Origin of the sequence: Flavihumibacter rivuli (assembly GCF_018595685.2) — a bacterium.
Taxonomy (GTDB): Bacteria; Bacteroidota; Bacteroidia; order Chitinophagales; family Chitinophagaceae; genus Flavihumibacter; species Flavihumibacter rivuli.
This window is the reverse complement of the sequence record NZ_CP092334.1, coordinates 3,838,647-3,896,317: the sequence shown is the minus strand read 5'-3', so window position 1 is coordinate 3,896,317 and position 57,671 is coordinate 3,838,647. Positions and strand designations below refer to the sequence as shown.

Here is a 57,671-nt window from a genome sequence, read left to right as displayed (position 1 = left end):
GAGCTAAATATGCCGCTAACTGAAGCGGATTCAACCATCAAGGCCAACTCCTTATAAACAGAAGATTTTGAACGAGATTCTTTTGCTGTAACTTGTTCCTGATGGGTCCTCCACGTAGCTAAATACTCAGGCACATGTAATACGTCCACAATTAAACTTGCACGCATTCCCCATTCGAAATCCGCTTTTGCCCCAAACTGCAGGGAAAAGAGGCCCACCTCATCAAAGACAGACCGCCTGAAAAACAATTGGGTAACGGAAGTATAGATGGTGAACAATACTGAATGCAACAGGCCATCTACAGGAGCCTTCCGGATATGCAATTCCTTCATCTTGCTTCCGTAGAATTGCTGGGGAAGGTATTTGTCCCAGGGATTGGGTTCTACATTCTGTCCATGCTCATCAATGATCCGGAGATTGCAATGCGCCATTCCGCATGCCGGGTATTGCTCCAGGTGCGCTACAAAGCTGCTGATGCCATTCGGCTCCATGGTATCATCACTGGTGGCGATGTAGAGGTATTGGCCTTTAGCACTACGGATGCCATAGTTCCAGGCATCATAGATCCCGCGGGGTTCCCGCTGTTCCAATTGGAACCGGGGATCCTTTCCTACCCGCTCCACGATACGCTGCCAGGTACCATCGGTTGAACAACCGTCTATCACATGACAGGTCCAATTTGCATAATCCTGGTACAGGATGGAATCCAGCCGGGCATCAATGAAGCGCAGGTGATCCTTTACTGGTAATACAATAGAAACCAGCGGCTGCTCAAGCGAATTACTCATAGTTCTTCTTCCTTCTTCTATACCCTGCCAAACAACACATTCCCCATATCCTCATAAGGCAGGTCTTCCCGGATCACTTTGAATCCCTGCATCGCCAGCCAGTCCCTGTATTGGGGATACAAGACCACCCCTTCATAGGTTTCGATCAAACTCACTTCTGAATAGATCAACTTAACGGTCTGCAGGATCCTTGGTGCGGCTTTCAATACTTTGTATTCAGCGCCCTGCATATCCAGCCACATGAGGTCGATATGGGTAACGCCTTCATTGCAGGCCCAATCGTCAATGGTAAAGGAAGGCACATCGATCGATTCGGAGAACAAGACATCAGGATGCACGTCCAGGTGGCCTTTTGGCTTCAGGATCGAGCTGGACGCATTGGACCTTCCCGAACTGATATTGATGGTCACCTTGCCTGTTGAATCATTCAGGGCAAAGGGATAGAGCTTTACATTCTTCTCCTGCCTATTCCTTTCTGCGGCCTTTTTGTACATTTCCGGTACCGGCTCAAAGGAATATACTTTGCCCTTGGGCCATAAGCGCGCCAATTCCTGGGTGTCATTACCGTCGCAGGCACCCGCTTCCAGGATACTGGGATTAGCAGGCAAGTAAGGGACAAAACTTTTCTTCAGTTCTTCAATCTGAATAGTGTCCTTTGTCAAAAGGTTTTTTAACCTTGAAATGATTGACATATGCGATAGGATGGGTTGATGGATGACTAGTGAACCGGTCCGCTCAGGCCGATCTCTGGTATCTTAGTAATTGTACCTGGCTATTGTATTTGTACCAGGCCCAGAAACAGGAAAGCCAGAGGCCTTGAAAGGAATCCTTATAACCTTTATGCTTAATGAAGCACTCATAAAATGCAAAAAAAGGCGTTTGGATTACTTTAACTAAATTGGTTCTTAAGCCCTTATTATATTGGGATTCTCCTTCCTTAGGAATATATCTCCTATGCTTTTCAATTAGCTGCTTTCTTGATCTAGCCCAAAAGTGATGAACAACATTATTTCCTTGAAACTGTATATTCAATACATTAAATCCATCTTTGGGTAACCGTCCATTGTGTACATAAGGGGCAAAAACAAACCTATCCCTGTTAACCAGAATAATCCTACCCAAATAATCACCTCCCCAAATTGTCCCTCTTAGCCTATATCCTTGAAAATAGTTTACCATTGGCGCATAGATTGCCGCATAATTATCCTTTTCGTTTGTAATTTTTTCAAGGAACCTTGGCATCTGAGCTACCAGATTTTCATCCAATACTTCATCCGGATCGGTCACCAGGATTGCAGGATGCCTGGTCTGTTGGTATAACCCGGCATGCACGATCTCTACGATCGGAACCGGTTCGTGATGGATAACGGTAGCTCCCAAACCGGCGGCAAGTGCAACAGATCCGTCAGTGGATCCCAGGTCCACATAGATCAATTCATCACAAAACCCCAGGCGGGATAAACAGTTCGGCAACAGGTCACCATCATTCTTCCCGACCACAATGGCTGAGATAGGTAATTTCCCGGGATTCATCAGCTGGCCTCCCAAATTGACTTGGTAAATACTTTTACATGGGAAGGGAAGATCCCCGGCCGGTGGATGTCCTTGCTTTGGATCATCTGGAAGTCGGCAACATTCTCAATGATATCGAATTCCTTATCCTGGCCAACGATCCCAATATCAATATTGTATTGCCCCGGTGTAAACCAGATATTGGTAGCCTTGACCAGGATATCCTTCACTTCCCCTTCCCTACCCGACAATTCATAACCGGAATCCAGGTTGGTAATATGGGTAATGGTCTCATCCATAAGGTTCTTGAAGTTCATGCCAATATCGAGGTGTTGCACATCCCGCTCGAACTGGATGCGCAAGCGGAAATACACATCTTCACCCATGATGAACTCATTCCGTGCACGGCCTTCATTGGACTCAAGGCCAATGGCCAGGAGTTTCACATGGCCGTTGCCATGCCTGTGCCCCCAATTGCCTTCGCCCTGCCTGTTCTTGTTCAGGTACATGGTTACGGCCTCCTGGGTACCTCCATGAAAGAGCACCTGTCCCTTTTCCATCAACACGGCATCGTTACAGAGTTTCTGGATACTGGCCATATTATGGCTCACGAACAATAAGGTCCTGCCCTCTCCCTTGCTCACATCTTCCATCTTACCCAGGCATTTCCGCTGGAACTGTGCATCCCCAACTGCCAACACCTCATCCACGATCAGTATCTCCGGCTCCAGGTGGGCAGCCACCGCAAAGGCCAGGCGAACATACATTCCGCTACTGTAGCGCTTTACAGGGGTATCCAGGAACTTCTCCACTTCTGAAAACTCTACAATCTCGTCAAACTTCTTCCGCACATCGTTCCTGCTCATGCCGAGAATGGCACCATTCAGGAAGATGTTTTCCCTTCCGGTCAATTCAGGATGGAAACCCGTTCCTACTTCCAGTAAGCTAGCCACGCGGCCCCTGATCCTGATGGTTCCCCTGGTGGGCTCGGTGATCCTGCTCAACACTTTCAGCAAGGTACTCTTACCCGCGCCATTCCTGCCCAGGATCCCCACCCTATCCCCCTGTTTCAAATTGAAGGAAACATCATTCAATGCCCAGAATTCTTCTGTTGAAGAAAGTTCAGGATTGGCCTTTGGCTTACGGAAGGCACCAAAGGACTTCGCCTTCCTGGTGATCTCCTCCCTCAGGGTCGTATACTTCTCCTTCCCCTCATGTGCAAGGGTATAGCTCTTGGAAACATTGGAGATCTCTATGATATAATCACCCATGAAATGCTTATTCAAAATTTACAACTACACTTAATTAAACCGTATCTGCAAAGGTCTTTTCCACCTTCCTGAAATAGCCTATCCCGACCGCCATCATCACTACCATGAGCACGATACTGGCAAGGAAGGAATCCATCCGGAAGGGATCATCCAGCAGGCACCAGCGGAACCCGTCGATCACCCCAACCATGGGGTTAAGGATATAGATCATTCGCCATTTATCGGGGATCACGCTACTATTAAATCCAACAGGAGTGATATACAAACCAAACTGAACGATAAAGGGAACGATATACCGGAAATCGCGATACTTCACATTCAAAGCCGTGAGGAACAATCCAATGCCCAATGCGCAAAGGAAGGTAATTAGGATAAATACTGGCAATAGCAACACTTGGATGGGTGGCAGGAATTGGTACCACGCCATGATCAATACCAGCAAGCCAAAAGAGATGGCAAAATCAACGAAACTGGTAATGATGGAACTGGCCGGTACGATCATCCTCGGGAAATAAACCTTGGTGATCAGGTTGGCATTGCCCACCAAACTATTGCTGGCATCCGACATGGCATTGGCAAAGAATTGCCAGGGCAGCATCCCCGCGAACACCATCAGCAGGTAAGGCGCGGATCCAGGGTTTTCCAGCTTGGCCACACGGCCAAAAATGAACGCAAAGATCAGGGTGGTCAGCAGGGGACGGAGGATACTCCATGCCGCACCAATTACAGTTTGTTTATACCTGACCTTGATATCCCTCCAGCTGAGGATATAGAACAATTCCCTGAACCTCCACAAGTCGCGCCAATAATTTCTTTCCGACTGGCCCGCTTCTATAACTAATTCTTCTTCGAATGGCATTGCATAATTTAATTAATGGAATAGGATCAACATTTCTAATTATCCCAACAATCAGGATCACATCATTTGTCTTTAGAGAACAGGCTTTTCAGGAAAGAGGTTTTGGATTTACCTGTACTATCAAAATAATCCCCCATATAGCCTTTCTTGCCATAACCATAACCATAGCCGTAACCATAGCCATAGCCATAGCCGGGCTGCGCTTTCACGTCATTGATCACCAGGGACAATCCGGGCAACCTGTTCTGCTGGTAGATCTTCTCCACCATCTCGATCATCTTCTTATGGGTATAGCCCTGCCTTACAATGAAAAGTGTGGCATCGGCATATTTGCCCAGGGTCAGGGCATCGCTCACGACACCTACCGGGGCCGAGTCAATGATCACCACATCAAAATTGCGCTTGGCCCAGGCGAACAATTCATCCATCTTGGGGAAGAGCAGCATTTCTGCCGGGTTGGGCGGTATCACGCCGCAAGGGAAGATATACAGCCCATCCACATTAGGTACCTTGGTGATCAGGTCTTCGGGATCGTCATTGGTCACCAGGTAGCTCGACAACCCTTTTCGGGTACTCACACCCAGATTGGAAGCCACCTTGGGTTTGCGGATATCAAATTCCAGGATCAGGGTCTTCTTACCAGCCAACGCATAGGCTGCACCTACATTGGTACTGATAAAGGATTTTCCTTCCCCACTCATCGAGGAGGTCACCAGGATGGTGGGCTTCTTCGCGTTGCTGGCCAGGTAGGCCATATTGCTGCGGATGGCCCGGAATTGTTCGGTGATGAAACTCCTGTTCTGCTGGGTCACCAGCAGGGGACTGGGATCCTCGGAACGGCCGATCTCACCGGCAATAGGCGCCCCTGTTTGTTTTTCAATATCACTCCGGATGGTCACCTTATCGTTGAGGAATTCGATCAGCGCGATGATCAATACCGGCAGGGCAAGCCCCATTAGCAGGAATTTCATGAACACTGATTTCCGGATCGGCGCTACCAGGCTGCCGCGGTTGGTAGCCTTCTCCAGTACCGAAGAATTGGGCAATACCGAAGCGGCTCCGATGGCCACTTCTTCTTTCTTGGAAAGCAGCAACAAATAGAGTTCTTCCTTGATCTTTTGCTGGCGCTCCACATTCAGCAATTGGCGGGCTTTACCCGGGATGCTTACGGCTTTTTGCTGGATCAGATTATAGCGTTGCTGCAATTGCCCCAATTCAATATCATAGGCCCGCTCCACACTGTTCAGGGCCTCTACCAGGTCCTGGCGGAGTTTATCCAGGCTGGTACTCATCTCCACTACCTTTGGGTTTTGGGCAGTGGTGGATTTCAACAAGGCAGATTTCTTGACCTGTAAATCATTGTAAGCACCGATCAGAGGGATAATAGAAGTCTCTTCCACCCCAAGGTTAACGGGAACCGTATTGTTGTCATTCTCCTTGCTGGCCAGGTAGGATCGCAGCCATTCCAATACCTTCTTCCTTACCAATACCTCATTTGTCTTCTTGTCCATCTCACTCATACTGCTCACATAAAGTTCCGACTGCGACTCCAGCGCAATGCCCTGGTTGGTCTCCTGGAAACGCTGGATGGTATTTTCCACCCCGGACAATTCTGACTTGAGTGAGTCAAGACGGTCGTCAATAAAGCGGATGGTATTTTGGGCAATGGTATTCTTGTCCTCGATGGTCAGCTGGGCATACTCCTCCATCAGGGAATTCACAAAATCAGCGGCCAGCTGCATATCGGTGCTTTGGAAGGAGATGTCCAGGATATTGGCCTGTTCATTCACCTGCTTAACATTTATGGCCGGGATCATGCGCTCCGCCGCAATATCAACGGGGTAATAAGCAACTTCAAACTCCTTTGTATCGAATTCGATAAAAGGCATATCCTGGATGGTGATCCGAAACAGGCCCTGGGGGGTCTCAAAGGGCTGGCCGGAAAGTTTTTCCTGCTCTTCCCCTTCCAGTTTATAACGTTTGTTATCGATGAGGATCACCTTGAAATAGACGGCGGAAGAGTCCTTCTTCTTCAGGATCTCCAGTTTGATGGGGCTGGTCTTGTACAATAGGGTCGACCTCACTTTTCCTACACCGGTATATTCGGTCTGGAGGCCGAGGTCCCTCACTACCCGCTGCACCAGGTTGGTGGAGCGAAGGATCACCATCTCATTGTTCAGGTTGGGACCCTGATCCATCAGGAAGAGGCTATTGAATTTTTCGTCCCCGGTAGAATAGGGAGATTCGCTTTTGATGATCATCTGCCCCCTCGCGCTATACACATTGGGGGTATAGCGCAGGTTGATATAGGCCAGGATAAAAAAGACCACCAGGCTCAGCACCACCCAGGGCAGGTACTTGATGTAACGGAACACCAGTTCCATGGGGGTGAAATCCGGTTTCTTTATTGCAAAGCTTTCACTGGATTGATCCATAGTAGATTGAATGGGATGTTATCGGGCGATCAGGGAGGCTATGATAGCGATCACTGACAATACACTGGTACCAATGGCAATATTGCGGGTCAACACCTGCTCGTTCCCTGTCGGCTTGCGACGGTTGGGTTCAATATAGACCATGTCGTTCTGCTGCAGGTAGAAGAAAGGCGATCCATAAATATCCGAACTGCGGATATCCAGCCTGCCGGTGACCCGCTGGCCATCTATTTCCCTTACCACTAAAATATTATCCCGCCGGCCAAAGGGAGTAAGGTCACCCGACCAACCGAGCACATCCAAAATGGATACTTTCTGGTCAGGCAATTCGATCACCCCGGGCTTGGCCACTTCCCCCAATACGGTTACCCTGGCATTGGTATACCGGACCGTGACATAGGGGTTCTGTAAATACACTTTGAGCTTATCCCGCAGCAATACAGCCAGTTCAGATTTGGTCATACCTTCTACCTTGAGCAGGCCAAGGGAATGAAAATAGATCTGGCCATTCTCATCCACCTGGTAGCCACGGCCGGTGGAAGAAAGGTTACTGGAGTTTCCACCCATTGCGCCACCGGTACTTCCGCCTTGCGGCTGGTTGAAGAGTTCGGTGGCATCCTTGCTGTCACTATACACCAGTATGGTCAGCAGGTCACCTTTTTTGATCACCGGTACCGGTACGGCCAGTTCCTTATACTTGAGGGAATCGATTCCCTGCAGGTAGAGGCGCTGTTCATGGTTCTTCTTACTGGCCATACAGCCAACCAATAAAAAAAGTGCAGACAAGAGCACTGCACCAGGCATCAGCTTATTCAGCATACAGTAGTTGTGGGGTAACAATAATTAGTTGAAACCATTAATAATATATCCGGGTCAAGATTGAATGCTCACTTTGTCCTTGCCGATCCTGGCGACCAGTTTCAGGCCCAGGCTTTCGATCAGGAGCTCTACATCCTTTTTCCCCTCCGTGATCACCCTTGCTTCATGGTCCATGAAAACACCGGCATTGATCACCACTTTCACGCCGGGTTCCAATGCCGGCAGTTGCTCTACTTCAACATGGGAATGTTCGCCAAGGAAACGCTTGATCTTCTCGATCTCCTCCTGCTTTACCCTGGCAGGCTTGCCCAGCCAATACACAAAGTTCACCACCCCATCCAGCATGCGGACATCGGTCTTCTCCTTGTCAGAGAGGCAAACGAATACATAACTTTTGAACAGCGGTTCCTCGATCACTTTATACCGGTCACTCCATTTCCGCCGTACTTTATTTAAGGGACAATAGCTTTCAAACCCTTTTTTATGCAAGAGTTCATTCACCTTTTTTTCCCACCTTGGCTTGGTATACAGGGCATACCAGGATCTTTTTTCCATAAGCGCAATTTCCTGAACTCACTGTTTAAAGGCCTTAAGTTAACCAAATTCACCGTACAACCATGCGCCCGGGCAGGGCTTCGCCACCTCAGTCACAGTCGACGACTCTGACCAAGCATTTTCAGGCAAAAGGATCACCCGGGCCTTTGGAACGGGCCACTCTCAACTACAATCATGCCAAACAATTCGCATAAATTGATTTTCAACCATTTAAATCAAATATTGAACGAATTGCCAAGCAAGCAATGTTACTATTTTTTTTACTGCTTAAACTAATCTGCCTCCCGGAAGATTGCCGGTTAACCTGGTTAAAAAACAAAGCCGGACCCCTGTTATATGCGACAAAGGCATAGACGGGACAGCTCCCCCCTTATGCCTTTGTTGAAGATCAAATAACCTTATGTAGCGATCGGATCATATTCTTAAGCCAACCAATTCAGGGTCCAGTTGGTTCCGGAAAGGATACCCCTTTCCAATATTGCGCAAATATAAGGGATTGACAATTGAATAGTTAGCAAAAGGCAGGAGGAACATAAATCCATGACAATGACCCTCTTGGGGCAGTAAGTGCACGGGCTTACAGACAAGCGGGAAAAATCTTGCCGGTAATTTTTATAAGGACCCCACCAGGGAATACCCATCAAATGATCTCTGCATAGTTGATGACCGGCGGAGTAGCTTTTTGCGGGGTGGGCCGGGCACCATTCCATTGGGCTTCCAGCACTTTCCGCCGCAGGGCAATGTATTTCCCTTTCAATTGCAAGAGCCTGAGGATCCTGCCCTTCTCCACTTCCAGCATGAAGTCCTTGGAATATCCAACCCTGTTCTGCACCCTTTCCCCTGAACTGAGGAGGGTGATGACTAACCTGGCCATCGATTTGGTCAAGGCCTTGACCCAGCTTCCTTTGTAACTGCCTTCCTTAAAATCACCGGTCTCCCGCAGGTAAACCGCAATGGAAGGGGAGGCATAGCCAATATAGAAAAATAAACGACGGGCATACCGATGCTGTAAACGGACCCGGGGAATATAATGCCTCAATACCAGGCCTGGATGGTACCAGACCAGGTAACCCATCCGGGCGATGGCATAACAGATCTCGGTATCCCCGCCGCAGAACAACTTATCCTTGTAGCGGTCAGAGTTCAGGTGGGTGAATCCCATGGCAAAGAGCTGCTGGTAAACCTGCTTGCGCACGGTCATGCCAGCACCCCAAACCGCTTCCATCGCCCCTTCCTTTTGCGCCTGTTCCCCGATAGCATAGGATACCTTGACCTTCTCGAACCATTCAGGGGGATCGGATTCATAGACCCCTATAGACCTGCCGCCCAGTATAGCCACATCCAGCCGGGATTCCATGAAATCAAAGGACCTTTGTACATAGTTTTCCTCCAGCCAGTTATCATCATCGCAGAACAGCACATAGTCATAGGCAGCGGCATCGATGCCTTTCTTACGGGCAAAGCTCAGGCCCGGAGTTGGCTCTTCCACAACTTTACAATTACCGGAAGGGAAATAGATGGCGAGTAATTCCTTGGCAAGGGAGAAAGTGGTATCCTCTGAAGCGTTGTTCACGACAATGACCTCCATGGGAAAGCCAGGGCGCAGTTTTTGCTCCGCCAGATGTTCAATGGTCCTGCCCAAGCGGGCAGCACTATTGAAGCAGCAAATCACGACTGTGACACCTTTTCCTGCTTCGGCCATCTGCAACTTTTCGTTTACGAAGTAAAACGGTTAAGACAGGATATGGATTCAGGGAGGTCCTTGGGATTGATTGCAATAAGGATAGGCGTAATCTACCCGCTGGACTTAAAAATATCTGGAAAAATCATAATTCAAAAGCTTTCAGCTGAATATCTTCAATTTTATCAGTTAATTAGGGGTTGAATTATCACCTATTGGTTCAAGGCCCCTACCTTCCACCGGGTGATCTCCCATAAAATCAAAATCCAAGCCGATAAAATGAAAAAACTCCTGCTTTTGCTTTCCCTGGCCCCGTTTGGACTGGCGGCCCAGAACAAGGACTGGAAAGAACTGCAATCCAAACTGGATTCCGCAGCCAAGGTCAATGGCACTGTGTATATCGAAAGGAATTATACCATCGACAAACCCCTGATCGTCCATAACTGGAATGGCAGTGAATACAAACAGGTCTCGATCAAGATCATCGGCAATGCAACTTATTCAGACAATGAAAGGGTGAGCCAGATCCGTGCCACCTTCAAGGATGCGCCCATCTTGTCGATCCAGAAAGGGGTGGGCTGTATCATCAGGGGGATCAATTTCAGAGGTGCCTATACGCCCCCCGCACTCTCCACGGCCGATTTCTACAAATCCGACTTCGACAAATACGGCGACCCCAGTTGCCGAGACAGTTGGTTTTCCCCCTATGCGGCCCTTTGCCTGGACCCTTTTACGAGTGCCCCTCCGGCAGATGGGGGCTACCCCGGGTTGAAGGAATGGTACCGGGGACCGAAGACCAGGGGTGGCTGCACCGGCATCAGGGTGGAAGACTGCACCTTTGGGAATGTTACCATTGGGGTAATTGTTTCACCCAATGGCTATACCCAGAACGGGGAAATGCTGGAGTTCAGGAATATCCGTTTCAAGAATTGTAAGGCAGGCTTCGTTGGCTGCCAGGGACAGGAAAGACTGAACCAGATCTCCAATGTGATGGCCTGGGAGAATATCCATACTGTTTTCGTGTTCAATAAGTACGGTGCCAGCCAACCTGGCCACTATATCATCAATGGGGTGAATATTGCCGGGTCAGTGGTGAATATCATCCACCGCTACAGCGGAGGTTTTGCCCCATTATATATGTCCAATGTGTATGCGGAGTCCATACTTTCAATTGGTCTATGGGACGGCAATAGCGGAGACGTCCTCAGCAATTCCCTGATCCATTTCAGGTATCCGGAGGAACTGGGCTTCCTGCCCGATTTCCAGTTGAAGTCCTTCGGCCTGAAGATCAACAATTGCACCATCCGGTACCTGGGCAGGTTGTCCATGCCCTTATTGATGTATTTCACGGAAACTAACCAAGGCAGTTTCTATGTTCCCAACATTAATAACCGTTATGGATGGGACACCACGAACATGAAGGGATTCAGGATTCATACCCCCTTCCCCCAAGACACCAGGAAGGTGGAAAACCATAAAATCCAACTCAAGATCAATCATAAGCCATTTATCGGCACTGTAGAAAAGGGAGACTTTATCGTTTTCATGGCTGTGGATGACTGGGATTACAGGGGCCAGGGCATGGTAACGGAAGTGAATGGTCCGAATGTCACTGTGGATTATATCAGTCCCTCCATCAAAGACCTGTCCAAGTACCGGATAGGGGTGTACAAAATGAATAAAAAGGAAAAGAAATAACTGCACTACTCGTGAGGGGGTATTACTCCCTCACAGTATTCCCCTCCCTGTCCACCTTCCCCACCACCCTAGCGGGGTTACCCATTACCAGCGCGTAGGGCGGAACATCCCTGGTCACCACAGCGCCAGCGCCCACCATGGCGTATTCCCCAATACTTACCCCGCAGATGATAGTGGCATTGGCCCCAATGGAAGCGCCCCTGCCTACCAGGGTAGGACGGAACTCCTGCTTGCGTTCAATAAAAGCCCTGGGATTGATCACATTGGTGAAGACCACCGACGGGCCAATAAACACTTCATCGGCCAGGCTCACGCTATTATAAAGGGAGACATTGTTCTGGACCTTTACCCCATTGCCAATTATTACATTGTTGTCGATGTAAACATTCTGGCCAATGGTGCAATTGGATCCCACCACAGCCCCGGGCATCAGGTGGCAGTAATGCCAGATCCTGGTTCCCTCACCCACCACGGCACCGGTGTCTACTATACTGCTGGGATGGATAAAGGCTGTAGGTGATAGCATGGGAGGGGTGTTTGGAATACAAAGGTACGGAGTTGTTTTGGGTAACGCAAAGTGCGCATCGCCGGCCTTAGCTTTCGCATCGGCAGGCTAAGAACGCAAAGCCTTGCTGCGCCAAATCAGCAGCTTCTTTTTTTCCCAGAAGGGTCTCCTTTACTTCATCCCCAGCAGGGTCTCCTTTACTTTCATTTCCCCAGCAGGGTCTCCTTTACTTTCATTTCCCCAGCAGGGTCTCCCGAAGGGGACCCTGATGAATAGTAGGAGAGAATTTCATCGGTAGTCCTTTACAACCACGCCCGCTGGTATGATGAGATGCACTATCCCCCGTCACCCCCGTTGTGTCTGATGACCAACGGGCAGTTGGAAGATGAGCTTAGTTGGTGGCCGCATAAATATTCCGTCTTTTATACATCGGGGTCCCCTTCGGCCGCGCCCGCTGAGGTTCAAAATGTTTAGGGTGACCAACTAAGCACTAACCCTTAATCCAACCAACTATTCCCAAAACTTTCTAACTTCCCTCCGCATTTATTAAGCCTATCCCCTGATACCGGTGCACCACTAACCCTTATCCACAAACGAAGATCAACATTACCGATCCCAAACCATAATATATCCCCATGAACCAACGCTTTTACTCCCTCGACGTTTTCCGGGGGGCAACGGTTGCCCTGATGATCCTGGTGAACAACCCGGGCACCTGGAGCCATATCTACGGCCCGCTGAAGCATGCCGACTGGCATGGCTGCACCCCAACTGATCTCGTCTTTCCTTTTTTTCTCTTTGCCGTGGGCAATGCCCTGGCCTTCGTGATGCCCAAGATGCAGCAGATGGAGAGAGCCGCCGCCCTCACCAAGATCCTGAAGCGCGGGGCATTGATCTTCATCATTGGGCTGCTGCTCAACTGGTTTCCCTTTGTGAGGTGGGAAGGACAGGAACTGGTATTCAAACTCTTTTCCACCCTCCGGATCTTCGGGGTGCTGCAAAGGATAGCGCTGGCCTATACCTTCGCCGCCCTGATCGCCTATTTCTGGAAGGTGCGCGGGGCATTCTTTTCCGCCATCGTCATTCTTTTGGGTTACTGGGTGCTCACCGCACAGATGGGCCATCCCGACGATCCCTATAGCCTGGAGAATTTCTGGGGCACACATATCGACCGTTACCTGCTGGGCAATGACCACCTCTATAAAGGGGAAGGTGTCCCCTTCGACCCCGAGGGCATTGTCAGCACCTTCCCTGCCATTGCGCAAGTGATCTTCGGCTACCTGGTAGGGGATTATATCCAGCAAAAAGGCAAGAACACCGATATGGTCGCCAATCTTTTCGTGGCCGGCGTAGTATTGTGGCTGGCTGGCATGGCCTGGGGACTGGTCTTTCCAATCAACAAGAAGATCTGGACATCATCTTATGTGTTGTACACAACAGGATTGGCCTTGCTCATCCTGGCGACCATGATCCAATTGATCGAATTCAGGGGCTGGAAGGGAAGATGGAGCAGGTTCTTCGATGTTTTTGGCAAGAACCCCCTGTTCATTTTCGTATTGAGTGGTTTATTGCCCAAAACGCTTGGACTGATCCGCATCCCGAATGGGTTCAACGATGAGGGACAACCGAAATACCTGAGTCCGCTGGGATGGTTCTATGAGAACATCTGCAAACCGGTGAGTGATGTGCCGGAGAATGGATCGCTGTTGTATGCAGTGCTGCTGATCATCGGCTACTGGGCCATCGCCTGGTGGATGGATAAGAAGAAGATCTATGTGAAGGTGTAGTTTTTTTCGCCACAAAGGCTCCAAGACACCAAGGAGCACTAAGGCGTCTTTGTGCAACTTAGTGTCTTTGAGTCTTTGTGGCCCCAACCCCTTCCTCAATCTCTTTTTCTAATTCCTTTACTTCTTCCCGGCTATAGAAGCCATTGCCGATAAGTCCTTGCTTGGCCTTATTGAAAAATTCCGCTGCGGCCTTTTGGTCGCCTTCCTTCAAATAAGCATTGGCAATACTGATATTCGCCTCCGTAAACATGGGATACTCCTGCAGCACGATCATCCACGCTGCCCGGGCATGCGCATATTGCCCCTGGTTATAGAACTTATACCCGATCCCATTCAGCACCGACAAGCCCAGTCCGATCTCCTCACCATAGTGCCGCTTCATCTGCTGTTTGAAGCCATTATACACTTCTTCAGAAAAAGGCTCCTGGCTCTGCAACAACTGCAACATTGCTTCCGACCAATAGTCAAAGATCTCCACCAGCGAAGGCATTAACCCCAGTCCCGGTACGGCCATATGCCTGGCATTGTAGAAGGCCATGCCCTTCCAATTAAACTCCTTTGAAGGTTTTGTTTTGGTAAGAAAAGCTTGCATCAGATCATAATCCCTGGTATCCGTGAGGGAATCACCCGTTACAAAACGGTAATAAACGGTATGGTCCAGCTGAGTAGGAGTCAGTTTGTTGCTCAGGCTATCCACCAGGTTCACCTTGGGTTGCACATAAAAAGGGCTGAGGGATATGACCCCTGACAAATCAGGAAGTTTGCTCGACAATAAATAACTGCTGAAATACCCGAACCTGGAATGACCGATGAAGAACCGCGCACGACCGACATTCCATTCCTTCTCCGCCCAGGGCAGCAGTTCTTCATACAGGAAGCGCACCATCTGCTCGCCTCTTGCCTGCTCTGTAGAGGGCCGTAAGGAGGTTTCCAGGAACCTTTTCTGGTTGTTCTCGGAAGCCACACCAATGATCACTGCTTCAGGCAGCTCATCGAAAGAGTACAGGTAATTGATGGATTCGAAAGTCTGCCGGAAGATCCTCTTGTTCTGTCGGTCAAATACCACGATCACGGGATAACGCGAGGCCTTGGCCTTGCTGAAACTTCGGGGGAGGATGACGGTTACACCCCGCTGCTCCCCCAGGAACCTCGAGGCAATGGAAGTATCAATAGGGCTTTGGTAATAGTCGGATGCCGTCTGGGCAAGTCCTGCAATGGCCATCAGGCAGGCGCAGCAGAGGAGGGCTATTCTTTTCATAGATGAAGGTGTAAATACCATCGGGATATATAGAAAGACAAAAATATACGTCAATGCGGAAAGAACAAATGGTGGTAGATTATGGGCCACAAAGGCACCCCCAACAATGCTGTTGGGGCAGGCTAAGGTACGAAGACACACAAAGACGTCTTCGTGCAACTTTGTGTCTCCGCGTCTTCGTGGCTCCCAAAAACTTTTACCCCATCAGGATCCCCTGTGGGAGACTCCACTGAGGTTATAGATCCCCAACGGGAGAAAAAAATCACATCGGGAATTGCCCACTATGGCAATTATCGGAACCCTATCCTGCTGCGACTTTATGCCACCTTTTGTTGAACACAAATCCTAACGGAATAGGGATCCAAAATGACAATAACCGATATACAAGGGTAATAATAACGGCACTCGCCAGCGGCACGCCTAAAGTCACAAAAAAGTAAGTCATACTGCTTTCATAAAGGATAAGCCCCCCTGGCAGAAAGGGGAGAACTGAAACAATCTTCGTGGCAACCAGGCAGATAACGATATGAAACACCGAGAGGGAAATACCTAATCCTACAAACAGGGCATATAAAGTAAAACCATCTGCAGCCACAACCAATAACTGAATCAATAAAGCTTTTAATACAGACCGCTGATGCTGGCGCAGGAAGGCTCCCAATTGCAGCTCACTGGTGGACAGCTGATCCGCAAGTCGATGCTTGCTTGCAAATCTTTTAAACAAGCGGCCAATCCAATTATTCCTGCCGGCGAATCCTATGGCTACCCCAAACAACAGGTAGATCAGCATGCCTGCGATCAATACTACTTTAAACACATGGGGCGTACCGGATAGATACAGACTTCCGGCAAGCAACAGCAGCAATAGTAATTCCATGGCGGCATAAAAAATAACCAACTCCGTGATGATCAGGGACATGATATGTTGCGTAGACATTTTGTACCCCGACAAAAACCTGAAGAAATAGGCATTCCCACTGATCCCGGCACTGGGTACCGTCTGGTTGAAAAAGAGGGAAACAATGGATGCCTTAACAAGTTGCCACAGACCGGGCAATTGCTGCTCCTTATAGCATCTCAACAAAACAAGATAGATCAGGGCGGTAAAGCAATAGGTCAGCAACTGTCCCACCAATGCCAGGAATAACCAACCGGGATTGATCTTTTCCAGGAGAACAAACTCCTTTTTGATCTCAGCGAAATAATAGAGGACAAAAGCAAAGACCGCGACAAAGAGTAGAAAGGACCATAACCAATACCGCTTATGGAGGACTTCGCTTTTGGAAGAAGGAGCATCATTGTTGGGCGCAACGGGCATTACCTACGAGGTTAAAGAACAATTCCCGATTCCAATGCAAAGATATCTACTTAACGATACATGATCTTCCAACTATTTCCTTCACAATATTATACCCTTCATTACTAACCTAACAGGATCTGCCATACCAACCTGTAAGGGTCTGCCGTACTACCTTACAACCCCAGCAGGGTATCACATACAACATTACTACCCCATCAGGTTCTCACATACAACTTTACTACCCCAGCAGGTTCTCACATACAACTTTACTACCCCAGCAGGGTCTCACATACAACTTTACTACCCCAGCAGGGTCTCTCGAAGGGGACCCTGCTGAATGGTGGGATGGAATTTAATTGGGTCTTCAAAAGGACCGCGCTCGCTGAGGTTATAGGCAAAGGCATCGGGGTCCCCTTCGGGAGACCCCGCTGAGGTTATAATACAACCAACTTACTACCCCAGCAGGTTCTCACATACAACTTTACTACCCCAGCAGGGTCTCACATACAACTTTACTACCCCAGCAGGGTCTCCCGAAGGGGACCCTGCTGAATGGTGGGATGGAATTTAATTGGGTCTTCAAAAGGACCGCGCTCGCTGAGGTTATAGGTAAAGGCATCGGGGTCCCCTTCGGGAGACCCCGCTGAGGTTATAATACAACCAACTTACTACCCCATCAGGTTCTCACATACAACTTTACTACCCCAGCAGGGTCTCACATACAACTTTACTACCCCAGCAGGGTCTCCCGAAGGGGACCCTGCTGAATGGTGGGATGGAATTTAATTGGGTCTTCAAAAGGACCGCGCTCGCTGAGGTTATAGGCAAAGGCATCGGGGTCCCCTTCGGGAGCCCCCGCTGAGGTTATAATACAACCCAATTGCCACGCCATCAGTAGCTTATTCCTGAAAGCATACTCTCTTGAATTGAATGGCCGATTCTGACAACAACCTGTCCCTATTAACCATAAAGGCCGGGATACTTTTGTATTACAAAACTTAAAGAACATGAAAAAGCAAAATGTTACATTCAAAAGAATCCAAACCTTCATAGGATTAGCATTGGTTTTGATATTGCTGAACTCTTGCACAAAGGAATTATTCACCTCCGGTACAACCAGGGAATTCAGGCTGCTATCCAATACCAACGGCGCATCCTACCAGATCCAGGTTGGATTGCCCTACAACTACAATCCAACAGACACCTATGAAACGATCTATGTACTGGATGGCAAGGAAATCTTTGGCTATGTTGCCAACAGGTGCAGGGAGATCTCGGATAAACTCGGGGTAAAGAATGTGTTGGTGGTGGGTATTAGCTACGGAAAGGATCGCAGCATAGATTATACGCCCACCAAAGTCAGTTCTATTACTGGAGGGGCACCCCAATTCTTAAGCTTCATCGAAAATCAGCTGATACCTAAAATAGAAAGTGAGTTCCACGCAAGTCCTTCCAGGGAAAGCAGGATGATACTCGGCCATTCCTATGGAGGCTTATTTGGCGCCTATGCCTTCTGTGTTAAGAACAAGATATTTGGCAACTATCTTCTGTTAAGCCCTTCCTTCTGGTTCGACAATCAGGTTACCTTTAAAATGGAAAAGGATCACAGGCTTGGTAACAGGAATAGAAAGCAATTAATATTCATGGGAATTGGAGGAAATGAAGAGGGTGACAGGATGCTGGCTCCATTTGAAACCTTCTACCATACCCTTCTTAATAATTATCCTAATGTAAAACTGGAAAAAAATATAGAAAGGAACCAGGCGCACATGGGTTCAAGGGAACCCAATATCATCAAGGGCCTAGAATTCTATTTTAAAAACCGTTGAAGGGAGAAAACTATCGTCAAATTTCAATACCTAATAGTTTAAACTAAACAATAACATTAAATACCAAAACTTCAGGTACAGAGTACCAACGAAGACAACGCAGATTACAAACAAAATTGCATAGGCAAAGCGTGGGGCTTCGATAAAAAATGCATGTCCTGGAGTTGCAATAAAGCAATTGCTTTTTAGGTTCACCTACCAACCCATTCGGGACGGTTTAATATGGCCTGAATTGACCTTTAACTGGCCGATTTCTACCTGATCTTCAACCTACCTTTACCTAAATAACCTGATAATATACAGACAATGAAAACAGTAGCATTTATCATACCTCCAACTGTAGAACTACTTGACCTCGCAGGACCCGCCCAGGTATTCACAGAGGCAAAAGTTCATGGAATGGACATTAACATCCAGTTCTTTAGCTATAGCGATGATCCGGTTAGTACCGCTGGTATCGGATTCGGACAGATAGCCAACTTTAAAACCGCCATCTTAAAAGAGGGTGATTTCATATTTGTACCGGGCATGGATAATGAATATGTCAACAGTATTGCCTTCAAAGCCGAAAGGTCATTTTTCAATTGGCTAAAAGAATGTTCAGACCGGGGCATCACGGTGTGTTCCATTTGCACAGGCGCTTTTGCATTGGGACATGCGGGCTTATTGAAAGACACTGAATGCACCACCCACTGGAGAAGGGTGGAAGCTTTACAGAAACAATTTCCCCAGGCAAGGGTAAAAGCTGATATTCTGTATGTAAAGAGCAACAACGTGTACACAAGTGCCGGCATCAGTGCAGGCATTGACCTTGCCCTGGCCATTCTAGAAGAACTGAAAGGGGCATTGTTTACACATAAGGTAGCAAGGGGCCTTGTGGTATATCACAGGCGAAGCGGCACCCACAATCAACAAAGTGTTTACCTGGACTATAGAAATCATATCCACCCCCAAATACATGAGGTTCAGGATTACATGATCGAAAACCTCTCGAAAGAAAACGACATTGAATCCCTTGCAGAAATGGTGGGAATGAGTCCAAGAAACCTGAGCAGGGTGTTCAAGGAAAAAACAGGATCCACGGTGCTGGAATATTTAACCCTGCTGAGAAAAGAATTCGCCAGCACCATGCTCAATAACCCGGAATACACTATTGAATATGTCGCCTCCAGATGTGGATTTAAATCATCCAGGCAATTAAAAAGGATATTGAAGAATTAAGCCCGAAAGCTGTTTATGCTGCACCCCTGAAAATCTGCCAATGGCTACTTGTAATCATCATTCAATTCATTAGCAATGAAAGCAGCAGTATATACACAATATGGAACTCCGGATGTCTTCCAGATCAGGGAAGTTGCAGACCCCAATCTAAAAGAAAATGAAATACTTGTACGAATACATTCCACTGCTGTCAATTCAGGCGATGTGCGCTTGCGAAAGGCTGACCCCTTTGCAGTCCGGTTCGTATTTGGCATATTGAAACCCAAGATTAATATCCTGGGCAGCGTTTTTTCCGGCGAAATCGAAAGGATAGGTAGCAATGTTACAAAGTTCAAAGCCGGAGAACAGGTATTTGGTCACACCGATATGAAATTCGGCGCCTACGCAGAATATATATGTATGCCGGAAGATGGATCACTTTCCTTAAAACCTGCTGCTCTTTCCCACGAAGAGGCAGCTGCTATTCCTTTTGGTGGCGTTACCGCCTTGCATTTTATCAAGAAAGCCCTGATCAGGGAAAAACAAAAAATCCTTGTAATCGGCGCATCGGGAGCAGTAGGAAGTGCCGCTGTTCAATTGGCAAAATCGTATGGGGCTAACGTAACTGGAGTGTGCAGCACAAACAATAAAGATTTGGTCAAATCCATTGGCGCCAATCAGGTAATTGATTACACAAAGGAGGATTTTACCAAAAACGGCGAAAGCTACGATTTGATATTTGATACAGTTAACTCAATATCAGTCTTAAAAGCTTCAAGGTCACTCACTGAAAATGGAATAATCATACTAAGCGCCGCAGGAATGTATGAAATGCTGTCAGGGATATGGTTAAACATAAAAAGCAACAAAAAGGCAATAACTGGCATAGTCAAACACAATGCGTCCGACCTTAATTTTTTAAAGGAACTTGTTGAAACAAGCAGATTCAAACCTGTAATTGATCGCACCTACGAACTAGACAACATTGCTGAAGCCCATGCCTATGTTGAAAAGGGGCACAAAAGGGGAAACGTCATCATTACAATTTAACAGCCATAATATGATTGGATTTCTTATAGGTTTTGCCACTGCAGCTACCATAATCGCTATTGCGGAGATGTTTAAAAAATTGGACCTTAAGTTTTACGCATCATTAAACCTTGCGGTAATTCCATTTATCTACATTGGGTTTTCCATTCAACCCGGGGCACTTTTACTTACTGTACCGGCGGCAATACTATTTCTACTTTTTGCCTATGCAGGGTATAAAAAGAGCTATCTGTTTACCGTTATAGGACTTGCACTACATGGGCTATGGGATATCTTCTTTCCCCACGTTAGTCCTATTTCCCCATCGGGATATGATATATTTTGTATAACAATAGATATAATGCTTGCCCTATACTTCTACTATAAATTACCCCCCCCAAAAAATACAATCCGAAACCCTTAACTGAAGAATAAATCATTCCTGGAGCAAGAATACCTAACAGCTGGTTGATTATAGTATCCTTTAAGGGATTCATGAATACTATCCTCTCTTCACATTCAAGACCCCTTCCCTTGCGCCATTGGATCTCACACAGGTGACTCTGATGGGGTTTGAATATACTACTCCTATTACCTCAGCGGGGTCTCTCGCAGAGGACCCCGATGAAATACCAACCTACTATTCATCAGGGTCCCCTTCGGGAGACCCTGCTGGGGTTTAGACACAATGGAGCACTAAGCCGCCTTCGTGCAACTTCCTGTCTTAGCCTGCCCCAACAGCATTGTTGCGGGAGCCTTAGTGGCCCTCTATCCGGCCACCTCCCGCTCAGGCCTTCATGAAAACTATCCGAATGATCCAGCAAGTGGGTGCAATCAGGAAATTCTAGGCACTCTTATCCGGAGTACCCTTACCTGTAACAATCAAGCTCTTCAGGCTACCCTGGAGATAACCATTCCATGCATCAGAACAAATGTCATAGCATTCCAATGAGTTAACGAGCCCCATATGGGTAAACCTAAGTATGCTCTTTTGGTTATCATCATTTACAATATCAAAACAAATTTTCGTGCCCACCCACTCCTTCTTGTTCTTTAAAAAATGTTTAAAGCTGTCTGTAACCTCCCAGACTACTTTATAATTGTTTACGAGTTCAGCAACTTTCAGTTTAATAAAGGTTTCCCCAAAGGTCACCATGAACTCATCATTCAATTTTTTCGAACTGCCTTCAAAATTTTCCGTCCACCATAGCGGCACGTTGTTTATGGCATTGTAGACCTCGTTGGAAGTATTGGCCACTTCAATAACTGCTGAATAATCATTTTTCATATAATAAGTGTTTAATTTTCATTGATCAAATGTACTGTCTAAAATACCCCTACCAAGTGTGCAATTTAGACATTATGACGGGTTGATCAGGACAGGCAGATGTTATACCTTTACTTCAAAAGGAACCATGCATATTTCAATATTAGCCATCCAGGAACAAAGCAACCTGAGCACAGTTGCTTGCATGGCAGGTTCATTTGAAATCTTTAATGAAGCCAATACTTATTGGAGAAATCAGGGCAATAAAGGGAACTGCAAAATTGAATTGGTTGGCGCTTCTAAAAAGAAAATCCTCAAAAACAACCTGTTCCAATTGAATCAACATTGCTCCATAAACGATGTTGACAAAACCGATCTCATCATTATTCCCGCTTCCCTGGTACGCAATTATGAAAATGCTTCCAACAACAACAAGCTGCTGATAAATTGGATTGAAGAGCAGTATAAAAAAGGGGCGGAAGTAGCCAGTATGTGTACCGGCATTTTTATGCTGGCATCTACAGGTTTATTGGAAAAGAGATCCTGCTCTACTCACTGGTCAGTTTCAGAACAATTCAATTTACAATTCCCCAATATCAATTTGCAAACTGACAGGTTAATCACTGATGAAAAGGGAATTTACACCAATGGAGGAGCCTATTCATTCCTGCACCTGATCATTTATCTCGTCGAAAAATATTTTGACAGGGAAACAGCCGTGTATTGTGCAAAAGTATTTCAAATAGACCTTAACAGGAACCTTCAAGCCGAATTCTCTATTTTCAACGGTCACAAGAAGCATACTGATGAAATTGTCTTACAGTCACAAAACTATTTTGAGGCGAACTATACAGACAAAATCACCATTGAGAAATTGGCCAAAAAATACAATATAGGAAGAAGGAATTTTGACAGAAGGTTTAGCAAAGCAACAGGCATTTCTCCACTTGACTACTTACAAAGAATAAGGATCGAAGCCGCAAAAAAACTATTTGAAAATTCCCGCAAAACCGTCAATGAGGTGATGTATGAGGTTGGTTACAATGACCCGAAAGCATTTAGGGAGGTTTTCAACCGGGTTACAGGCTTGTCGCCGTTAGCCTACAAATCAAAATACAACAAAGAAAGGGACTGGCATATTAGTGCCAAAGGGTAAGACTTTCACCCTAGCAGGGTCTCCTCCATTTCTTTCCCTAGCAGGGTCTCCATCTTTTTCTTTCCCCAGCACGGTCTCCCGAAGGGGACCCTGATGAATAGTAAACTCAGCTTGGCCACCAAAGGCTTTCCCATAAGGCAGTTTTGCACAATCCACTTTATCAACAATAGTATAATATTCCTTATTCCAGTTATCCCTTCTTACTGCGAAGGGTGTTCTTCTCCCGATACTATCCCATATTTCAAAAATATTCTGACTCATATTACATATATTATAAATTGGTAAGATTAATCATAAGTGATATGGCAGCATACCACATTTTGTAGGACTCAGCAGCAAACCATTTTGAATAATCTGTTCAGTTTATAGAGGGTTAAGACAATCGCCAAAACAGGTTGGTGAATTTGGCCGGCATATAACGCCTGCTGCTAAATTGGCGGCCGGAATGAAGACAGCGCCATCTTTATCCCGGCCGACAATTAAATTCCCATGGTAGAAAAATTACGCTTCGCAAAATCTGTCCGATTCAAACTTAACAGCAGCTAGGAAACGTACTATTCGTAGACTTTTATTTCTACTGATAGGTTATTAAAACCATCACACCAAGCATTCACCCCACAGGTATTTTCCAAAATAATCTCGTTGGGACTTGATAGTCTGCAAACAACTTGAATGTTGTTGCAAAGAATAATGGTTTTGCCTAAATCAAGGCTTGTACCTATTGTACCCTTAAATTTTCCTTGAGCTGTTCTAATCCATGTAATACTTAGCCCAATATCATTCTTTACAATTGTAGCTTCAGGTGCATTTGTCCCAGATTGACTAATAATAGCTGAATAAACAGCTGGATCCTGACTCTTGATACACAAATAGTCAGTAGTCTTTATTTCAGATTCATCTAAAATATTATTATTGTTTATATCTAATCCTGTTTGAACTTTTAGTCCCCCTTTTGCACAATTAGATCCGGCACTTTCTTCTGATGTTTTTATTAAACTATTTAGTCCATCTCTGCCTGCAGGGCCTTCTTTTGTACATCCTGCAAATCCAAGGACAATAACCCCAATACCAATCATGAAATAAATACTTTTCTTTCTCATTTCTAAATTTTCGTAATTGTTAAATATTCAATTTTTAAATCATCCGTTGACTTAGAATATTGCCTTAGGAGCAGGCATAGTAGATGGTGGCGACTTCAATATTCATCCGCCTGGAATTACTGCCTGGCTTTTTGATTAGGCGGAGACATCGGGGTCCCCGAAAGGAGCCCCCTGAGGTTAAAAACTTCCCGCTACAGATTACTCTAATGTAATTCCCCTCTATTGGCAAGACCAATAGTATATGCAGGCTTTATATTTTCAAATATTCTTCCAATTTGCCATTCTCCTCTGCCTCAATTGCTTTCTTTATCTCCTTATTTATTTTTACATTATTACTTGTGTCTTTTGAATACTGTATAATCAACCTGACTGCATTTAGCTTGATTTTGTTTTGGTCCTTTGATTCTGTTTTATTTTCTAAGACATATTTAGTCATTGCAGCCATATAAAGTCCTAGTAAGTCTTCATTATTTTTGGCAAATTTTGTAGCCTGCTCGTCTAATGTAAAGCTAAAGTCTGGTGATCCTGACATCCACTTGATAATGTATTGCAATGATGTAAGTCTGTCAATACTTTTACTATCCATTGGTGTTGAAAGTAAATAATTGGCTGCTTGTAGCGCAGCGTTGTTAGCTGCGTCATTAAAATCTTCTTTATTCTCTAACTTGATTTCGTCATACTTTGGAAGACCTTGAGAAAAAACCTTGTTCGCGGTAAAAAAAAGTAAAATTGAAAAAAGTAAGTGCTTCATATCATGTTTATTTATGTAATTAAGCGTTAGGGTCTGGTTAAAAATGGAGATTTAAAATCAGATTGATAGGATTATTCAAAACGCACCTGCCAAGCAGATACAAACCAATTAAAAAGTATAAATTTTTCGGAATGAGCTGACAATATACACTCCTCCCAAAATTCTCCCACATGCATTACACCTTTAAAAGAGGCATAAATCGTTACACAAATCCGACCCCAATAGACCAAAAATAACCAGGCTTATACCTGAAGCGGGGTAAGAAATTGCACCTTGCCTCGATCAGGAATTCCCATTAATCATAAACCAATCCCGAAACCCATCATCAACCTAAGCGTCGCCTCCTCACTGCCATAAGGCTAAGTTCAAAAGCCCGCTTAAAATAATAAGCGGCCGGCAATATTGCAAGGGGGAAAATCCCGGTGATAGCCATTCAACAATTGGCATGATCCCATAATGATGGATTTGCATAACTCAGGAAACCTTCTATGCAAATGGGTAATGAACTGAAGATTGGAAGAATGCACTTATTGGCTTCCTGTATCAGTCAGGCCAGGAGCCTGGGAGTGGTCTAGAAATGAAAGGCAATCATTCTGTTCAACATATAGCCTGCTGATCACCTTGCCCTGCACGGCGTGAAACTCCTGGATAGCGCCGAGCATTCAATGATTATAGGATGACTATAGGATGACTATAGGATGAGCGAAGGATGAGTATAGGATAACACCTTAAATTACCCGAAATCGGTAAATATTACCACCCCTGATGATTCAATTGAACACCCAGCTAACTGCTTTCGTACCCCTTTGTACCTTAGCTGCCTCAACAGCATGGCTGCGGACGCCTTCCTGACCCCAAAACAACCCAACCATTTCCTCCATCAACTGTTTATAGACAGGCAGCCTAAACCTGGCTTAAAAAAAGATGCAATTCACCCAAGAAGCTATAATCGGCCTGGAAAGAAGGTACCGGGCCAACCTGATCAACTCCATCGGCGGATTTAAATCATTGGTGCTGGTAGGCACCAGAAGCCGCGAAGGCAATGAAAACCTTTCACTGTTCAGCAGCCTTGTCCATATTGGCGCCGACCCTGCTTTATGTGGGATCATAGTAAGACCTAACCGAGAAGGCCAGAATACCCTTGGCAACATCATCCGCACAGGCAGCTATACCATTAATCATGTCACCGCAGGCTTTGTAGAAAAAGCGCATCAAACCAGCGCCAAATACGCAGAAGGGGTAAGCGAATTCGAACAGGTGGGATTAACCCCTGCCTATCTGCCCCATATCCCTGCGCCATTTGTAAAGGAAAGTCCCATCCAAATGGCCTGCGAACTCGTCCAACGCGTGAAAATAGACCTGAACGACACTAACTTCATCATTGGCAAGATCATCCATGCCACTATCCCGGATGATTGCATAGGCCATGATGGTTTTATTGATTTGGAAAAAGCGGGTACCATTACCTGCAGCGGATTGGACAGTTATCATTCCACTTTCGCAATGGTGCGGCTGCCATATGCCAGACCCTGAGCGATTTATCAAAATATCGGCAGGGTAAAAACCTTTCACCTCATCAGGGTCTACTTTTCCCCCCAGCAGGATCTCCCGAAGGGGGCCCCTGATGACCCTCCCTACCTCAGCAGGGTCTCCCGAAGGGGACCCTGATGAATAGCCGGATGAAAGTCCATCGGGGTCCTCTACGACGGCGCCCGCTGAGGCTAGACGCCTTTGTGCTCCTTAGCGTCTTAGCGCCTTCGTGGCCTCAGTAACAACCAATCCATTCCTCACCCAATAGAGCATCCTGATGGATGATAAACACCCAAACTGCTCAAACAACCAGCAGACCCAGGCATGAATCAAAATTAATGGCCGACTCATTCAACACTATTTCATCCATCCATTGGCCAGCTTGCAAGGACTGCCTTGCCAATATGGAATCCTTGCCGTCATACACCAACCTTAGACCCGGCAATTCCAACCACCATGAGCCAAACACCGCATCATCATATTGCCTGGACAGGACCCTATCTTCACCAAGGTTCAAAATGAAAAAATCATACAGGAACTTGTTCCATGTAAGGAAGCTTCTTCTTTCCACAGCAAAGACATATTCCCCGGCATTGGACATCGCCTCTTCTGCTGTAGGGCCCTTGAATTCATTAAGCCTACCCTCGCTATCAGTTGCGGCGGATCTGAAGCAACCATTTGAATGTTCTTCTACATTTATTATCCAACCGGGCATAATGAGGCTCATGGAACTTAGTTGAACTTAATATTTATTAATACAACATCATGGTCTACTGCAAAATACTATTGCTACCCCATCAGGGTCTCCCGCAGGGGACCCTGATGAATAGTGGCATGAAAATTCATCGGGGACTCTTGAAGAGTACCACTATGGGACGAAAAGATTTACCCCCCGTCGCCCCCGTTGTATCTTATGACCAACGGGTAGTTGGAAGATGAGCTTAGCGGTTGGATGCATACATATTTCGCCTTTTATACATCGGGGTCCCCTTCGGGAGACCCCGCTGAGGTTTAAAAAATATTCAACAAATAATAACGCTAATAAAGGCTTGCATTGAAAGCTGTTGGTGATAACACACAACAGCGGCTCAGAGTGAAATTAAAGCATACTTATTTATGTAGTTAAACCGGCTAAATCTACATTGGCACAGCCAATGCGTTGCGTCATATAGCACCTCTAATGAAGCCCTTCCCTTCGCGTCGTTGCGGCCCCCTTTCGCCTTTGTGCATCTTCGAGTCTCAGCCTGCCCCAACAGCATTGTTGCGGGTGTCTTGGTGGCCCCTTATTTAAAACAACCCTCCGCTACCGCTACACTCTCGGGTTTACCCACATCCACCAGCCTATCACCACTATGGTCATAGCCCATGATCCTATGCTCCGCCGCCAGGTCGAGGTAGGTATCCACCAGTGAAAACTTTCCCCTTTGACGGATCAGCCCGAACACTTCCGGCTGGAAGACCACCACACAACTGTAAGCCATAGGCCTTAGACCAGGCTTATCTATAGATATCCTTCTTTCACCCGTCTTGGTATTGGTCCACCCGCAGAGCCGGTTATCTTCATCAAAAAGGAAATAGCGCGAGGTCTTCCTGTCAGTGATGCCAAAGCTGATCAAAGCCTGCTGCTCCTGGTGAAAGCGAATTAGTTTATCGAGGTCGAGGTCCGTCAGGATATCCGCATTGATGGTCACGAAAGGATCCTTCCCTTCCAGAAAAGGCCGGGCTTTCAGCAGTCCACCACCGGTCTCCAGCACCTCATCGGTTTCATCGCTGATGAACACCTTGCTGCCCCAGCCATGGTGCTGCTCTACCGCAGCAATGATCTGGTCGGCGAAATGATGCACATTCACCACCACTTCGTTGATTCCAAATTGTTGGAAGTACTCAATGTTTCGTTGCAGCAAACTCTTGCCATTCACTATGGCCAATGCCTTGGGGTGTTGGTCGGTCCAGGGCTTGAACCGGGTGCCTAATCCCGCGCTGAAGATCATTCCTTTTGATACCATCATGCTGTATTTGGAAGCGGCAAATTAGGGAAAAAGAAAATGAGGAAACCTGCCTTCGCTAAAGCTACGGCAGAAAAGAGCTGAGGTTTACGCTAACCAGTGAAAGCAAGAAGAGTGATGAGAAATTTAAGTTTAAAGGAAAGGCAGTAACGCAAAGTTCGCCAAGGACACGCAGAGAACGCAAAGCATTGGAAACCCTTACGTGAACCAACCCTTTGCGAACTTTGCGTGTCCTTGGCGAACTTTGCGTTATAAAAAATCTCTTCTCCTTACAACCTGATACCTACCCTCGCGAACAACCGCAAACCATTACCACCCATCTGCACGGCATCCCAGGGACCACCGGTTTCGTTGTTAAAGGCCCACCACCTGGCTTCTTTCACCACGCTCAGGTCGGGGTGAACATTGAAGAGGTTATCGGCACCAAAATACAAGCTAACGGCCTTGGTCAGGTGCCAGCTGGCATAAAGGTCGGTCACCAGCTTGCCGCCATAGTTGTACTCATCCTTCACGGGACGACCATCATCATCTGCAGGAACATAGGCATAGAGGTCACCACGGCTGAACGGAGGCGTGAAATCATCTTCCGTACCATCACCATAACCCAGCAATCGCACCTTACCAAAATAGGTCAGGCGGGTACCGATGCCAAACTTCTTCCAATTATATTCCAGGTTCAAACCAAACTTCGACTTGGGCGCAGAAGCCAGCAGGAAGGCCTGCTCACGCTCGGTGAAGAAAGTGGCACGCAGGTCATCCGTAGCATCAAGTTTTTCTGGAACATTGATATCATCAATGGTCATATCCTGAAAGTTACCGGTGAACAAGGCCCGGAAATTCTTCGAACCAAAGCTTTTGTTGTACTCAAGTACCAGGTCAATCCCCTTGTTGGTGGTGTTCACCGCATTGGCGAAGAACTGCGCCAGTCCGACATTCAGGCGATTCATTTCCGCTGCGAGAACGGGATCGATGTCCGGGTCATCGGCACTGAACTGTCCGCTCAATACCACCCTGTCCTTCACCTTCACCAGGTAACCATCCACGGTAAGGGTCAGTGCGCTGCTCAGCTTGGTACTGAAGCCCAGGCTGGCGTTTAGGGATTTCTCCTGTGTCAGCTCGGGGATACCGGCTGCACGGGTAATGGGACTATAGTTTGGCGCGATCTTCACTTCAGAGATATTACCGCCCTGCACTGTAGTGAAGGTAGAGCTGAAGTTGATCTGCATGAGGGAAGGCGCACGGAAACCGGTGCTCACCGATCCACGCAGGTTGAAATTATCGGTGATCTTGTAACGGGTAGCGAACTTACCGTTGAAGGTAGCCCCGAAATCGCTGTAGTTCTCGAAGCGAACCGCTCCACTCACCAGCCAGCGCTTGGTGATATCCAGTTCTGCATCGGCATACACACCCAACACGCTGCGGGTGGCATTCACCTCATCATCGGGCTGGTAACCGGGGAAGCCCTGGGAACCTCCGGCCTTATCACCATTGGGATCATAGTTCTTGTAGGAAGCTTCCTCACCGGCAGTGATCTTGTACCGCTCACTGCGGAACTCTGCTCCCAGTGCAAGGCTGAAGCCTTCGGCAATATTGTCGAAGCCGCGGGAGAAGTTCAGGTTAACGGTGTTCTGCAGGAAGTTGAACCCACCATCATCGAAGTGGGTTTGGTTGGGTCCCAGTGAGGCATTGAAGGTCTTGTCGCCATAGAAATGGAAATCATTACTACCCAGCGTATTGCTCAGGTCCCAATCCCAGGCGGCACCCATCTTTCCACGCAATCCGGCAGAGATGGAATAATCCTTGATCTTCGTTTGGATATGGGGGTTATAATACTGTTCACCGTCTGAGGTGGTGAAGATGATGCCCGGCACTTCGATCAGATCGCCATTCGCATCGGTTGGGAAGCGCTCGGGACGGGCGGACCAGTTACGGGTGAAGGCATAGGCATCTGATTTCTTGGAATTGTACCCGCCAAAGGCATAGAAGGTGGTCTTGCTATTGGCGAAGGGCAGTTCCATATTCATGAAAATACCCCCTGCATCCAGTGAGCCATCGCCATGGGCGCGACGGTAAATATTGGTGGGCAGCCATTTGTCGCTGGCCTCATCGGTCTCCAGTACCTGGCGGTAGGTCTTGCCCTGGGTGATATAGTTACCGGTGAAATTGATGAAACCACCGTTCTTACCGATACCCACACCATAATTCAGGTTGGCACTGAAAGTACTACCGTCAACCTTGTTGCCATATACATACTGGCCGAGTTCGGGCTTGAAGGCAGGGTTGAACTCCTTATCATAGTAGCCGGACCAGCCGATATTCGCATCCAGCTTGCCCACACTCTTCTTCAGGACCAGGTTGATCACCCCGGCGATCGCGTCTGAACCGTACTGGGCAGAAGCACCATCGCGCAGGATCTCCACCTTCTCAATGGCGCCAACTGGAAGGGCACTGAGGTCGGTTCCGGAAGCACCACGACCACGGGTACCGAATACTGCAACAAAGGAGGTCTGGTGGCGGCGCTTGCCATTCACCAGCACCAGGGTTTGGTCGGGACCCAGACCGCGCAGGGTAGCCAGGTCGATATGGTCGGCACCATCGCTACCACTTTGTTTGTTATAGTTGAAGGAAGGAGCAGAATAGTTGATGATAGAGGTCAGGTCCATCCTGGCAGTCGGCAGGGCTACCTGTCCAACATTCACCACATCCACCGGCACAGGGGTCTCGATCTTCACGCGGCCGGCTCGACGCGTACCCACCAATACCACCCCGCTGAGGTCGGTCACGGCAGATTCCATGGTGACGCTGATATCGGTGCTTTCCCCAACGGTAACGGAGGCAGGCTGGTAGCCTACCATGGTGATCTCGAGCACATCGCCTTTAGCGGCCTGGACGGAGAACTGGCCGGCTTCGTTGGTAGTGGTACCGGCCTTGGTGGCTTTCACCCTCACGGAGGCACCGGAGAGCGGATTACCGGTCTTGTCGGTGATCTTTCCTGTGATGGCTGTTCGTTGGGCATACAATAGGGTACAGCCCAACATGCCCAGCAAGAGCATAAACAGTTTTGCGGATCTCATATTGGTTAGTTTGGTTTTCCCTAATATAAGGAATTATTGGTTTGTGTAGATTGGGGAGAGGGATGAGGGAGGAAGATGTGGAAATGTGATCTTCTTTACCCCAGCAGGGTCTCCTTCCCGTCTACCCAGCAGGGTCTCCTTCCCGTCTACCCAGCAGGGTCTCCCGAAGGGGACCCTGCTGAATAACAGGATGAGGACATCGGGGTCCTCTACGAGAGACCCCGCTGAGGTTAAAAGAATTGCATCGCTACCATCAACGGCGCAGATTACGTATACCCGCCCCCGTTGTGTCTTATGACCAACGGGTAGTTGGAAGAAGGAAAACCTCTCCTCAGCAGGGTCTCCCCCCACCTCTCCCCAGCAGGGTCTCCCAAAGGGGACCCTGATGAATAGCAGTAGAAGGTACATCGGGGTCCTCTACGAGAGACCCCGCTGAGGTTAAAAGAATTGCATCGCTACCATCAACGGCGCAGATTACGTATACCCGCCCCTGTTGTGTCTTATGACCAACGGGTAGTTGGAAGAAGGAAACCCTCTCCCCAGCAGGGTCTCCCGAAGGGGACCCTGATGAATAGCGGTAGGAGGCACATCGGGGTCCTCTACGAGAGACCCCGCTGAGGTTAAAAGAATTGCATCGCTACCATCAACAGCGCAGATTACGTATACCCGCCCCCGTTGTGTCTTATGACCAACGGGTAGTTGGAAGATGAGATTAGCTGTTGGATGCATAAATCATTTCGTCTTTTGTACATCGGGGTCCTCTTCGACCGCGCCCGCTGAGGTTAAGAGGTTAAAAAGGTCTCCCCCCACAGGCGCACAAAACCCCCTCACTGCAAAAATCCTACTAAATCTACCGCAAAATATTAGTCTACTATTTTGGTAGAATAATATTTGCCTCCTAATTTTGCCTTGCATTGCTTATCAAGAATGGCTGAGGGACATGGCCCGATGAAGCCTTGGCAACCGTCTCGCAAAAAGACAAGGTGCCAAATCCATCCCCCGTGGGGAGAGATAGGCCAGGTATCTTATACTTAGTGCAGAACTAAGCTTGTCTGGTGCTGATAAGTGATTACATGTTTAATCACCATTAAAATGAAAGAAATGGAACAGACCCTCTCAAACAACCGCTTCCCCAACGCTATTTGTCTATCACAGCTTCCCTGCTGCTGTTGTTGTAGGTAAGGAACTTCTCCCACTAAACAGTTCGTTTCCACGCCTGCCCTGATCGCTTAGCGGACTCAGGGACGGCCCTTGCTACGCCTATGCCCAACTCCCGATGGGCATGGGAAGGGACCCTTATTATCCAAACGCAAACAAACCCGTAATTATGCATATATCTACAAAACTGGCTGGCAGTTTACTATTCCTGCTACTGTCGGCATCCATCTATGCCCAACAAAAGATCATCAAGGGCACGGTCAGAACGAAAGAGAACCAACAATTACTCAACGGTGTAACCATTCGCACCAAGAACGGCGTATCCTCTTCCGTAACACAAGGGAACGGCGGCTTCGAGATCAGCGCCCACCCCAATGACACATTGATACTGACGCATGTCGGATTCAAGCCTTTAGAAATCCCTGTAAGTGCACTGAACGAGAACAGCCTGGTCGACCTCGAAAGGGGTGAAAGCTCTCTCAATGAAGTGGTCGTAACTGCACTTGGCATTTCCCGGAAGAGAAAGTCCGTAGGCTATGCCGTTCAGGAACTCAAGTCAAAAGATTTCGCTGAAGCGCGGGAACCCAATATTGTCAGTGCCCTTGAAGGCAAATTAGCGGGCGTACGCATTACCAATAGCCAGGGCGATATGGGATCATCCAGGATCATCATCAGGGGAGAGACCTCCATCGCAGGCAACAACCAGCCATTATTCATCCTAAATGGTGTTCCGGTTGACAATTCGCAATTGGGCGTAGGCGGTTCCAGGGATTACGCCAATGCCATCGCTGATATCAACCCTGATGATATTGAAAGCATCAGCGTGCTAAAAGGACCTAATGCAGCTGCACTTTATGGCTCACGCGCAGCAGCGGGTGTCATCCTCATCAAGACAAAATCAGGGAAATCAAAAAAAGGGATTGGCATAACCTTCAATACCGGCTTTTCAATTGAACAATTGCTCACACTCCCCTCCTACCAAAATACCTTTGGCCAGGGATCTGACGGCAAATTCAGCTATGTCGATGGAAGAGGCGGCGGCATCAACGATGGGGTAGACGAAAGCTGGGGGCCGAGAATGGACGGCAGGCTGATTCCCCAGTTCTATTCCAACGGGGAGCCGGTGCCCTTTGTCCCCCACCCGAATAATGTAAAGGATTTTTTCCGCAATGGCTACATCCTGAATAACGGGATATCCATTGCCGATGCAACAGAAAAAGTGGATTACCGAATCTCCTTTAACAATTTCAAACAGGAAGGCGTGGTGCCCAATTCCAGCCAGGGCCGCAATACGGTAAGCTTGAATACCACCTTACGCTTAACACCCAAACTCAGTTTCATTGCCGACGCCAACTACTACCAGAACAGGGCCGATAACCTTCCCGGTGCAGGTGGCAGAAGGGCGACCAGTACAATGTTGCAATTCACCTGGTTTGGAAGGCAGGTAGATATCAATCGTCTCAAAAACTACCGGAATCCGGACGGAAGCACCTTCAACTGGAACAACAGCTATTACAGCAACCCTTTCTTCATTGCCTATGAGAACACAGTAGAGCAAAGAAGGAACCGGTTCATAGGTAAGGCTGGCTTCAATTATAAGATCATTGAAGGCCTTCAATTGAACTTCTTCACCGGCACCGACTATTACAATGACCGCAGGAAACTAAAAGTGGCGTATGGCACCAATGGTACACCATTTGGTTCCTACCAGGAAGACGGCTATACGGTTAATGAAACCAATACAGAAGCCACCCTTAATTACAAAAAATCATTGCCCAAGGACCTGAGCATTGACTTGGTGGCAGGCGGAAACATCCGTTCCAAGTTCTATGAAGAAAACATCCAGCAAGCGCCGAGGCTGGCTGTAGCAGGATTGTATTCCCTTGCCAATTCAAGGGATCCATTGATCTCTTCCAACTATTACAGTAAGCTGCTGGTATACAGTTTGTTTGGGGCAGCCCAGATCGGTTATAAGGATTTCGCCTTTCTTAACCTGACCGCCAGGAACGATTGGTCAAGTACCCTTCCCACCCAAAACCGTTCTTACTTCTACCCATCCATCAACGGTAGCCTGATATTAACCGAAGCATTTAATATCAAAAGCGATTGGTTAAGTTATGCCAAACTCAGGGCGGGATGGTCCAAGGTAGGTAAGGACGCAGATCCCTACCAGCTGCGCAACACCTTCCTGTTCTCAGCACCATTCGGCTCCTATCCCCAGTTAACAGCTTCCGGTATAGACCTCAATCAGAACCTCAAACCGGAGACCACAACCTCTGAAGAATTGGGCGCTGAACTGGCCTTTATTGACAACAAGGTCAGGCTGGATATCAGTGTCTACAATACCAATAGTTACAACCAGATCCTGAGCGTGGATGTGAGTCCTTCAACTGGCTATCGCCAGAAACTGCTGAATGCCGGGAAGATCAACAACAAAGGCCTGGAGATCCAGCTGGGATTAACCCCTGTAAAAGGACCACTAACCTGGGATGTTTCCTTGAACTATGCCCAGAACAGGAGTAAGGTCATCAAATTGGACGAAGAAGGTCGTCTTAAGAACTATGTGATTGGAACAAACTCTGCACAGGTAATCGCTACCGTTGGCCAGCCTTATGGAACCCTGTTTGGCAATGCCTACTTACGAAATGATCAGGGGCAGATCCTGGTAAATGCAGATGGGGCACCGCGGATCGATCCCACCAAAAGGGTTTTGGGCAAGTATACCCCAGATTGGTTTGGCGGTGTAACCAACAGTTTCACCTACAAGGGAATCAACCTTTCCGTACTCATAGACGGAAGTTTTGGAGGCCAACTCTATAGTGGCACCTATGCAACAGGCACCTATACCGGAGTACTCTCCACCACCTTACCAGGACGTGGCGCAGAAAATGGCGGACTTTACTACTATTATCCGGATAATAAGAAATCAAATGGAACAGTCCAACTGCCCGGTGGCGCCACAGCACCTAATGGGGAGACCATATATGATGATGGAATAATTTTTAATGGTGTCACTTCGGATGGCAAGCCCAACACCAAGGTCCTTCCGGCACAACAGTATTACAAGTCATTCCGGACAATAGATGAGGCCAATATTTTTGATGCATCATTTGTGAAACTGCGGGAAGTAAGGGTTTCTTATAGCCTTCCCAAATCATGGATCAGCAAACTCAGACTTCACAACGCAACCGTTTCTGCGGTAGGACGGAATCTTTGGATCATTTACAAAGCGGTTCCCCATATAGATCCGGAAACAGCTTTTAATACTGGCAATGCCCAGGGACTGGAAAGCTTGTCCCTGCCTACCGTTAGAAGCTATGGCTTCAACCTTTCCCTTCAATTCTAAATAATCGTTTATGAAAAATACTAAGAGCTACTTACTCATTACCATACTTTCCATTGCAACGCTTTCGTGCAGCAAGAAACTTGATGAGGCGAATATCAATCCCAACGCAACAGAAAATGCCCAGGCGGACTACCTTTTGACATCGGCCATCAAAACAGCTGTAGATACCTATTGGGGAACGGCCAACAACATGAACTCCAGCCTGCTGTTTATCCAGCATTGGGCAAAGATCCAGTATACAGAGGAAGACCGATACATCTTCTCGAATAGCAGTTTTACCAGTCTTTGGTCAACGCTTTATTCCCAAAGCATTACCAACCTGAACCAGATCATTAAACTGGCCGACCAGCAATCCAACCCCAACTATAAAGGAGTTGCACTGGTGGTACGTTCATGGGCCTTCCTTCTTTTGACAGATACCTATGGGGATATCCCCTATAGCCAGGCAGGTGATATCAAAAAATACATCACCCCGGTATATGATCCGCAAAAAGAGGTATACCTGGGACTGCTTGCCGATCTCAAGGAAGCTAAAAGCTTATTGAACCCTTCAGGGAAAACAATTGGAGGCGACCCTATCTACAATGGAAATATCAACAATTGGATGAAGCTGGCGAACTCATTACGGGTAAGAATTGCACTGCGACTCGCAGACCGTGAACCAGAACTGGCCAGGCAGGTCTTCGAGGAAATTGCAGCTGCCAACGATCCATTGATCAGCGCGCAGTCAGAAACTGCAAAACTGACCTACCTGTCTTCACCCAATCAAAATCCGGTCAATGCCTTATTCGAAACAAGGGATGATTACAGGGTCAGCAAATCCATCGTTGATAGATTGACCACCTTAAAAGACCCCAGGTTACCCATATTCGCCAACAGGACCCAGACTGAAACACCGGCTGGCTATGTTGGTGTCCCTAATGGATTGACCACTGCAGATGCGAGCAATCTTGGGTTTGCAAAGACATCGAAGCCTGGTGCCTATTTCCAGGCAGCGAATGCACCCGCAGTTATTTTCAGCTACGCAGAACTATTATTTGACCTGGCAGAAGCAGCTGCACGTGGTTTCACCACAGAAAACGCGGAAGTTCTCTATCAGTCTGCCATCAAAGCTTCATTCATCCAATACGGCATTCCGTTAACAGAAGCTGACACCTACCTGAATCAGCCATTGGTGCAATTCGACCCGGCCAATTACAAAAAGTCGATTGGAGAACAGAAATGGATCGCTTTATTTGGCCAGGGGCTGGAAGCATTCGCGGAATGGAGAAGGCTGGATTACCCGCAGCTGCCACCCGCCGTTGCCGGTGTCTTGAATGGCGATATCCCTAAAAGATTCATATACCCCGGCAACGAACAGGCATTGAATGGCACCAATTACCAGGCGGCCGTTTCAAGACAAGGCCAGGATCTTTTAACTACTAAAATCTGGTTCGATGTACAATAAGCAGATACGCAGTTTGCTCCGCATTTTCCTGACGGCTGGTCTGGTTGTGCCCTTCCTGTTTTGGAAGAATATACCACCGACCTTACAGAATGGCATTTGGCGCGGCCAGTTGACCCGCCCGGATGGTCAGGAGATCGCATTCAATTTTGAGGTGAAGGACAGCCTTAACAGGAAGATCTTGTATGTCATCAATGGTGAGGAACGGTTACTGGTGGACAGCATCAGCATGGCTAACGATTCTGTCTTTATCCAGTTACCTTTCTTCGAATCCGCCTTTAGGGCCCGATTGGATCAAAAAGGCCATCTACAGGGATGGTGGGTAAAAGGAACTGGGGCGAGGGCACAGCCATTGGCCTTCAGTGCCAGCCCTAACCAGGACCAGCGCTTCAATGAGGTAAAGGCCACAGCGAAAAAGATAGGTGGCAGGTGGACGGCCTATTTCAAGCAGAAAAACGGATCCATTGCAGAAGCGATTGGGGAATTTAAGCAGGTCGGTAATTTACTTACCGGTACTTTTTTAACTCCCACTGGGGATTACCGTTTCCTGCAAGGAGTAGTGTCAGGGGACAGCCTGAAGCTATCCGGATTTGATGGTAGTCATGCATTCCTATTCACGGCCTACATCCAAGACGCCAACAATATCCAATCAGGAAAGTTCTACTCGGGCCCCCTTGGAGTTCAAGATTGGCATGCCGTAAGGAACGAAAAGGCGGTGCTTCCTGATGCTTATGCCGTTTCCAAGCTTACCGGCTTATCTAGTAACCCTGGTTTTCGTTTTCAAACCACAGATGGTCAATGGCTATCCTTGTCGGATAAAAGATTCACCGGCAAAGTAGTGATCCTGCAGATCCTCGGCTCCTGGTGCCCGAACTGTATAGACGAAACGAAATTCCTGAGTGACTATTACAATGACCCTGCACGTAACCGACAAATAGAAATTGTTGGTTTGGCCTATGAGCGAAGCACAGACATTGCGCAGTCAATCAAGTCGGTGCAGCCACTTGTCCGTCGATTCAATATTCAATATCCAATCTTACTGACAGGGGTAGCGGCAAACGATTCATTAAAAGCACAAAAGACCCTGCCGGAGATCGATAAGATCGCGGCCTTCCCTACTACGATCTTCATCGACAAGAAAGGCAATATCAGGAAGATCCACAGCGGGTTCAATGGTCCGGCTACCGGTGAGCATCACAGGGAATTCAAAAAGGAATTTGACCAGATCATCCAGGAGTTGCTTAACGAATAACTACCAATCGCAATCATTATCAGAAGCAGCACATTCATGAGGAAATGCAAAAGAGGTCCATAGCGACCTCTTTTTGCATTTACAAGTCAACATCGACATGCTAAAAGACCATAATAAGGTGATACCATATTGGGACGTAACCGGTCTCTTCACCCTTCCCCTCTTCTTTTACCCCATCAGGGTCTCCCCCCATCTCTCCTCAGCAGGTTTCCCCCCACCTTTACCCCAGCAGGGTTTCCCCCCACCTTTACCCCAGCAGGGTCTCCCCCCACCTCTCCCCAGCAGGGTCTCCCCCCATCTCTCCTCAGCAGGGTCTCCCGAAGGGGACCCTGATGAATAACAGACTGAAGGCACATCGGGGTCCTCTACGAGAGACCCCGCTGAGGTAAATAATTATACGTCTCCCACCACAGCAGTGCCTGCCCCATCTCCCCCATCAGGGTCTCCCCCCATCTCCCCAGCAGGGTCTCCCCCCACCTCTCCTCAGCAGGGTCTCCCGCAGGGGACCCTGATGAAAAACAGACTGAAGGCACATCGGGGTCCTCTACGAGAGACCCCGCTGAGGTAAATAATTATACGTCTCCCACCACAGCAGTGCCTGCCCCATCTCTCCCCAGCAGGGTCTCCTCCCACCTCTCCCCAGCAGGGTCTCCCGCAGGGGACCCTGATGAATCACAGGACGAGGACATCGGGTTCCCCTTCGGGAGACCCCGCTGAGGTATAAAATACTAGGCCCCCGCTGAGGCAATTAAACCACACCATGTCCGCCGAAGCTTCAGCGCAGGCGGATCTCCAAATCCTCCCTTCTCTTCCTTATTTTCGCTGCTTCAATGGAAAACATACTCAACCAGATCAGCGAACTCTATCGCCAGCATGCCGGAACGGCACCCCAGGAAATCGTCAAGCTCCCGCAGTCGGGCAGCGACCGCATGTACTTCAGGGTATTCGGCCCTGATGGCGGCACCTTTATTGCCACCTACAACGAGAACATCCGCGAGAACGACACCTTCCTCGACTTCTCCCGCTCCCTGCGCGAGAAAGGCTGCCCCGTTGCCAATGTGTATTGCGTAGATGAAAGCGGCAAGACCTACCTGCAGGAAGATTTTGGAGACGTATCGCTCCTGAACAAACTGGAAGCCCACGGACATAACGATTATGTCTATTCGCTTTTCCAGAAGAGCCTGGCCAAACTGGCCCACCTGCAGATCGTGGGCGGGCAGAACATCAACTACGACCTTTGCCTTACCGCCAGGGAATTCGGCAAGCAGGCCATCCTCTCCGACCTGCTCTATTTCAAATACTATTTCCTGGATACCCTGAAGTATCCTTACGACAAGCAGAAGCTGATCGATGATTTCGAGGCGCTGAGCACCTACCTCACCCATACTGATAACAAGCATTTCATGTTCCGCGATTTCCAGAGCCGGAACATCATGATCCGTGACGAGGAAGTGCATTTCATCGATTACCAGGGTGGCATGCGCGGCGCCCTGCAATACGATGTAGCCTCCCTGCTCTGGCAGGCCAAGGCCGAACTGCCGGACGACTGGAAGAACAGCCTGCTGGATTTCTATATCGAAGAAGCCGGCAAGCACCTGTCGCAAAAGCCGGACAGCTACCTCTTCACGGCGCAATACAATGGCTATGTGCTGATCCGTTTATTGCAGGTTTTGGGCGCCTATGGTTTCCGTGGACTCTTTGAAAGAAAGGCACACTTCCTCACCAGCATCCCGCTTGCCTTGAAGAACCTCAAATGGTTCATCGATAACCGCCGGATGGGCATTGCCGTTCCGGAATTCGACAAGTGCCTGCAGTTCTGCGTGAGCACTGAAGTGATCGATCGTTTCGAACCCCTGCGCGCCACTGAGGAAACACCATTGGTGGTGACCATCCATAGCTTCTCCTTCAAGAAAGGCATCCCCGGTGATCCCAGCGATAACGGCGGCGGCTTTGTGTTTGATTGCCGCGGCATCCTGAACCCCGGCCGTTTTGAGGAATACAAACCACTGACGGGAAGGGATAAATCCGTGAAGGATTTCCTGGAGCAGCGCACATCCATGCCTGATTTCCTGAACAGTGTATTCGATATCGTGGATATGACGGTAACTGATTATATCAAACGCGGATTCAGCAGCCTGATGGTCAACTTCGGCTGTACGGGCGGGCAACACAGGAGTGTGTATGCAGCGGATGCGTTGGCGAGGCATTTGAAGAACAAATTCGGTGTCCGAATCAACCTACTTCACAGGGAACAGGAAGCAAAGAATTGGCAGAATTGATTTTTTGCCACGAAGGCACCAAGACACGAAGAGGCACTAAGACGTCTTAGTGTACCTTCGTGTCTTCGAGCCTTTGTGGCCCCTTTCCTTCCCCCGACTTTCTCGAAGCATAAAAAATCGGAATACCAATACAAGTAATGAGCAAGCCGAATAGCGAGTTCACCAAAGGCGATTTACCCGATTGGTAATTGATGATATCCTGGTACAAAGTCAGGCAGAGAAAAAAGAAGGTAAAGATCACGAAGACCAGGGGCACCCAGGGATAGCCCGGCACCTTATAGATCCTTTCCTTATTGGGAAAACGGAAACGCAGGATGAACACCCCCAAAGCACTCATCCCGTAAAAGAACCAGCTCACAAAGACCAGCATATCCGTCAGCATATCGAAAGAGGCCGTGAACACCATCAACGCACTCCAGATACCGTTAATCACCAGCGCATTGCCCGGTGTATTATAACGAGGATGCGCCTTACCCATCCAGGCGAACCAGGCATTGTCCTTTCCCATGGCATAGGTGACACGGGCGGTGGAAAACACACAGGCATTGGCCGAACCAAAGGTGGACAACATCACCAGCAGTGTGATAAGGCTCCCGCCAATACCACCCCAGACCATGGTAGCCGCATCAGCCGCCACAAAAGTTGAACCCGCCATCTGGGCAACAGGCATAGCATATACATAAGCTACGTTCACCAGCGCATAAATAATGATACAAGCCATCAATCCCAGCAGCAGGCTACGCGGGATGGTACGCTGCGGATCCTTCACTTCCCCAGCAATGAAATTGATATTGTTCCAGCCATCATAACCCCAGAAGGCGCCGGAGAGCGCGGCGATATAGGCACCCAGCCAACCCATGGAATTATTGGTGGCGACCGTTTCCCCGAAATGGCCCCAATCACCTTTCCCGCTGGTCAACACCCCACCGATCAGCAGCGCGATGGCCACAGCTTTCAAGGCCGTGAGGATACGCTGCAGGGCACCACCCATCTGCACACTGCGGTAGTTTACCCAGGTGAGTAAAGCCAGGATAAAAATAGTCAGTAGTTTCACCCCAATATTGGCAAGCGGATAGATCTTACCGATAAAAGGGATATACAATTCGATCAACCGTTCAGTGGCAGGGGAGAACCGGGGCAGGTGGAAAAAATAATTGCTGTACTCGGCGAAAACATAGGCGATCGATGCATTGCCTGCTGTATTGAAAACTGCAAATGCTGCCCAGCCATAGAGGAAGGAGAAGGCATCACCATAGATCTTCTGGAAAAACACGACCGGTCCACCTGTCTCAGGGTACATGGCCGCGATCTCGGCATTGGACAGCGCACCGAATAGGGTGATGAAACCCGCCAACACCCAGACCGACACCAGGGCCCATGGACTGCCCAACTGACTCAACATCAGGGAAGGCTTCATGAACACGCCGGACCCAATGATGCCACCGACCACGATCGCGATGGTAGTACGGATATTGATGCTCCTGGAAAGTTGCGGCATGGGTCTGGGTTAATGAATGACGGCTATTTGTTTTCAGATGTAATGAACAGCACAAGATGATGGATAAATTTTATGAAACGGGAGATGTTGCCTGACAGGACTACTAAAAACGTGACCGACCCTAGAGCATCAGACAGGCATTGCTTTCAACAATAAAGCTCATCATTCCCATTACTACCCCTCTATCCATAGTTTATTTGACCTACATCATTTCAGCGATCAGTGAATGGAAATGGTGGGTTCCTTTTTCGTGTTTCACGGAATAACGCCCATGGGTATAGAACCTGGAACGAACGCCTTTTTGCACATACTGCACTACCTCTTCATCTTCCATCTCAACAGTATCCAATCCGCTTCCGGCCCCTTCATCCAGTTTGCTTTCATCATACACATAGGCCAGGAAGGACACTTTGCATTCACTGACACCAATCGGTTGCACCAGGTTCAAGGACAATCCCCATGGGTAGAAATTGAACATCATGTTGGGGAAGGCCCAGAAATAATAAGCAGCCACATGTTTGCCATAATCGGGTGAATCTTTGGGAAGGTCGAAACAGGAATCCCCTTTCTTGCCGATACCCAACTGCAGGTTACAGAATCTGAAAACTTCCGTGGTGTATTCCCCAAAATCAAGCACGGCATTGAGGCCGGCATGCACGAAGGGAATATGGAAACCTTCCAGGTAGTTCTCGCAATAGAGGGCCCAATTGGCTTTTACAATATAGTCTTTAGAGAGGTCGGGGCGAAACTCCAGCTTATCCATCGGCAACCAACCTACCCGGTTGATCATTTCATGGAAATATGCTTCAGCCGGCACAGAAGATCCCAGGGTAGTGAACAAGAGCTTCCCCCATTGGAAGAGCGGCAATCTTTTGAGGTTATCTGCTTCGGTGGGGAAGTTCTCTACTTCCTTGAACTCGGGCATGGACATGAATTTTCCGTCCAGCTGGAACATGCGTCCATGGTATTTACAACGGAGGTGATTGGAGGTACAGGGTTCATATACCATCAGGTTGCCCCGATGGGTACATACATTCGACAGGCAGTGGATGGTATCTGATTTATCACGGGTAAGCAACAAGGGTTCATCCAGGTAACCCTCCAGTAAGGTAAAAGGATAGCAGTCACCTGGTTGCTTCACCTTATCGGTATCGCCAATGAATTGCCAGGAAGGGGCGAAGATCTTTTCCTTAGCCAGTTCATAATATTTCGGGTCGGTATAGAAGTCGGTTGCAAGGGTTTTGGCCCTGGCTATATTAGGGTCAATGGAAAATAATGACATCGCAATCGGGTTTTGCTAAAGATAAGGAAATGCGGTTGTTGAAATTCCCATTCCGTAATACCTCAGCGGGCGCGGTCGAAGAGGACCCCTATACTTTATACCTCAGCGGGGTCCTAGTATTTTATACCTCAGCGGGGTCTCTCGAAGAGGACCCCGATGAACCTACATCCCACTATTCATCAGGGTCCCCTACGGGAGACCCTGCTGGGGTAAAACATTATACCTCAGCGGGGTCTCCCGTAGGGGACCCCGATGCAATAACCCAACAACTACAATTCTTTACCCCTAAAACAACTTCAACTGTTGTCCCGGATGCCTGAATTGCGTGGTATCCAACTCCCATCTTTCTTCATTCAGTCCATAGATCGCACTGAATTTCTTGAACTGCTGCCGGATCATCTCCGCCATGGGTCCCTCACCCCGCATCCTTACCCCAAAACGACTGTCATTCACCTGTCCACCATGGCCATCCTCGATCAAGTGCCAGACCTTATCCCCTTTATCAGGAAAATGTTTATACAACCAATCATGGAACAAAAGCTTTACCGCCCCATTCAAGCGGATGAAGGTATAGGCAGAAAATTTCGCACCGGCATCGGCTGCTGCTTCAAGAATAGAAGGCAACTCATGGTCATTCAATCCGGGGATCATGGGTCCCAGCATCACACCCGTCCGGACACCCGCATCCGATAAATCCCTTATGATCCTGATCCGCTGCGAGGCAGTGGTGGTCCTGGGTTCCATGACCCTCCGCAGGTCCTCATCAAAAGAAGTGACCGACACCAATACACTTACCAGGTTACGGGATGCCATCTTGGTGAGCAGGTCCCTATCCTTCAGGACATAGGCATTCTTGGTGATGATGCCCACGGGTTGGTTGAATTCATTGCAAACCTCCAGCAATCGCCGCGTTAACCGGAACCGTTGTTCTGCAGGTTGGTAGCAGTCGGTATTCCCACTCAGGGATAGCGGCTTGCATTCCCAATCCTTTTTCATCAGGAACTTACGCAATAGTTCAGCCGCATTCCTCTTCACCACCACCTTGCGTTCGAAATCCAATCCGGCACTGTAGCCCCAGTATTCATGGGAGTTGCGGGCATAGCAATATACGCAGCCATGTTCACAACCCTGGTAGGGATTCATGCTGTAGAACATGCCCACATCCGGACTGTCCACTTTATTGACCAGCGACTTAGCCTCCTGCTCAATGTATTGGGTAGGTTGGTCGGGCAGCTCCCATTCATCGATCGCTTCAACATGGTCGCGACCATACACCTGCTGTTCGAAGCGGTTGCTGGTATTGAATTGTGCGCCGCGGCCTTTTATGATGGATTCATTGTTCATGCAGGATAGTGTTTGATCGAAAATTCGTTTTGGTACTATTTTAAATTGAGATGCCTAGGATATTTCTCACGCAAAGGCGCAAGGAAACGCGGAGGCGCAAAGGCTCCTACAACAATACACTAGGGGTAGGCTAGGAACGAACTGCTTTTGAGAAGATTTTAAGATCGCAACGCATTGGCTTCGCCAATTTAATCTCATCCTTCTTGGCCATTTCTTTATTCTTAAAACAAGAAACCTTTTGAGAAGCCAAAACGCTGAAGCCTTGAAAAAACCTCAAAAGCAAGCCTGCGTCTTTGTGTATCCTTGCGCATCTACCAACAACATTGTGGTGGGTGTCTTTGTGTGAAACAACTATTTGACCTTCATACCCCCTCACGCCATGGCAAAGAGTTCGCCCTGCTTGACTGCCACCGGAAGGTCCAGGAATTCGAAGCGTTGCGCGATCTGCCAATACCGCTCCCCCTTTCTCTTCTTTAATAATAGACAGGCATCGGCCATGAACTGACCGGTAAAATGCCGTTGCGCATATTGCTTCCATGCTTCTTCAAACTGGAAAGGTGTTAAGCCCCTGGCCACCGAAACAAAGGGCTGGTCATAAAAGAAAGGCGCATGCTCTTTATCAGCCCTCAGGAGTGATTGCAATGGCTTGATGCTTTCTCCCAACTCCTTTAAACGATGATGCTGCAGCACCGGGATCACGATACTATGACTCGGGTAGGCCTGGTAATCTTTCAGGTGTACAGGGAAAGGCCTGATGGCCATGCAGGTCCGCTCAAAGGCCTTGCGGATCTTCTCTTCCAACAAAAGCCTTTGGCTGAAACGCACCAGGGGTATGCCAATAGGCGGTTGCCCATAGCCCTTCAACTGGAAATGTTCCTGCAACTGGGCACGCACCTTCCTCACTTTCTCCCGCAAATGATCCGGCGGCGCCAGGATCAACTGGTAATCCACAAACTGGTAGCCGGGCAATGCCTGCAAACCGGCCAAACTTACCTGCTCCTGCATGATGCTCATGGTAAATACATTTCAAGGTTATTGTCTTTACGATAGCCCGCCGGCAATAAGGGAAACCGGGCCACCAATTGTTTACTGTCCTTTCCTGGCTCCCGCTTCTCCAATTCCAAAGCCTCCACTTCAAACCCGCCATCGAAATGCCTGCTGGCAAAATCCATTAATACCGATCGCGCCAACTCCCCTCCCATTCCTGAGGCGATCACCATCTTAGGATGCACCACCAGGTCTACCCTGGCCTGGCCATCGGTACGAAGGAAAGCCTCTACCGGCCGGAGCTGTTCCGCCAGCTTCCGGATGGGGCCATGGTCCATGAAACGGATATAGAGACTGTCTTCCCGCTTGCTGCCATAATTATTGCAGCGGATAGGGAATTGTTCCTGCTGGCTGATCACCCGGTGCAACCATCGCATCAGGGTGGGCTCCATTTCCTGGCGGATATGAAACGCCGCAACCACCAATTCCACTTCTTCCAGGGCATGGAAACAATCCCCGAACTGCTGCCTGCCATAGTCCAAGGCTGCTTTGAGCATGGCCTCCATCGCTTCCTGGCGGGGCTTAACGACCAAACGATAGGCTCCCCAACCCTCTTCATTCTTCACTGCCCCCGCATGGGCCTTCCCCATCATGTATCCTGTCTCCATACCAACTGATTTAATCGACCAAAATATTTAGTATAAATTTACTAATTATTTTAGTATTTCCAAATAAATTTGTCCCACTTACTAACCCGCCAAAAAACAGTGTTATGGAACCAGTACAGTATTACACGGCCTCGACTGGTGGCGGCAGGATGCAGGGCCGTGAAGGGGATCAATCAAGGACAGCCTTCCAGCATCGCCAGCATCATGACCGTGAATTAGACCTTAATGAAGAATTGGTGGGCAACAAGGCTGCCACCTATTTCCTTCGCGTACGCGGCGAAGCCATGAGCGGCGCCGGCATTCATGATGGGGATATGGTGGTGGTGGATCGCTCCCTTGCACCAGGGAACGGGAAAGTGGTCATTGCCCTGCTCAACGGCGAAATGCTGATCAGGCGCTTTGAGAAGCAGTTCAATAAACTAAGGTTGCTACCCGAAACGGCTAAGCTTGCTCCCATTGATATCGATCCAGGCTGTGAGGATTTTTCCATCTGGGGTGTGGTGACCTATGTCATACATCGTTTATGAACCGGACGAACAGGGCTAGAACAAACTACCCTGTTCGTTTTCCTTCGGGAACAATACCGGCACTTTTACGGTAATGCCGGTCCGGGCACTGAATTGTTCTGCCGCATAGATCGCAAAATCAGGCACATAATGGTCATCGCCCATGTGCAGGAAGAAATAGGCTTCTTCCAGCCCCTGGTCGATCCACTGTGCGATCCTATCCACCCAGGCATCGAAGCGACGCTTATCCGTTGGATGGCCTTCATTGGCCACAAAGCGGATCATGGTGGCAGGGACAGGCAAATAGGTATGGCAGACATCCCTTCGGCCTGCCGTGTCCGTTATGACCGCCCCGATCTTCATCGTATGGAGGGCCTGGAAGAAATGTTCTGTTATGGTGGGCTTATTGAACCAGTCGGGGTGCCGCAATTCTACAAACCATTTCACCTGCGAAGGCAGGGTCGACAAATACTCCAGCAATTCCACCTGCCGGCCCGGGCCGAAGCCATCCGACAACTGCAGGAAGACCGGCCCGAGGTATTGTCCAAGTCCCATCATGCCTTCCACGAATTCAAGGGTCATGGCTTCCTTACCCTTCAGTCCACCCCGATGGGTGATGCCCTGGAACAATTTGGGACAGAAACGAAACGACTCCTGCGCTATCAGCGCCGCCCATTTTTGCATATCTGCTGCCGAATAAAGTTTGTAATGCGTGGCATTCAATTCAATGGTCGTGAACTGCTGGCTATAATACTTCAGGAAATCAGCCGCCTTCGCCCTTGCCGGATAAAGATTACCCAGCCATTCAGCAGCGGTCCAGCGGGTTGCCCCGATATGGATGACAGGATGGACAGCCCTTTTGCCGGGCAGCACAAGATGATTCAGGTCGGGATTGGCAGGCAGGCTGAAATCCACGGTATCCAATAATGAACGGTCGATCTTTCCGAATTCCATAGCAACAGGCCGAGCTTGATCGCATTGGCCACTGCAATTTACAACCGCAGGCCAATAAGAGAAGGAATACAAAGAATCCAATAGCTTTATCCTGCCTAATCGATTGCTATGACACCATTATTCGGGATCGACCAATGGTTGCGGCGCGAAGCCGATGACCGCCGCTGGGGACTGGTCACCAACAACGCAGCCACCACTATAACTGGCATCCTTAGCCGAACCGCGCTACTTTCAGCTGGCTGGAAGGTCAGCCTGCTTTTTTCCCCTGAGCATGGGTTGACCGCGCAGGGTGCGGATGGGGAAAGACAGCCTGACCTCCGGGACCCCGTTACCGGCTTGCCCGTCACCAGTCTCTATGGCAACCAATGGGCGCCTTCCCCTGAACAACTGGAACAACTTGACGGCATCCTGTTCGATATTCCCGATGTGGGCAGCAGGTTCTATACCTATCTCTGGACCCTGACCCATGTGATGGAAGTCTGTGCCGCTGCAAGAAAGGAATTAGTGATACTGGACCGGCCCAATCCTATTGGCCAGGACCTTGACCTTGCTGAAGGCCCCTTGCTGGATGAACAGCACTGCAGCTCCTTCATTGGGAGATGGTCCATCCCTATCCGCCATTGTTGCTCACTGGGTGAACTGGGGTCCTTCTTCGCTGCGACCAGGGTGAAGGGACTGAACCTGACCATCATCCCGCATAACATCAATGATACCCTGCCGCTGACCGATCTTTCCAATTGGCCCTTCATCCCTCCATCGCCAGCCATCACCGATCCGGTCACGGCATTACTCTATCCTGGCACCTGCTTGTTTGAAGGCATCAATGTCAGCGAAGGCAGGGGAACTACCTTACCCTTCCGCATCATCGGGGCGCCTTTTATCAATAGTACCGAATTGGCGAATGCAATCAATGGCCTTACACTTCCCGGCACCCAATGCATCCCCTATTCATTCCGGCCCGAATGGGGATTATATGCTAAGGAATGGTGTGAAGGGGTGCAATGGATCGTTACGGATGCAACAGCCTTCCGCCCGGTCAATACGATGGTACAGACCATCCGGGTCCTGCACAATTTGTACCCCGGCTTACTCAAGGAGCGGCCCTATCCCACACATGCCAATCCCACCGGGCTTTCCCACCTCGAACGATTGGTGGGGGTACCCTATGCCTTTGAAAAAATTATCAAGGGCGAACTCAATATTGTAGTAGGGGAAGAATGGAAGAAAAAGATTGAGGCATTCAGGTAGCGTTGGGAATAGGCCACAAAGACACCAAGACACTAAGTTACACAAAAGCGACTTCGTGTTACTTTGTGTCTTGGCGTCTTTGTGGCCCCATTTATATCTCATCAAGGTTCAATACAATAGAACCCGCTGGAGTCAGAACCTGATGTTCCCACTACCTGTTGGTTTGCTGCGCCTGCACTCCAGTATAACGCTCACCAACGATCTTGATCTTAGAAACGATCTCTTTGAAAGCTTTCAGCTCATCAGCAGTAAAACTATAATCGGCTGCCCCCATATTCTCCTGCAGGTGGGCCAGCTTAGTAGTCCCGGGAATTGGAACGATCCAGGGTTGCTGGGCCAAGAGCCATGCAAGGGCAACCTGTGCCGGGGTGAGTCCCCTGGGGTTTCCAAACTCAACCAACGCATCAATCATAGCCCAATTCGCCTTGATGGCATCAGGCTGGTAACGGGGAAGGGTTGGCCGGTTGTCATTAGCTGGGTTGTACTTAGTCCTTTCATTGATCATACCACTGAGGAAACCTCTGCTGATGGGACTATAAGGCACGAATCCAATTCCTAATTCTTCACAAACTTTCAAGACAGCCTCTTCGGGACCCCTGGTCATGAGGGAGTATTCACTTTGTAAGGCAGTGAGGGGTTGCACCGCATGGGCCTTGCGGATGGATTCCGCACCGGCTTCACTCAAACCAAAATACTTCACCTTCCCTTCCTGGATAAGATCCTTAACGGTCCCTGCAACATCCTCCATGGGTACGGCTGGATCTACCCGATGCTGGTAAAGAAGGTCAATATAATCGGTCTTCATTCTTCTTAAGGACTGTTCCACCACCTCCCTGATATGAGCCGGCTTGCTGTTCAGGCCCGACAATTTACCATCCTGGATATTGAAGCCAAACTTGGAGCAGAGGATGATGTTCTTCCGGAACGGGGCGATGGCCTCACCCACCAATTCCTCGTTCCTGAAGGGCCCATAGGCCTCTGCGGTATCAAAGAAATTAACGCCCATGTCATAGGCGCTGCGAATGAGTTGAATGGATACTTTCCTGTCTGGGATAAAACTCCGGTGATAGCTCATGCCCATACAGCCCAGTCCAAGACTCGATACTTCGATCTGTTGTTTTCCTGACCCCAACTTGCGTCGCTGGCCCCTATAGGGTTGCCCAGTTACTGAATCCTTAACTTGTACTGCCTGTGCAGTTTGGATCACTGGTGCAGCCAGCAAGCCGGCACCCAACAAGGTTCCTGCTTTCAGGAAACTGCGGCGATGGGAAGGATGTGAAGTAGGCATACAAAAGGTTGTTTAGTTGAAGTAATTATCGCATTGATTAAAAGGACAAATGGAAAAAATAATTTTTTACCAGGAAGGCATCCATGATGGTCAATACATCATTTGTACAAAGATCGGTCGTACCGGCAACGACCTTTAACGGCAGGAAAACAGAAACTTACAAATTTCAAACAATCAGCTGAAACCCTTTGGGCATTAACCTCAACGGGGTCGACGGGGGATAGTAAATCTTACCACCTCATAGGAGTTCTCTTCTAAAGTCCCGATAAATTTCTCTCCTACTATTCATCAGGGTCCCCTGCGGGAGACCCTGCTGGGGAGAGAAGACATTAAGTTACACTAAGGCGACTTCGTGTTACATCGTGTCTTGGTGTCTTCGTGGCCCCTTCACCTCAGCAGGGTCTCCTGAAAGGGACCCTTATGTATAGTAAATGGTCAATAATTGAAAATATGATCCTCGATGTCCATTTTATCATTCTCCGGGATCAGGTGTAATATAATGGGTATTAAAAGGGAATAGAATGCAATGGGAGTGGATAAAAAAGAAATCAGGATGATGGCCAGGTAGCAATAGATGGGCCTGATGATCCTTCTTCGCGCATACTTAAAATGTTCCAGGGTGTAATGGGGTTTTATATACGCCTTCTTCCAGGAATAGTATAGCATTAAATAGATCAGGGCACTTGTCAGGATAAGGTTCAGGCTGAAGACAATAACACTCAGCTTTTCATGCCGGTAATGATTCAGGAAGCCGACGGAGAAGGGGATCATACAAATAGACATGAGGAACAAGATATTGAGCCAACTGCTCACCCTGTCGGTCTTGGTGATCAGGTGATGATGGAAATGCGACCCTATCCAGAATATGCCCAGGGTTACAAAACCAAGCATATAAACAAACAATTCAGGAAGAATCTTTTCGAAAAAATACCGCGAAAGCACGTCCGCATTCAACCCTTCCGGTATCCTGATCTCAATAATCAGAATGGTCATAGCAACCGCAAATACCGCATCAGTCAATCCCTGAATGCGTTTTACATCTAAATTCACTTCAAATTCCATGGCTGCAATTTTATAGATGAAGAAAACACTACCGGCCTGGTCCCATTGGACCAAGGAAAACCAAATGACCCAATACCAGTTTTTGTTAAGATTCAGGTTTGCTAAAGAAGTAAGGTAGGAAAGAAATACCCTGATAAATAATAAACCAATTCATTGAAGTTACGCAATTAAACCAACAATCTACGAAATGATTAGTATGCAACTGTTAAGGTATTGGTAACGACAGTCTTGCTTCCACTTTAGCTTTAACTATATCCCGAGCTATGCATGGTCCTGTGAAAGTCACTTTCCTCTCCTCCTTACATTAGCAGGGATTCCAGAAATATACTATCCCTCACCTCAGGAGGTTCTCCCGAAATATACTATTCCCACCCTAGCAGGGTCTCCCGAAGGGGACCCTGATGAATAGTATGATGAAAGTGCATCGGGGTCCTCTGCGAGAGACCCCGCTGAGGATAATTGGATGCATAAATACTCACCCCAGCAGGGTCTCCCAAAGGGGACCCTGATGAATAGTATGATGAAAGTGCATCGGAGTCCTCTGCGAGAGACCCCGCTGAGGATAAAGAGAGAATTCACCCCAGCAGGGTCTCCCGAAGGGGACCCTGATGAATAGCAGGATAAAAGTTCATCGGGGTCCTCTGCGAGAGACCCCGCTGAGGATAATTGGATGCATAAATCATTTCGCCTTTTATACATCAGGGTCCCCTCCGGGAGACCCTGCCGGGGTAAAAAAGATTGAGGCACTCAGGTAAGGTAGGGTATAGGCCACGAAGACACCAAGACACCAAGTTGCACTAAGGCGCCTTCGTGTTACTTGGTGTCTTTGTGTCTTTGTGGCCCCTTGACCCCGTGGTCCCCCCTCCCCCAATAATTTCGTATCTTCCTCCCTACCATCTTATGAGAAGAATATTCCTCGCCATACTGGGTTTTGTGCAAACGGTCTTGCAGTTCTTTTTACGCAAACCCATTACCTGGCTGGCCAACAAGGTCTCCTCTGCCCCCAAACAGGAAAGCGTCAACAAAGCATTGTCGGAGCTCTACCACAGCATCATCACCGAACCCGGCAAGCAGGGACCACTGATCGATTTCCGGCCGGATGAACATCCCCTCATCATCTTCACCGATATGCACAAAGGCAGTCGCGACGGCTCTGATGATTTCGCGGTCTGTGAAGAGACCTACCTCACGGCACTCGACTATTACAACAACAGGAACTTCTACTATATCAATCTTGGCGACAGTGAAGAACTCTGGGAGAACCTGCTCCCTTCCGTCCTCAAATACAACAAAGCCACATTCGAAATGGAAAAACGCTTTGTTGACCGGAATGCCTATGCGAAGATCTACGGCAACCACGACCTCTTCTGGGGCAATGATCCGCTCGCGCCAGTCGTACTCAAAAAGATGTATGGCAGGAGCATCAAGGTCTATACCGGTGCCGTCCTCAGGGCCAGTTTACCCAATGGCTATATCGATGTATTGTGCACCCATGGCCACCAGGGCGATGCCCAGAGCGATGGCAACGCTTTCAGCAAATGGTTTGTCAGCTGGATATGGGGACCCTTGCAAAGTTTCCTGGAGATCAATACCAATACCCCTTCCTGCAACAATGAGAACAAGACCCTGCACAACCAGTTCATGTATGAGTGGAGCGCTGCCCAGGAAAATGTGGTATTGATCACCGGCCATACCCACCAGCCGGTCTTCAACTCGCTTACCCACCTCGAGCGCCTCTACCTGCAATTGGAAGAAGCCAGGGAAAACAGGGACGAGGAAAAGATCAGGAAGGTCAATGCAGAGATCCCCAAGCGCAGGCGGGAATATGACCATGTGAATTTTTCCTTCCGCAAAATGAAACCCAGTTATTTCAATGCCGGCTGTTGTTGTTTCGAAGACGGCACCATCACCGGCCTCGAGATCGCAGGGGGCTTTATCCGGCTGGTCAAATGGAGCAGGAAGGAAGGCAAGCCCACCAGGATCGTCGCCGAAGAGACCCACCTGTTGGACCTGGCCAACAGGATCATGAACCATTCCGCAACTGCCTGAGATCATTTTACCCTTTTCAAATTCCAGCACATGTCGCTTCAATTCCGTCCACTGCAATCCAATGATATCGATGCCTTGCAACACTGGTACCATTACCAGCTGAGTGACCAGTCGAGGTCGCGTTTTGCCCCCCACTCCTTCGATGGTTTTACCATAGAGAATATCTGCCGCAACCTGGGGAGTGATGGCTGCAACCGTTTTGTGGCCATAGACCCTGAACTGAACACCATCGAGGGGTACCTGCTGTTAAAAGAAGGCTATGCCGCCAACGAAAACCATCGACTGGCTGCTAACGGTCACCATTACCCGCAGGCATCTGTGTATTCCCTGGCACCGGCCCTATCAGAAAAATGGCAGAGCAAGGGAATAGCGCAAAACTTCCTGCAATGGGCATTAACGCAGGTACCACAGCGGAAGCATATTGTCCTTTGGGGAGGGGTGCAGGATGGAAACCCCGCAGCTATCCGCTTCTACCAAAAGCTCGGTTTCCAGCATGCCGGCGGCTTCTGGTGGGATGGCATCTGGAACTGGGATATGGTATGGCATACAGAGCAGTTACAACCCTAGTTGGTGGGGCCACGAAGACACCAAGACACGAAGGGACACGAAGACGTCTTAGTGTTACTCCGTGTCTTAGAGACTTTGTGGCCCAAGCCCCACCATCTGATGGGGTAAGATAGCCTGCATTGCCCTTACATTTGTCCTTCAAATCCTTGATATGATCGTTCTGCAAAATGAAGTGCTGACGGCAGGCATCCATCCCCTGGGAGCGGAACTGCAATTATTGGTGCACCGGTCTTCGGGTGCCAATTTTATGTGGAGTGGTGATAATAAATTCTGGGGTAAGTTCTCCCCGGTCCTGTTCCCCATTGTAGGCTCACTGAAAGACAACACCTATCACTATAACGGGAAAGAATATTCTCTACCCAGGCATGGCTTCGCCAGGGAGAAGACTTTCCATGCGCATAAATCAAGTGAAAAAGAAGCGGTCTTTACGCTGGAAGCCGATAGCAGCAGCCATGCGGTATTCCCCTTCGATTTCAGGCTGGAACTGCATTACCGGCTGGAAGGAAGCAAGCTATCCTGTACCTACCAGGTATTCAACACAGGTAACCATCCGATGTATTTCTCCATTGGGGCGCATCCTGCCTTTGCCGTGCCGCTATTGGATGACCGATCCGGTGCGACTTACGGAGACCATTACCTGCAATTCAACCGATCCACTTCCCTGGAAAGATGGAAGTTAAAGGATGGCCTGATCAGCGACCAAAAAGAAATGGTTGAATTGAAGGAAGGAAGGCTGGGATTATCGAAGGAACTTTTCAAGGAAGATGCCCTGGTATTAAAGGGTATTCCGGATAACCAGATCATCCTTGGATCAAAAAAACATGCACACCAGTTGGTATTTGAATGGGAAGACTTTCCCTTCTTCGGGATCTGGGCCGCCCCCGATGCGCCTTTTGTATGCCTGGAACCCTGGTGTGGTATAGCAGACTCCGTACACCATAACCAGCAACTCACCGAAAAGGAAGGCATTAATGAACTGGCTCCCGGCAGCCTCTTCAGCCGGACCTGGGCGGTGAGCATCAGTTTTTAGCCACAAAGGCTCGAAGGCACTAAGGAACACTAAGGCTTCTATAACCTTCGTGCAACTTCGTGCCTTCGAGCCTTCGTGGCCCAAAAATTATCTGCTTACAGCGTCAGGCTAAGCCTCGCGAAATAATAAGCTCCGGTCACGCCCATTTGCACAGGCGCATACTTGAACACCCCGAAATAGCTGTTGGCATAAACCTGCTTATCCGGATACACATTGAACAGGTTATTGGAACCGATCGTAGCAGCCAAATGCTTATTGATGGCATAGGAAATGGAGAGATCCGTTACCATTTTGCCGCTATGCTCCTGCAGTTCCCCGAATGGATAACCATTACGGGTAACCTTGCCGAAGTAGGTAAAGCGTACCATATTGGTAAACTTACCGATACGGTGACCAACACTAAAGGTACCCTTGGTCCGCGGGCTATAGGTTTCGATGATAGAACGCTCTACAGGTCCGAAGTAGATATCCTCGCTACCCTTCAGTGCATCAGGCACATTCACGATGGCATCCACCTTGTTCTCGTTGTAGTTACCGGCCAGGGTGAAATCGAAGTTGCTCTTGCCCGCCTTGAGGTTATAGGTCATCACCACATCAACACCCTTGGTCTTGGTATTGGCTGCATTCACGAAGAAACGCGCAGAGGATACGCCATAAGGCTCCAGCAGGTCCTGGATCTCTTCCACCGGGCTACCGAAGGCATCGAAGCCAAAGCTACCGGTCAGGGATATACGATCCTTGATATTGATCAGGTAACCATCAACGGTAACGCGGAAATTGGAAACAGGTGACCAGGTGAATCCGGCACTCGCATTGACAGAAGTTTCTTCTTTCAACTCAGGGATACCCAGGCCTTTGGCCACTTCACTATTTACAGGGAAGAAACCTGCCTGTCCCAACTGACCGCTGGGCAGGATATCGGTACTCTGGTAGCTGAAGAATTGCTGGTGCAGGCTCGGTGCACGGAAGCCTGTGCTCACCGCACCACGCAGCGCAAAAGCGTCTGACAGCTGGTAACGCAGGGCCAGTTTACCATTGAGGGTGGAACCAAAATCGCTGTACTGCTCAAAACGGGCAGCACCGGCTACCAGGAATTTTTTGGTCACATCCAGTTCCGCATCTGCATAAAGGGAGAAGTTGTTACGGCTTTCCTTTACCGCATCCCTGGGGGAGAAACCCACAAAGGATTGGGAACCGCCTGCAAAATCAAGCAGGGAAGGATCGATGATGGTGGATCCATCAGAGCTATAGGCATAGTTGCGCCAGGAAGCTTCTTCGCCCTCCATGATCTTATAGCTGTCAATCCGGTACTCCGCACCAAATGCCAGGTTAAGCCCGGCTGCTACGGTAGGGAAGAAACGCTTCAGGTCAGCATTGATGGTATTCTGGGTGAAAGCATGTCCACCCGCATCGAACACTCTTGGGCTCTTGTCGCGAAGGGTAGCGTTGTTGGTATTGAGAACGGTATAATCGAAACGGTTATTACCAAAGGTATTGCTAAGGTCGAGTACCCAGTTGCTGGGCAGCTGCAGCTTCACACCTACTGCAATGGAACGGTCCCAGATATCAGACTGGGTACCGGGCTGGAAGCCATTGGGGTAGAGGTCAAGCACCACATTGCTGTATTCACTGGGCAGGCGGCGGAAACCGTTACCATTACCCCTCCTGTAGCTGAAACCGGCAAAGGAGTAGAACTGGTGCTGGCTGTTCTTACCAAAGGGAAGTCCCATGTTGTAGAACAGGCTACCGTTCTTGATGCCGGCATCACCCACACGGAAGTTGAAATCATCACGGCTCAGTCCACGTGCAGCGATCACGCTATCATCATAGGCCCTTGCCTGGTCGGGGTTTTCGGTAAAATCGTAGGCAAAGAAATTGCCCAGTGCACTCTGGTCATAGATCACCAGGTTATGGTTCTGGCTACGGTTGGTCTGTTCACGGTAAAGGAAATCACCGGTCAGGTTAAGGTAACCACCCTTCTTACCCAGTGAGAATCCCTGGTTCAGGTTGAACTGTCCTGTACCGCCATCCCCCTGGGAAGTGATACCACCGGTCGCATTCACGCTGGTCCAGTTGGCATTCTTCTTCAACACCACGTTGATCACACCGGCAATGGCATCGGAGCCATACTGGGCCGCCGCACCATCACGCAACACTTCGATGCGTTCAATGGCCGCCGCCGGAATGGCATTCAGGTCGGTACCTACACTACCATTTCCTACTGTTCCCTGGTAGTTGAGCAGGGAGGTCGTATGCCTGCGCTTACCGTTGATCAGCACCAGCACCTGGTCGGGACCGA

General features: G+C 48.6%; 45 protein-coding genes and 1 riboswitch (2 of these 46 cut by a window edge). Of the genes, 17 read left to right on the top strand and 28 right to left on the bottom strand.

The window, feature by feature from the left end:
• The 9 genes from KJS94_RS16505 to KJS94_RS16465 form a co-directional block, all read right to left on the bottom strand.
• Positions 1 to 788, bottom strand: partial view of a glycosyltransferase gene (locus KJS94_RS16505; protein WP_214448333.1) — the 5' portion only. It extends 208 nt beyond the left edge of the window; only the first 788 of its 996 coding nucleotides appear in the window; its start codon is at positions 786 to 788; its stop codon lies off the left edge, out of view.
• A 17-nt stretch (positions 789 to 805) separates the two neighbouring features.
• Positions 806 to 1,480, bottom strand: a complete 675-nt coding sequence (locus KJS94_RS16500; RefSeq protein ID WP_214448334.1) for an FkbM family methyltransferase — start codon at positions 1,478 to 1,480, stop codon at positions 806 to 808.
• 43 nt (positions 1,481 to 1,523) lie between these two features.
• A complete protein-coding gene (locus tag KJS94_RS16495) occupies positions 1,524 to 2,321 on the bottom strand; it encodes a glycosyltransferase family protein (RefSeq protein WP_214448335.1) in 798 nt (265 codons plus the stop codon).
• Positions 2,321 to 3,586, bottom strand: a complete 1,266-nt coding sequence (locus tag KJS94_RS16490) for an ABC transporter ATP-binding protein (RefSeq protein ID WP_214448336.1) — start codon at positions 3,584 to 3,586, stop codon at positions 2,321 to 2,323. Before KJS94_RS16490 ends, KJS94_RS16495 begins: the two co-directional genes overlap by 1 nt.
• A gap of 19 nt (positions 3,587 to 3,605) precedes the next feature.
• On the bottom strand, positions 3,606 to 4,430 hold the full coding sequence (locus tag KJS94_RS16485; protein ID WP_214448337.1) for an ABC transporter permease: 825 nt from the start codon (positions 4,428 to 4,430) through the stop codon (positions 3,606 to 3,608).
• A gap of 62 nt (positions 4,431 to 4,492) precedes the next feature.
• The gene (locus KJS94_RS16480; RefSeq protein ID WP_214448338.1) at positions 4,493 to 6,865 is read right to left on the bottom strand and encodes a GumC family protein; all 2,373 of its coding nucleotides are present in this window, start codon (positions 6,863 to 6,865) and stop codon (positions 4,493 to 4,495) included.
• 18 nt (positions 6,866 to 6,883) lie between these two features.
• On the bottom strand, positions 6,884 to 7,684 hold the full coding sequence (locus tag KJS94_RS16475) for a polysaccharide biosynthesis/export family protein (RefSeq protein ID WP_214448339.1): 801 nt from the start codon (positions 7,682 to 7,684) through the stop codon (positions 6,884 to 6,886).
• Between the two features lie 54 nt (positions 7,685 to 7,738).
• On the bottom strand, positions 7,739 to 8,239 hold the full coding sequence (locus tag KJS94_RS16470) for a UpxY family transcription antiterminator (protein WP_214448340.1): 501 nt from the start codon (positions 8,237 to 8,239) through the stop codon (positions 7,739 to 7,741).
• 640 nt (positions 8,240 to 8,879) lie between these two features.
• On the bottom strand, positions 8,880 to 9,941 hold the full coding sequence (locus KJS94_RS16465; protein WP_214448341.1) for a glycosyltransferase: 1,062 nt from the start codon (positions 9,939 to 9,941) through the stop codon (positions 8,880 to 8,882).
• Between the two features lie 258 nt (positions 9,942 to 10,199).
• Between KJS94_RS16465 and KJS94_RS16460 the strand changes: the two genes are divergently transcribed.
• Complete coding sequence (locus KJS94_RS16460) at positions 10,200 to 11,618, top strand: hypothetical protein (RefSeq protein WP_214448342.1); 1,419 nt, start codon at positions 10,200 to 10,202, stop codon at positions 11,616 to 11,618.
• 22 nt (positions 11,619 to 11,640) lie between these two features.
• Here the strand turns inward: KJS94_RS16460 and KJS94_RS16455 are convergent, their stop codons facing one another.
• Positions 11,641 to 12,144, bottom strand: a complete 504-nt coding sequence (locus tag KJS94_RS16455; RefSeq protein ID WP_214448343.1) for an acyltransferase — start codon at positions 12,142 to 12,144, stop codon at positions 11,641 to 11,643.
• Positions 12,145 to 12,758: 614 nt separating this feature from the next.
• Between KJS94_RS16455 and KJS94_RS16450 the strand changes: the two genes are divergently transcribed.
• Entirely contained in the window at positions 12,759 to 13,910 is a 1,152-nt protein-coding gene (locus KJS94_RS16450; protein WP_214448344.1) for an acyltransferase family protein, read from the top strand.
• A gap of 58 nt (positions 13,911 to 13,968) precedes the next feature.
• Here the strand turns inward: KJS94_RS16450 and KJS94_RS16445 are convergent, their stop codons facing one another.
• Together KJS94_RS16445 and KJS94_RS16440 are read right to left on the bottom strand one after the other, a co-directional pair.
• Entirely contained in the window at positions 13,969 to 15,168 is a 1,200-nt protein-coding gene (locus KJS94_RS16445) for an alpha/beta hydrolase-fold protein (RefSeq protein WP_214448345.1), read from the bottom strand.
• Between the two features lie 301 nt (positions 15,169 to 15,469).
• Complete coding sequence (locus KJS94_RS16440) at positions 15,470 to 16,486, bottom strand: lysylphosphatidylglycerol synthase transmembrane domain-containing protein (protein ID WP_214448346.1); 1,017 nt, start codon at positions 16,484 to 16,486, stop codon at positions 15,470 to 15,472.
• A 989-nt stretch (positions 16,487 to 17,475) separates the two neighbouring features.
• On the opposite strand from KJS94_RS16440, the gene KJS94_RS16435 reads away from it, so the two are divergent.
• From KJS94_RS16435 to KJS94_RS16420, 4 genes are all read left to right on the top strand, one after another.
• On the top strand, positions 17,476 to 18,297 hold the full coding sequence (locus tag KJS94_RS16435) for an alpha/beta hydrolase (RefSeq protein ID WP_214448347.1): 822 nt from the start codon (positions 17,476 to 17,478) through the stop codon (positions 18,295 to 18,297).
• A 306-nt stretch (positions 18,298 to 18,603) separates the two neighbouring features.
• Positions 18,604 to 19,518 carry a GlxA family transcriptional regulator gene (locus KJS94_RS16430; RefSeq protein WP_214448348.1) on the top strand — a complete coding sequence of 305 codons (915 nt, stop codon included), beginning with the start codon at positions 18,604 to 18,606 and terminating at the stop codon, positions 19,516 to 19,518.
• A 75-nt stretch (positions 19,519 to 19,593) separates the two neighbouring features.
• The gene (locus tag KJS94_RS16425) at positions 19,594 to 20,547 is read left to right on the top strand and encodes an NAD(P)-dependent alcohol dehydrogenase (protein ID WP_214448349.1); all 954 of its coding nucleotides are present in this window, start codon (positions 19,594 to 19,596) and stop codon (positions 20,545 to 20,547) included.
• 10 nt (positions 20,548 to 20,557) lie between these two features.
• Positions 20,558 to 20,950 carry a DUF6010 family protein gene (locus KJS94_RS16420; protein ID WP_214448350.1) on the top strand — a complete coding sequence of 131 codons (393 nt, stop codon included), beginning with the start codon at positions 20,558 to 20,560 and terminating at the stop codon, positions 20,948 to 20,950.
• Between the two features lie 420 nt (positions 20,951 to 21,370).
• On the opposite strand, the gene KJS94_RS16415 is transcribed toward KJS94_RS16420, so the two are convergent.
• Complete coding sequence (locus KJS94_RS16415; RefSeq protein WP_214448351.1) at positions 21,371 to 21,814, bottom strand: SRPBCC domain-containing protein; 444 nt, start codon at positions 21,812 to 21,814, stop codon at positions 21,371 to 21,373.
• Between the two features lie 127 nt (positions 21,815 to 21,941).
• Between KJS94_RS16415 and KJS94_RS16410 the strand changes: the two genes are divergently transcribed.
• A complete protein-coding gene (locus KJS94_RS16410; RefSeq protein WP_214448352.1) occupies positions 21,942 to 22,949 on the top strand; it encodes a GlxA family transcriptional regulator in 1,008 nt (335 codons plus the stop codon).
• On the opposite strand, the gene KJS94_RS16405 is transcribed toward KJS94_RS16410, so the two are convergent.
• The 3 genes from KJS94_RS16405 to KJS94_RS16395 form a co-directional block, all read right to left on the bottom strand.
• Entirely contained in the window at positions 22,902 to 23,210 is a 309-nt protein-coding gene (locus KJS94_RS16405) for a hypothetical protein (RefSeq protein WP_214448353.1), read from the bottom strand. The two genes, KJS94_RS16410 and KJS94_RS16405, sit on opposite strands and share 48 nt — an antisense overlap.
• A 293-nt stretch (positions 23,211 to 23,503) precedes the next feature.
• The gene (locus KJS94_RS16400; RefSeq protein WP_214448354.1) at positions 23,504 to 24,049 is read right to left on the bottom strand and encodes a DUF7151 family protein; all 546 of its coding nucleotides are present in this window, start codon (positions 24,047 to 24,049) and stop codon (positions 23,504 to 23,506) included.
• Positions 24,050 to 24,299: 250 nt separating this feature from the next.
• Positions 24,300 to 24,800, bottom strand: coding sequence for a hypothetical protein (locus tag KJS94_RS16395; RefSeq protein WP_214448355.1), 501 nt, complete (start codon positions 24,798 to 24,800; stop codon positions 24,300 to 24,302).
• A 924-nt stretch (positions 24,801 to 25,724) separates the two neighbouring features.
• Here KJS94_RS16395 and KJS94_RS16390 point away from each other — a divergent pair.
• Positions 25,725 to 26,333, top strand: coding sequence for a flavin reductase family protein (locus tag KJS94_RS16390; protein WP_214448356.1), 609 nt, complete (start codon positions 25,725 to 25,727; stop codon positions 26,331 to 26,333).
• 298 nt (positions 26,334 to 26,631) lie between these two features.
• Here KJS94_RS16390 and KJS94_RS16385 read toward each other — a convergent pair whose 3' ends face one another.
• The 3 genes from KJS94_RS16385 to KJS94_RS16375 form a co-directional block, all read right to left on the bottom strand.
• A complete protein-coding gene (locus KJS94_RS16385; RefSeq protein WP_214448357.1) occupies positions 26,632 to 27,057 on the bottom strand; it encodes a hypothetical protein in 426 nt (141 codons plus the stop codon).
• 556 nt (positions 27,058 to 27,613) lie between these two features.
• Entirely contained in the window at positions 27,614 to 28,339 is a 726-nt protein-coding gene (locus tag KJS94_RS16380; protein WP_214448358.1) for a nucleotidyltransferase family protein, read from the bottom strand.
• A 266-nt stretch (positions 28,340 to 28,605) separates the two neighbouring features.
• A complete protein-coding gene (locus tag KJS94_RS16375) occupies positions 28,606 to 31,410 on the bottom strand; it encodes a TonB-dependent receptor (protein ID WP_214448359.1) in 2,805 nt (934 codons plus the stop codon).
• A 915-nt stretch (positions 31,411 to 32,325) separates the two neighbouring features.
• Positions 32,326 to 32,428, top strand: a riboswitch (SAM riboswitch).
• A gap of 309 nt (positions 32,429 to 32,737) precedes the next feature.
• Here KJS94_RS16375 and KJS94_RS16370 point away from each other — a divergent pair.
• The 4 genes from KJS94_RS16370 (at position 32,738) to KJS94_RS16355 (ending at position 40,889) form a co-directional block, all read left to right on the top strand.
• Complete coding sequence (locus tag KJS94_RS16370) at positions 32,738 to 35,914, top strand: SusC/RagA family TonB-linked outer membrane protein (RefSeq protein WP_214448360.1); 3,177 nt, start codon at positions 32,738 to 32,740, stop codon at positions 35,912 to 35,914.
• Positions 35,915 to 35,924: 10 nt separating this feature from the next.
• Positions 35,925 to 37,361, top strand: a complete 1,437-nt coding sequence (locus KJS94_RS16365) for a SusD/RagB family nutrient-binding outer membrane lipoprotein (RefSeq protein ID WP_214448361.1) — start codon at positions 35,925 to 35,927, stop codon at positions 37,359 to 37,361.
• Positions 37,351 to 38,610 carry a peroxiredoxin family protein gene (locus KJS94_RS16360; RefSeq protein WP_214448362.1) on the top strand — a complete coding sequence of 420 codons (1,260 nt, stop codon included), beginning with the start codon at positions 37,351 to 37,353 and terminating at the stop codon, positions 38,608 to 38,610. Before KJS94_RS16365 ends, KJS94_RS16360 begins: the two co-directional genes overlap by 11 nt.
• Positions 38,611 to 39,440: 830 nt before the next feature.
• Positions 39,441 to 40,889: a RapZ C-terminal domain-containing protein gene (locus KJS94_RS16355; protein ID WP_214448363.1), complete on the top strand. Its 1,449-nt coding sequence runs from the start codon at positions 39,441 to 39,443 to the stop codon at positions 40,887 to 40,889.
• A 46-nt stretch (positions 40,890 to 40,935) separates the two neighbouring features.
• Here the strand turns inward: KJS94_RS16355 and KJS94_RS16350 are convergent, their stop codons facing one another.
• The 5 genes from KJS94_RS16350 to KJS94_RS16330 all read right to left on the bottom strand — a co-directional run bounded on the left by KJS94_RS16350 (position 40,936) and on the right by KJS94_RS16330 (position 46,668).
• Complete coding sequence (locus KJS94_RS16350; RefSeq protein ID WP_214448364.1) at positions 40,936 to 42,387, bottom strand: APC family permease; 1,452 nt, start codon at positions 42,385 to 42,387, stop codon at positions 40,936 to 40,938.
• Positions 42,388 to 42,589: 202 nt separating this feature from the next.
• The gene (locus KJS94_RS16345; protein ID WP_214448365.1) at positions 42,590 to 43,669 is read right to left on the bottom strand and encodes an aromatic ring-hydroxylating oxygenase subunit alpha; all 1,080 of its coding nucleotides are present in this window, start codon (positions 43,667 to 43,669) and stop codon (positions 42,590 to 42,592) included.
• A gap of 285 nt (positions 43,670 to 43,954) precedes the next feature.
• Positions 43,955 to 45,013: a PA0069 family radical SAM protein gene (locus KJS94_RS16340; protein ID WP_214448366.1), complete on the bottom strand. Its 1,059-nt coding sequence runs from the start codon at positions 45,011 to 45,013 to the stop codon at positions 43,955 to 43,957.
• Between the two features lie 372 nt (positions 45,014 to 45,385).
• On the bottom strand, positions 45,386 to 46,027 hold the full coding sequence (locus KJS94_RS16335) for a 2'-5' RNA ligase family protein (protein WP_214448367.1): 642 nt from the start codon (positions 46,025 to 46,027) through the stop codon (positions 45,386 to 45,388).
• Positions 46,024 to 46,668, bottom strand: a complete 645-nt coding sequence (locus KJS94_RS16330; protein ID WP_214448368.1) for a lipase family protein — start codon at positions 46,666 to 46,668, stop codon at positions 46,024 to 46,026. The genes KJS94_RS16335 and KJS94_RS16330 overlap by 4 nt, the downstream gene beginning before the upstream one ends.
• 104 nt (positions 46,669 to 46,772) lie before the next feature.
• Here KJS94_RS16330 and KJS94_RS16325 point away from each other — a divergent pair, with 104 nt between their 5' ends.
• The gene (locus KJS94_RS16325; protein WP_214448369.1) at positions 46,773 to 47,195 is read left to right on the top strand and encodes a LexA family protein; all 423 of its coding nucleotides are present in this window, start codon (positions 46,773 to 46,775) and stop codon (positions 47,193 to 47,195) included.
• Positions 47,196 to 47,210: 15 nt separating this feature from the next.
• Here KJS94_RS16325 and KJS94_RS16320 read toward each other — a convergent pair whose 3' ends face one another.
• Complete coding sequence (locus KJS94_RS16320) at positions 47,211 to 48,128, bottom strand: DUF72 domain-containing protein (RefSeq protein ID WP_214448370.1); 918 nt, start codon at positions 48,126 to 48,128, stop codon at positions 47,211 to 47,213.
• A 108-nt stretch (positions 48,129 to 48,236) separates the two neighbouring features.
• Here KJS94_RS16320 and KJS94_RS16315 point away from each other — a divergent pair, with 108 nt between their 5' ends.
• On the top strand, positions 48,237 to 49,376 hold the full coding sequence (locus KJS94_RS16315; protein ID WP_214448371.1) for an exo-beta-N-acetylmuramidase NamZ family protein: 1,140 nt from the start codon (positions 48,237 to 48,239) through the stop codon (positions 49,374 to 49,376).
• A 151-nt stretch (positions 49,377 to 49,527) separates the two neighbouring features.
• On the opposite strand, the gene KJS94_RS16310 is transcribed toward KJS94_RS16315, so the two are convergent.
• Both KJS94_RS16310 and KJS94_RS16305 read right to left on the bottom strand, forming a co-directional pair.
• Positions 49,528 to 50,664 (bottom strand): aldo/keto reductase, encoded by a 1,137-nt coding sequence (locus KJS94_RS16310; protein WP_214448372.1) that lies wholly within the window; start codon positions 50,662 to 50,664, stop codon positions 49,528 to 49,530.
• 435 nt (positions 50,665 to 51,099) lie between these two features.
• Positions 51,100 to 51,726, bottom strand: a complete 627-nt coding sequence (locus KJS94_RS16305; protein WP_214448373.1) for a TMEM175 family protein — start codon at positions 51,724 to 51,726, stop codon at positions 51,100 to 51,102.
• A gap of 900 nt (positions 51,727 to 52,626) precedes the next feature.
• Between KJS94_RS16305 and KJS94_RS16300 the strand changes: the two genes are divergently transcribed.
• From KJS94_RS16300 to KJS94_RS16290, 3 genes are all read left to right on the top strand, one after another.
• Positions 52,627 to 53,775, top strand: a complete 1,149-nt coding sequence (locus KJS94_RS16300; RefSeq protein ID WP_239804198.1) for a metallophosphoesterase — start codon at positions 52,627 to 52,629, stop codon at positions 53,773 to 53,775.
• Between the two features lie 30 nt (positions 53,776 to 53,805).
• Positions 53,806 to 54,342, top strand: a complete 537-nt coding sequence (locus KJS94_RS16295; RefSeq protein WP_214448374.1) for a GNAT family N-acetyltransferase — start codon at positions 53,806 to 53,808, stop codon at positions 54,340 to 54,342.
• 151 nt (positions 54,343 to 54,493) lie between these two features.
• The gene (locus KJS94_RS16290; RefSeq protein ID WP_214448375.1) at positions 54,494 to 55,372 is read left to right on the top strand and encodes an aldose 1-epimerase family protein; all 879 of its coding nucleotides are present in this window, start codon (positions 54,494 to 54,496) and stop codon (positions 55,370 to 55,372) included.
• Positions 55,373 to 55,467: 95 nt separating this feature from the next.
• On the opposite strand, the gene KJS94_RS16285 is transcribed toward KJS94_RS16290, so the two are convergent.
• Positions 55,468 to 57,671, bottom strand: the 3' portion of a protein-coding gene (locus KJS94_RS16285; protein ID WP_214448376.1) for a TonB-dependent receptor. It continues 520 nt past the right edge of the window; the window shows 2,204 of its 2,724 coding nt (coding positions 521-2,724); its start codon lies beyond the right edge, outside the window — the gene reads right to left on this strand; the stop codon is at positions 55,468 to 55,470.

What these genes read in the sequence shown, in the direction of transcription:
- KJS94_RS16500 (WP_214448334.1), bottom strand. Translation starts at nt 1,480, where the DNA reads ATGTCAATCATTTCAAGGTTAAAAAACCTTTTGACAAAGGACACTATT.
- KJS94_RS16495 (WP_214448335.1), bottom strand. Translation starts at nt 2,321, where the DNA reads ATGAATCCCGGGAAATTACCTATCTCAGCCATTGTGGTCGGGAAGAAT.
- KJS94_RS16485 (WP_214448337.1), bottom strand. Translation starts at nt 4,430, where the DNA reads ATGCCATTCGAAGAAGAATTAGTTATAGAAGCGGGCCAGTCGGAAAGA.
- KJS94_RS16480 (WP_214448338.1), bottom strand. Translation starts at nt 6,865, where the DNA reads ATGGATCAATCCAGTGAAAGCTTTGCAATAAAGAAACCGGATTTCACC.
- KJS94_RS16475 (WP_214448339.1), bottom strand. Translation starts at nt 7,684, where the DNA reads ATGCTGAATAAGCTGATGCCTGGTGCAGTGCTCTTGTCTGCACTTTTT.
- KJS94_RS16470 (WP_214448340.1), bottom strand. Translation starts at nt 8,239, where the DNA reads ATGGAAAAAAGATCCTGGTATGCCCTGTATACCAAGCCAAGGTGGGAA.
- KJS94_RS16465 (WP_214448341.1), bottom strand. Translation starts at nt 9,941, where the DNA reads ATGGCCGAAGCAGGAAAAGGTGTCACAGTCGTGATTTGCTGCTTCAAT.
- KJS94_RS16460 (WP_214448342.1), top strand. Translation starts at nt 10,200, where the DNA reads ATGAAAAAACTCCTGCTTTTGCTTTCCCTGGCCCCGTTTGGACTGGCG.
- KJS94_RS16455 (WP_214448343.1), bottom strand. Translation starts at nt 12,144, where the DNA reads ATGCTATCACCTACAGCCTTTATCCATCCCAGCAGTATAGTAGACACC.
- KJS94_RS16450 (WP_214448344.1), top strand. Translation starts at nt 12,759, where the DNA reads ATGAACCAACGCTTTTACTCCCTCGACGTTTTCCGGGGGGCAACGGTT.
- KJS94_RS16445 (WP_214448345.1), bottom strand. Translation starts at nt 15,168, where the DNA reads ATGAAAAGAATAGCCCTCCTCTGCTGCGCCTGCCTGATGGCCATTGCA.
- KJS94_RS16440 (WP_214448346.1), bottom strand. Translation starts at nt 16,486, where the DNA reads ATGCCCGTTGCGCCCAACAATGATGCTCCTTCTTCCAAAAGCGAAGTC.
- KJS94_RS16435 (WP_214448347.1), top strand. Translation starts at nt 17,476, where the DNA reads ATGAAAAAGCAAAATGTTACATTCAAAAGAATCCAAACCTTCATAGGA.
- KJS94_RS16430 (WP_214448348.1), top strand. Translation starts at nt 18,604, where the DNA reads ATGAAAACAGTAGCATTTATCATACCTCCAACTGTAGAACTACTTGAC.
- KJS94_RS16425 (WP_214448349.1), top strand. Translation starts at nt 19,594, where the DNA reads ATGAAAGCAGCAGTATATACACAATATGGAACTCCGGATGTCTTCCAG.
- KJS94_RS16420 (WP_214448350.1), top strand. Translation starts at nt 20,558, where the DNA reads ATGATTGGATTTCTTATAGGTTTTGCCACTGCAGCTACCATAATCGCT.
- KJS94_RS16415 (WP_214448351.1), bottom strand. Translation starts at nt 21,814, where the DNA reads ATGAAAAATGATTATTCAGCAGTTATTGAAGTGGCCAATACTTCCAAC.
- KJS94_RS16410 (WP_214448352.1), top strand. Translation starts at nt 21,942, where the DNA reads ATGCATATTTCAATATTAGCCATCCAGGAACAAAGCAACCTGAGCACA.
- KJS94_RS16405 (WP_214448353.1), bottom strand. Translation starts at nt 23,210, where the DNA reads ATGAGTCAGAATATTTTTGAAATATGGGATAGTATCGGGAGAAGAACA.
- KJS94_RS16400 (WP_214448354.1), bottom strand. Translation starts at nt 24,049, where the DNA reads ATGAGAAAGAAAAGTATTTATTTCATGATTGGTATTGGGGTTATTGTC.
- KJS94_RS16395 (WP_214448355.1), bottom strand. Translation starts at nt 24,800, where the DNA reads ATGAAGCACTTACTTTTTTCAATTTTACTTTTTTTTACCGCGAACAAG.
- KJS94_RS16390 (WP_214448356.1), top strand. Translation starts at nt 25,725, where the DNA reads ATGCAATTCACCCAAGAAGCTATAATCGGCCTGGAAAGAAGGTACCGG.
- KJS94_RS16385 (WP_214448357.1), bottom strand. Translation starts at nt 27,057, where the DNA reads ATGAGCCTCATTATGCCCGGTTGGATAATAAATGTAGAAGAACATTCA.
- KJS94_RS16380 (WP_214448358.1), bottom strand. Translation starts at nt 28,339, where the DNA reads ATGATGGTATCAAAAGGAATGATCTTCAGCGCGGGATTAGGCACCCGG.
- KJS94_RS16375 (WP_214448359.1), bottom strand. Translation starts at nt 31,410, where the DNA reads ATGAGATCCGCAAAACTGTTTATGCTCTTGCTGGGCATGTTGGGCTGT.
- KJS94_RS16370 (WP_214448360.1), top strand. Translation starts at nt 32,738, where the DNA reads ATGCATATATCTACAAAACTGGCTGGCAGTTTACTATTCCTGCTACTG.
- KJS94_RS16365 (WP_214448361.1), top strand. Translation starts at nt 35,925, where the DNA reads ATGAAAAATACTAAGAGCTACTTACTCATTACCATACTTTCCATTGCA.
- KJS94_RS16360 (WP_214448362.1), top strand. Translation starts at nt 37,351, where the DNA reads ATGTACAATAAGCAGATACGCAGTTTGCTCCGCATTTTCCTGACGGCT.
- KJS94_RS16355 (WP_214448363.1), top strand. Translation starts at nt 39,441, where the DNA reads ATGGAAAACATACTCAACCAGATCAGCGAACTCTATCGCCAGCATGCC.
- KJS94_RS16350 (WP_214448364.1), bottom strand. Translation starts at nt 42,387, where the DNA reads ATGCCGCAACTTTCCAGGAGCATCAATATCCGTACTACCATCGCGATC.
- KJS94_RS16345 (WP_214448365.1), bottom strand. Translation starts at nt 43,669, where the DNA reads ATGTCATTATTTTCCATTGACCCTAATATAGCCAGGGCCAAAACCCTT.
- KJS94_RS16340 (WP_214448366.1), bottom strand. Translation starts at nt 45,013, where the DNA reads ATGAACAATGAATCCATCATAAAAGGCCGCGGCGCACAATTCAATACC.
- KJS94_RS16335 (WP_214448367.1), bottom strand. Translation starts at nt 46,027, where the DNA reads ATGAGCATCATGCAGGAGCAGGTAAGTTTGGCCGGTTTGCAGGCATTG.
- KJS94_RS16330 (WP_214448368.1), bottom strand. Translation starts at nt 46,668, where the DNA reads ATGGAGACAGGATACATGATGGGGAAGGCCCATGCGGGGGCAGTGAAG.
- KJS94_RS16325 (WP_214448369.1), top strand. Translation starts at nt 46,773, where the DNA reads ATGGAACCAGTACAGTATTACACGGCCTCGACTGGTGGCGGCAGGATG.
- KJS94_RS16320 (WP_214448370.1), bottom strand. Translation starts at nt 48,128, where the DNA reads ATGGAATTCGGAAAGATCGACCGTTCATTATTGGATACCGTGGATTTC.
- KJS94_RS16315 (WP_214448371.1), top strand. Translation starts at nt 48,237, where the DNA reads ATGACACCATTATTCGGGATCGACCAATGGTTGCGGCGCGAAGCCGAT.
- KJS94_RS16310 (WP_214448372.1), bottom strand. Translation starts at nt 50,664, where the DNA reads ATGCCTACTTCACATCCTTCCCATCGCCGCAGTTTCCTGAAAGCAGGA.
- KJS94_RS16305 (WP_214448373.1), bottom strand. Translation starts at nt 51,726, where the DNA reads ATGGAATTTGAAGTGAATTTAGATGTAAAACGCATTCAGGGATTGACT.
- KJS94_RS16300 (WP_239804198.1), top strand. Translation starts at nt 52,627, where the DNA reads ATGAGAAGAATATTCCTCGCCATACTGGGTTTTGTGCAAACGGTCTTG.
- KJS94_RS16295 (WP_214448374.1), top strand. Translation starts at nt 53,806, where the DNA reads ATGTCGCTTCAATTCCGTCCACTGCAATCCAATGATATCGATGCCTTG.
- KJS94_RS16290 (WP_214448375.1), top strand. Translation starts at nt 54,494, where the DNA reads ATGATCGTTCTGCAAAATGAAGTGCTGACGGCAGGCATCCATCCCCTG.